Raw genomic sequence first — 57,671 nt, 5'->3', positions numbered from 1 at the left:
ATGGAAAATCAACTGGGTCACCGTAAATCCAATCACATCTTTGGCTTTTAATTTCAGGATACCCAACATCGGAAGCATAAAGAATGGATTAATCAGATTCGGCAAGGCTTCTGCCGCATTATAAATCTGTACCGACCAGCCCAGATGCACTTTCAGGTCATGCGCAGCCTGCATCACATAGGGCGCTTCGATAATCCATTTCCCTCCGCCAGAAGGAATAAAGAAACCCAGAATCGCCGAGTATAAGCCCATCACGATGGCAAAGGTTTCCTGCGAGGCAATGGAAACAAAGAACTCGGCAATGTAATGTGACAATGACAGATCGGCCGGGTTTAGCGCATTGGTCATCATAAAGGCAATACTGCCATACAGCGGAAACTGGATCAGTACCCCAGAAATGGCGGGTACGGCTTTGGATACCGCATTCAGGAAATTTCGCGGTGTACCGTGTAAGGCCACGCCCAAAATCAGGAAGATAAAGTTATAGGTATTTAAGCTGGAAATGGCCAGAATCGGATTGCTTTTGGAAAATTCGTTAAACATCCAGACTGCGCCCAGAATCACAATCAGAATGCTTAAAATGGGTGAATTTTCCAGCCAATCCCCCGGTCTTTTTTCGGCAGATACTTCCGGTTTTTCTTCTTCAATCTGAATCGGGAAGTGCTCAATGGTTTTAATGTCAGACCCTTTAGGTGCTGACCAGTAAGCAATCGCAATTGAAGCTACAATCAGTACCGCCGTCATGATCATGGATTGCGGCAGGAAAATGGTTTCGGTAAATGGAATCACGCCCGTCAGATTATAAATCGGTTCAGGCAGACTGCTTTTATTGGCCTGTAACTGTGCAGCTGAAGAACTGATGCCCAGTGCCCAGGTCGCACCCATCCCGATAATCGCGGCAGCCGCAGCAGCGCGGTAATCCATGTTAAGCTCTTTACGCTGTGCCAGTGCAATCACTAGGAGTGCAGTCAGTACAGTACTCATGGCCCAATTAATCAGAGAAATTAACAGGCTGACCGTGGCGACCAGGACAATCGCACCACGACCGGAATGTGGCAGGCGCGCCATTTTCTGGATCAGAAGCTGGACAGGCTTAGATACGGAAACCACATAACCGACCACGATCAGCATGCACATCTGCAAGGTAAAGGGAATCAGGCTCCAGAAGCCGTCTCCAAAGGAAATCGCGACATCCTGTGCGGGTGCACCAATTCCGATGGCGGCAATCGCCACAATGATGACGCCAAGCAGGGCAAAAATATAAGAATCTGGAAACCATTTTTCAGACCAGTCGCTGACGCGCAAGGCGAAGTGCTGCAAAATATTTTGTTGAGTTTGCATGATTAAAATCCATTTATTCTGCGATTATTATTTTGAAATGAAACAGCTATATATAAAAAAGCCCTTAAGATGCTTCATTCTTAAGGGCTGGCTGGATCAGGCAGCGTTACGTAGTAGCGCTACCCCCGTGACTTTTTGAATCTCTTCAAAACTGACCTCTGGTGCCAGTTCGACCAGTCGAATTCCATCAGGAGTGACATCCAGTACTCCGAGATCGGTAATAATCCGATTCACCACAGCCTGGCCGGTCAGCGGCAGACTACATTCTGGAACTATCTTAGGTGTACCATCTTTGGCGCAGTGTTCCATCAAGACCACGACCTTTTGTACACCCGCGACCAGATCCATGGCACCGCCCATGCCTTTGACCTTTTTGCCTGGAATCATCCAGTTGGCCAGATCACCAGTTTCTGAAACTTCCATAGCACCCAGAATGGCAATATTGACATGACCACCACGGATCATGGCAAAGGAGTCGGCACTTGAGAAAAATGAAGCACCTTTTCGTGCAGTGACCGTCTGTTTACCGGCATTGATCAGGTCGGCATCGACAGTTTCTGCAGTTGGAAATTCGCCAATCCCCAGCAAACCATTTTCCGACTGCAGCCAGACATTGATATTTTCCGGAATATAGTTCGCGACTAGCGTCGGCAGGCCAATCCCTAAATTGACATAGAAACCATCTTCAAGCTCTTGTGCCGCGCGCTGCGCCATTTCATTACGTGTCCAAGCCATGATCAAGCCTCCGCCTTTAAGGTCATCTGTTCAATACGTTTTTCCGGTTGAGTATTCAGGACTATCCGGTTCACATAAATTCCCGGAAGATGGATTTCGTCCGGATCCAGCGCACCAATCTCGACAATTTCTTCAACTTCAGCAATGGTGACTTTACCCGCCATGGCACAGACCGGATTAAAGTTCTGGGCGGTTTTACGGAAAATCAGGTTGCCAGCTTTATCGGCCTTATAGGCTTTGATTAGCGCAACATCGGCAGTTAAAGACTCTTCCAGGATATATTTCTTGCCTTTAAATTCACGTTCATCCTTACCTTCGGCGATTACCGTACCCACACCGGTCGCCGTATAAAAAGCCGGAATCCCGGCACCGCCAGCACGTAATTTTTCTGCCAGTGTACCCTGTGGGGTCAGCTCAACTTCCAGTTCGCCATTTAAATATTGACGTTCGAATTCCTTGTTTTCACCGACATAAGAGGAGATCATTTTTTTAATCTGTTTTGTTTCCAGTAAAAGCCCCAGACCGAAGCCGTCTACACCGGCATTATTGGAAATACAGGTCAAATTTTTGGCACCAGTTTCTTTTAGGGCCGTGATCAAAGCTTCTGGAATACCACATAGGCCGAAACCACCGACAGCCAGAGTATGACCATCTTGCACCACATCCTTTAAGGCGGATTGAGCGCTGTCATAAACCTTGTTTGACATCTTGTCACCTCTATTGTTATTACAGCAGACTTAAATCTGCTGTTTATATCCTTATGGGTTGCTTAAGTTTATTTTGCTCAAGCATGATTATTGTTAAGCACAGGCTTTTTGCCAATAGGCATTGGCATAATTGGATGGATTATTGCGCTGCAAGACTTCACTGATATTACGGCTGGCCTGCATCAGTGCATCCAGCTGAATACCGGTTTCAAAGCCCATATTCGAGAGCAGGTAATACAGGTCTTCGGTCGAGACATTGCCAGATGCACCTTGGGCATAAGGGCAGCCACCTAAGCCGGCAATGGAGGAATCAAATACGCGAATGCCTTGCGATAGCGACTGGTAGATATTCGCAATCGCCATGCCGTAAGTATTATGAAAATGGCCTGCCAAAACTTTAGCATCAAGTTCAGCCAGACAAGCCTCCCAGACATTTTTCACCCGATCCGGTGTTGCTGTACCAATGGTTTCACCCAATGACACTTCGTAGCAGCCCATCTCCAGCAAACGCTGGGTGACTTTAACCACCTGTTTCGGATCAATGGCACCTTCATAAGGACAGTCCACCATGCAGGAGACATAGCCGCGCACCTTAATGTCATTGGCTTTGGCGGCTGCCATGACATCGGCAAACTTCTCAAAACTTTCATCAATCGAGCAGTTGATGTTTTTGCGGGTAAAGCTTTCAGAAGCAGCGGTAAATACCGCGACTTCTTTGCAACCCACAGCCAGTGCCGATTCAAAACCTTTCAGATTTGGGGTCAGCAGACTGAACTGAATATTCGGATCTTGGGGTAGGCTGGCAAAGAGCACATCACTGTCTGCCATTTGCGGTACCCATTTGGCTGAAACGCAGGAGCCGACTTCGATGGACTGTAGACCGGTTTTCATCAGGTCCAGAATCAGGTTTTTCCGGTCATCCAATCTCAAAGGTGTTTTTTCATTTTGCAGGCCATCGCGTGGCCCGACTTCTACGATTTTGACAAAATCCGTCATGCCACTTCCTCCGCCAGCGGCTGGAACTCGACCAGTTCATCACCGGCTTTAACCTGATCACCCTTCTGGAAATATGAGCTTGCGATGATGCCGTCATGCGGTGCGCGAATCGAGTATTCGATCTTCATGGCTTCCAGCGTCATCAGCACATCATCTTTTTTGACTTTGTCATTGGCTGCCACGAGCACCTGGGTAATGACACCTGGCATTGGTGCGATCAGGTTATTTTCCGTGCCTTGTTCATCCTGATTATTAAAATCAGACTTCAGGTAATTAAACTTATAGCTTTGACCATTCTGGAACAGGGTAATGCCTTGCTCACTCTGGCTAAAAGCCAGTTTTTGCTGTTTACCCACCAGTTGCAAGGCTAAAGTATGGGCATCGACGAGTTGACCCTGAATCTGAATTTGCTGACCGTTATAGCTGGCAACAAAGCCTTGATCTTGGGTGCTGAACTGAATTTTCAGGTTAATGCCATTGCGTTGTAATTGCACTGTATGGCTATTTTGCTGGTTCAAGCGCCAGAATGCTTTTTGCTGCCACACCGGATTGCTTGGAACGGGATTCTGTGCTTGACGTGCCAGGAGTTCAATCAGTGCGGCACTGACCACCAGTTCGGCACTGATATCCGCAGAAGGTTTGAGCAGGAATTCCTCTTCACGCTGAATCAGGCCAGTATCTAAATGTGCATTTTTAAACGAGTCACACAGCACCAGGCGATCTAGAAAAGCAATATTGTTACCCAGACCATCAACATGGAACTGACCCAGTGCATGGTGCATCTGGGTTAGGGCTGCTTCACGGTTTTTGCCCCAGACAATCAGTTTGGCAATCATCGGATCATAATAGGTGCTGATCTCGTCGCCTTCGACAATACCGCTATCGACACGGACATGGTCATTTTGCTCTGGATAATGCAGGTAGCTGATCTGACCAATCGCAGGAATAAAGCCTTTTTCCGGTTCTTCGGCATAAACACGGGCTTCGAGTGCATGTCCATGAATCTGCAATTCATGCTGCTGCTTCGGTAAAGGTTCACCAAAAGCCACGCGCAATTGCCATTCCACTAGATCCTGTCCGGTAATCATTTCAGTCACCGGATGTTCAACCTGAAGACGGGTGTTCATTTCCATGAAGTAAGCTGTGCCGTCTTGCTCCACGATAAACTCGACTGTACCGGCACCGACATAGTTCACTGCACGCGCAGCATCGATTGCCGCCTGACGCATCGCCTCAAGTTTGTCTTCCGGCATTTTCGGTGCAGGCGCTTCTTCCAGCACTTTCTGGTGACGGCGCTGTACCGAGCAATCACGTTCGAACAGATGTACATAATTGCCGTGGGTATCACCAAACACCTGCACTTCAATATGACGTGGCTGAATCACATAGCGTTCAATCAGAACGTCTTCATTGCCAAAACTTGAACGTGCTTCACTTTTACAAGATGCCAGTGAACTCAGGAAATCTTCACTGCGTTCCACCAGACGCATGCCTTTACCGCCACCGCCGGCACTGGCTTTAATCAATACCGGATAACCAATATTGTCTGCCTGCTGTTTCAGGAAGTCGGCATCCTGATTGGTACCATGATAGCCGGGGGTTAAAGGCACACCGGCTTTTTCCATCAGGGCTTTAGAGGTGGCTTTCAGACCCATTGCCAGAATGGCATCGACTGGCGGGCCAATAAAGACAATATTGTTGTCCTGACAGGCCAAGGCAAACTGGTCATTTTCGGACAGGAAACCATAACCGGGGTGAATCGCCTGGGCACCAGTGTTTTTGGCTGCCTGAATAATGCGATCAATTTGCAAATAACTTTGTGCTGCTGGCGATTCACCAATATAGATCGCTTCATCGGCCAGTTTCACATGTTGTGCCTGCGCATCAGCATCGGAATAGACGGCAACGGTGGCAATTCCTAATTTCTTCGCTGTACGAATCACACGGCAGGCAATTTCACCACGGTTGGCAATTAAAATCTTCTCAAACATTGTAGGATCCTTCTCGTTGTTATGCCGTGGTCTTGATCCAAGCCGGGCTTTGTTTGTTCAAAAATGCATTCAGTCCATTTTTCGCCTCATCTCCCTGGCGAATATGGGCAATATGCTGTGCTGTTTTAAGCAGTAAATCTTCGGTCAATACCTGTTGGTCAACCAGTTGAATCAACTGTTTCGATGCGCTCTGTGCGGCAGGACCACCCAGTAAAAGTGCTTCCACAATTTCATCAATTTTGCTGTCGAGCTGTTCTGGTGTAGTGACTTCATGCGCAAGACCAATGCTTTTGGCCTGTTCAGCAGTAATCCGCTCGGCAGTCAGGAAATAACGTGAAGCTTGACGTGTACCAATTGCACGAATTACATACGGGCTGATGGTCGAAGGTGCCAGACCTAAACGTACTTCCGACGTCGCAAACTTGGCATCGGTACTGGCCACGCAAATATCACAGGCCGAAGCCAGACCCATGCCGCCGCCAAACGCAATACCATGTACCCGGGCAATGGTCGGCTGTTTCAAGGTTGCCAGACTTTGCAGCATTTTCGCCAGTTTGAGCGCATCCGCCTCATTGTCTGCCTGTGATGCCTGACCGGCCTGTTTCATCCAGTTCAGGTCAGCACCGGCCGAGAAGCTTTTGCCACGACCCGCCAGAATCACCACGCGTACATCATCACGGTTATTTAAAGACTGGAAGCAAGCATGCAGTTCTTCAATGACTTGAGTATTAAAGGCATTGTGCAGTTCAGCACGGTTAATCCAAACCGTTGCCACCTGATTCTGCTGTTCGAGCTGTAAAAATTGATATGTCATTTTGTCACCTCTTACATGCGGAACACGCCGAATTTGGTTGGCTGGATGGGCGCATTCAGGGCTGCAGCCAGACTCAAGGCTAGTACTTCACGCGATTGCGCTGGATCAATCACACCATCATCCCATAAACGCGAAGACGCATAATAAGGATGGCCTTGGCGTTCGTACTGGTCACGAATCGGCTGTTTAAACTGGTCTTCTTCTTCAGCTGACCAAGTTCCGCCTTTTTGCTCAATCTGGTCACGTTTTAAGGTCGACAAGACGCTGGAGGCCTGTTCACCGCCCATCACTGAAATACGCGAGTTTGGCCAGGTCCACATAAAGCGTGGCGAGTAAGCGCGTCCACACATACCATAGTTGCCTGCACCAAAAGAACCGCCAATCACTAGAGTCAGTTTCGGTACATTGGCATTGGCGACGGCCATCACCAGCTTCGCACCATTTTTGGCAATGCCTTCATTTTCATACTGGCGGCCGACCATAAAGCCGGTAATATTTTGCAGGAAAATCAGCGGAATATTGCGCTGGGTACACAGTTCAATAAAATGTGCGCCTTTTTGGGCAGACTCGGAAAATAGAATGCCATTATTGGCAATAATCCCGACCGGCATGCCATAGAGCTTGGCAAAACCGGTCACCAGGGTAGTGCCGAAACGTGCCTTGAACTCGTCAAAACGTGAGCCATCGACAATACGCGCTATCACTTCACGGATATCAAAAGGCTTGCGCGCGTCACTCGGCACAATGCCGTACAGTTCCGAACTGTCAAACAGCGGCGCTTCGATTTCATCTGCGGTCTTGTTTGGCTTTTTGTTCAGGTTGGCCACGATGTTGCGGGCAATCGCAAGCGCATGTTCATCATTTTCTGCCAGATGATCAGCCACGCCAGACAAACGGGTATGCACATCACCACCACCGAGATCCTCACTGGACACCACTTCACCAGTAGCTGCCTTAACCAGAGGAGGACCGCCGAGGAAGATCGTGCCCTGATTGCGGACAATAATGGTTTCATCTGACATGGCAGGAACATAAGCCCCACCGGCAGTACAGCTACCCATCACCACTGCAATCTGGGCGATACCTTGGCTCGACATACGTGCCTGATTGTAGAAAATACGGCCGAAGTGATCGCGGTCTGGAAATACTTCATCCTGTAAAGGCAAATATGCACCACCTGAATCCACCAGATAAATACAAGTCAGCTGGTTCTGTTCGGCAATTTCCTGGGCACGTAAATGCTTTTTCACTGTTAATGGATAATAAGTACCGCCTTTCACCGTAGCATCATTGGCGATGATCATGCAGGTCACACCGTTGACCTGACCAACACCAGCGACCACACCTGCGGCAGGCACATCATCCTGATACACCTGATAGGCAGCCAGCTGACCAATTTCCAGAAAAGCGGTTCCTGGATCAATCAGGTGATTAATCCGTTCACGTGGTAACAGCTTGCCACGGTCCAGATGTTTTTGGCGGGCAGTTTCGCCGCCACCCAAAGCAATTTTTTCAACTTTCTGTTTTAGGTCATCCACCAGTTGCAGCATGGCAGTCTGGTTGGTTTTAAACTCTTCACTACGTATATTGATTTTGCTCGATAACTGATTCATGACGAACATCCTTGTTTTATTCTAAGTGTTAAGATTTAGGCTGTTTCGTTGAAAAGTTCACGGCCAATCAGCATGCGGCGGATTTCTGAAGTACCGGCGCCAATTTCATACAGTTTGGCATCGCGCCATAAACGGCCTGCAGCAAACTCGTTGATATAACCGTTACCACCTAAAGTCTGAATGGTTTCACCCGCCATCCAGGTCGCTTTTTCAGCAGCATATAAAATGGCACTGGCAGCATCTTTACGCAGGCTACGGCTATGTTCGGCCTTGTCACATTCAGCGCCTACGGCATACACCAAGGCCTTACATGCCAACCAGGTCGAATACATGTCGGCAATTTTGCCCTGCATCAGCTGGAATTCACCGAGAGCCTGGCCAAACTGTTTACGGTCATGAATATATGGAATCACGGTATCCATACAGGCATCCATAATCCCCAGTGGGCCAGCACTCAATACAGCCCGCTCGTAATCCAGCCCACTCATTAACACTTTGGTACCATTGCCGACGCCACCCATGACGTTTTCTTTCGGTACTTCGACATTGTCAAAAAACAGCGGATAAGTATTGGAACCGCGCATACCCAGTTTGTCCAAATGCGTGCCATGGCTGAAACCTGGCATATTTTTCTCGACCAGAAACGCAGTCATGCCTTTGGCACCGGCTTGCAAATCGGTTTTTGCATAGACCACCAATACATCGGCATCGCCACCATTGGTGATCCACATTTTTGAACCATTCAACAGGTAGTGATCGCCTTTGTCTTCTGCTTTCAGTTTCATGCTCACCACATCCGAGCCTGCATTCGGTTCAGACATTGCTAAGGCACCGACATATTCACCTGAAATCAGTTTAGGCAGATAACGCTGTTTCTGTTCTTCAGTACCATTTCGCTTAATTTGGTTTACACATAGGTTAGAATGTGCGCCATAGGACAGCCCAATGGATGCAGAAGCACGGGAAATTTCCTGCATGGCAATGATGTGCGCCAGATAACCAAAATTTGAACCGCCATATTCCTCACTGACTGTAAGCCCGAGCAGGCCCATCTCGCCAAATTTTTTCCAAAGGTGAGCAGGGAACTCGTTGTCACGGTCAACTTGTTGAGCAATCGGGGTAATTTCTTTGGCGCAAAATGCGGCCACTGAATCACGAAGCGCTATTAGAGTTTCATCCAAACCGAAATCCAAGCTTTGTAAATTCATTCTTCATCCATCCTGAGGTTATATTTGTTGTGTCCAAAAAAGCATTGTTGTTGTGCTTGTGGTTTTAACATACAACGAAAAAATAAAAAAGTGAATCTATATTCACAAAATGATTTACAATTCATTTTATCTTGTTGAGATTAATTTTATGAGTTATAAAAGATCATCATTGATGCAGGAACGAATGGAACAAAATCGCCTGTCGATTTTGGAATCTGCTCGTGAACTGATTATTCAAGGGGGCTTGAAGGAGGCATCGATTCAGGCGATTGCAGAACGCGCAGGCGTTTCTACAGGGCTGGTCTATCGATATTTCGAAAGCAAAAGCCAGATTTTAATTGAGGTTTTGTCGGCCGCGATTCAGCATGAAGTCGGAATTCTGAACCATATTGCCGAGTCAGATTTATCGCCAAAACTGAAATTGCAAAAATCTGTTACAACTTTTGTCAAGCGTGCCATGAATAGCCCCCAATTGGCGTATTCACTGATGTTCGAACCGGTTGATCCGGAAATGGAACATGAGCGTTTTCGCAGTAAGCAGCTGCTCAAGCAGAGCATTAAGGAAATTCTGGCCGAAGGAAAGGTCAATGGAGAATTCGAATTTGAAGATTTGAATACGGCAGCATTGGGCGTGGTTGGTGCCATGACCTTTGTCGTGATTGAACCTTTAAATCCGTCCCGAAATGTCATGTTTGATCAGAAGTATAAGGATCACTTTGTCAAACAGATTGCCGATTTTTGTGTCAACGCAGTACGTGGACAGGAGGAAAATTTACAAGCATAAACGCACAAAAAACCGGTACACAGACAAGGTCGTCGTGGTCATAAAACAATTAGTAAAGTTGAAAATCAGAATTACAAAGAATCAAGGAGATCGATTCAATGACACAAGTACGGTTAAGCTATGCCTATGGAACCAGCAGTCAGCCTTTATTGGGCATGACGATTGGTGAAAAATTTGATCAGGCTTGCGAGCAGTATGCAGAACGTGATGCAGTGGTGAGTCTGCATCAGGACATACGCCTCAGTTACCGGCAGCTACAGGATCAGGTCAATGCCTTTGCCTGTCAGCTGCTGAAACTGGGTATGCAAAAAGGTGACCGTCTGGCGATCTGGTCGCCGAACTGTGTGGAATGGACCATTACCCAGTTTGCAGCCTTCAAGGCAGGCATTATTCTGGTGAATTTAAATCCAGCTTATAAAAGCAACGAGCTTGAATATGTGCTGAATAAAGTCTCTTGTAAGGGACTGGTGATTGCAGCGCAGTTTAAGACGACAGACTATCAGGAAATTCTGACTAAAATTGCACCTGAGCTGATGCAGACTGAAACTAAATTTCTCAATGCAGAGCGACTCCCACATTTAAAGCATGTGATTAAAATTGATGATCAGCAGCATACTGGCATCCACCGTTTTCAGGATTTACTAAGCTCGCCTAGCGAACAAGAGCTGGAACAACTGCAACAGATCTCCAGTGAATTGCAGTTCGATGAAACGATTAATATCCAGTTTACCTCGGGCACCACGGGCAATCCGAAAGGCACCATGCTGACCCATAATAATATTTTAAATAATGGGTATTTTGTCGGTGAAGCGATTCATTTAGGTCCAGAAGATCGTGTCTGTATTTCAGTTCCTTTATTTCACTGCTTTGGTATGGTGATGGGTAATCTGGCCTGTATTACGCATGGTTCTGCCATGATCTATCCATCAGCTGTATTTAATCCGCTGGAAACCTTGAAAGCCATTCAGCAGGAAAAATGTACCGCGGCTTATGGTGTGCCAACCATGTTTATCGCCATTCTTGAGCATGAACAGTTTGACGAATTTGACCTGTCCAGTCTGCGTACCGGGATTATGGCGGGTAGTCCATGTCCGCAGGAAATTATGCAGCGCGTGATTGAACGCATGCATATGTCTGAAATCACGATTTGTTATGGCATGACCGAAACTGCGCCAGTGAGTGCACAAAGCTCAACGGCAGACAGTGTCGAGCGACGTGTTAGTACGGTTGGCCGGGTACATCCGCATCTGGAAGTTAAAATTGTCGATGAAAATGGCAAGGTGGTTCCACGCGGTCAATTGGGCGAGCTATGTGTACGCGGTTATTCCGTCATGCTCGGTTACTGGGAAGACCAGGACAAAACTCAGGAAGTGATTGATGCTGCACGCTGGATGCATACCGGTGATATCGCTGAAATGGATGATGAAGGCTTTGTGAAAATCAAGGGTCGAATCAAGGATGTCGTCATTCGTGGCGGAGAAAACCTGTTCCCGAAAGAAATCGAAGATTTCCTTTATACCCATCCTGCCGTTTCAGATGTACAGGTGATCGGTGTGCCAGACCATAAATATGGTGAGGAACTTTGTGCTTGCATCATCCTGCATGAAAATGATCCATGTACTGAAGAAACCATCCGTCAGTATTGTAAGGAGCATATTTCTCACAATAAAGTGCCACGTTATGTGCGTTTCTTCCAGGAATTTCCAATGACGGCTTCCGGTAAGGCGCAGAAGTTCAAATTGCGTGAATTTATGCGTGAAGAGCTGAACTTGAAAGAGATTGCTTAAATTGTATTGATGCGATTCTTAAATGGGGCAAAGCAGTATTTAATGCATGCATTGCCTCCATTTGTATAACGGTTTCGATATCAATGTTTAGGCTTTTCTTACTTTTGATGGGCCAAAAGTAAGCAAAATCCCTTTATTTTGCTGAAGGGACTTCCATGTCCCTCAGCAAAATGGCGACATCCATGTCGCCGGGTCTATGATCAAATTTCAAGAAAACAGTAAATAAGATCAAGCTACAAGATTTAAATATTCAATCTATCTAAATACCCGCCTGAGTTTTAGATTCGTGCATAGATTTAGAGTAAAAATATGGCAAAAAACTTTCACAGTGAAGTCGTGGTCGTCAGTTATGACGATCATATCCGTAAACTGATTCCCGGTTATGAACTGGTGCATCAGCAGATTGAAGCAATTCTCAGCACTGAACTCCCAGAAACCGCACATATATTAATAGTGGGTTGCGGAACAGGTTATGAATTGTCGTATTTATTAGAGCAACATCCAGACTGGACCTTTACTGCAATTGATCCATCAGCAGCCATGCTGAAACAGGCCAGTAAAAATCTGAATTCTATAGATCGACAAAGGGTGAAATTCGTCCAAAGTATGATTCAAGATTTGAATCAGCCAGATACGTTTGATGCTGCGTTAGCCATTCTGGTGGCACATTTCATTTCAAATTCCGAAAAAAACGGATTTTTTCAGGCTATCCAGCAGTGTCTTAAAACCAATGGTCTTGCATTGACCTATGACCTGATGCAACCCGAAGATCAGCAAGACATCAAAATTATGCAGAAGCTGGCACAACAGACAGGGTTAAGCGTGGTGCAAAGTAACAAGATGGTTGAACGCTTGGAGCAGGATTTTCACTTGTTATCTGCACAAAATTTTACAGCGCTTTTAACCAAAGTCGGATTTAAACAGTGCAAGATTTATTGTCAAATCATGAATTATCATGGCTTTTTGATACGAAAATAAAGATCAAAGAACTTTTTGCAAATTCTAAAGTTTAAGAGAATATTCAGGGAAGTATTAAAACAATGTCGGCATATTACAGTTTTATTCAGCGCGAACAGCATGCAGATGGCAGTACCACGGCCTATTATAGTTCTAATATTCATGCACAAGGTGCATGGAATCCGCATGAGCAGCACATGGCGCCAGCCACCGGTATTCTATGCGTCGAACTGGAACAGTTTCAGCCACGTGCTGACATGCGTATTGGTCGGGTCGGGCTGGATATTTTTGGCCTGATAGCCTTTGGTGAGTTTTCAATTACCACGCGCATGATCCGTCCGGGTAAAACCATCGAACTGGTTGAAGCTGAAATGTGTGCCAATGGGAAAACCTGCATTGTGGCACGTGCCTGGAGAATGCTAACTTCAGATACCAAGGCCATTGCCGGAGTGGAAGACTTTCCGATCGAAAGTCCAGAATATTTACCTATTTGGGAGGGTATGCGTTGCTGGCCAGGCGGTTATATCCAGAGTATTGAAACCCGGGCACATGCCGACCATCGTGCAGGCAAGGGCATTGTCTGGTTAAGAAATTCGCTGGACATGGTAGAAGGCCAACCGACGACAGACTTTAGCCGTTTGCTTGGTATGGTCGATACGGCCAATGGCATCGTGCCACGTCAAGACCCGAATTCCGGTTGGGGATTTCCGAATCTGGACCTGCAGATTCATATGCACCGTCTGCCGCAGGGTAAATGGCTGGGACTGGAAGTGGTGCAGCAATATGGTGAAGATGGTATTGGTCTGACCAGCGGGATTCTGCATGATGTTCATGGACCTTTTGGTCGAAGTGAACAGATTCTGACCCTGCGAAAGTTCTAAAGTCTATTCGAAACATCAAGGCCAATTGCCTCAATCTTTATTTATTGGCATGCTGTGCGTAATTTATCAGGAAGAACAGCAGATGCGGATCAGTATGATTGGGGCAGGGCGAGTGGCATATCATCTTGCCCTTGTATTGTCAGCACAACATGAGATCGTACAGATCTACAGTCGAACCCTAGAAAAAGCACAGCAACTGGCTGAGCAATTCAACGCTCAGGCCATCGCTCAGCCTGAACAGCTGGATCATGAGGTGGATCTGGTCATTATCGCGGTTAGTGATCAGTCGATTGCCAACGTCATTGAACAGATTCATCCGTATCTACAGCAGAATCTGATCGTACATACCTCTGGCAGCACCCATCTCAATTTACTGAAAAATGTGCATGCGCGTGCAGGCGTATTTTATCCTTTACAGACCTTTAGTCTCGAACGCCAGATTGATTGGCAGCAGACGCCACTGTTGATTGAAGCGGTGAATGAACAGGACCAAATCCTGTTATTAGAACTGGCAAATAGCCTAAGCAATCGTGTTTATACTTATAGTTCCAGTCAACGTCTCAGTTTGCATCTTGCAGCGGTATTTGCCTGTAATTTTGCCAATTACTGTTATGACATGGCCAAGCAGGTGGTGGATGTACAACAGGTCGATTTCAGTTTGTTGTATCCCTTAATGCTGGAAACTGCCAATAAAGCCACTCAGAATGATCCCAAACAAATGCAGACCGGCCCAGCGATGCGTGGTGATCAGAATATCTTGAATATGCATCAGCAGATGTTAGCCAATATGCAGCGAGAAGATTTACAAAATGTCTATCAGTTGTTGAGCCAGCAGATTCTCACGCGTCATCAGAAATGAAGAAGCTGATAATTTATCTACGAAGCAGGGTTCAAAGCCAAATTTTTCCCATAAAAAAGCGCTGAATAATCAGCGCTTTTTTTGAGTCTTAGATTAAGAAATTTTCTTAAAGATAAAATCATTAATCTTGTGACCTGCTTCAATCCCGCGACGTTCAAACTTGGTTTGTGGACGCCATTCCGGACGAGGATAGCTATTGCCTTTGCCCGCCAGATTTTCCAGACGTGGACGTTCTTCCAATACTTCTATCATCCATTCCGCATACGGTTCCCAGTCCGTTGCAGCATGGAAAGTTCCGCCAAGCTCCAGCTTTTGCTCCACCAGCGGCATACGGTCATGCGAAACAAAGCGGCGTTTAAAATGACGTTTTTTCTGCCATGGATCAGGGAAGTATAACTGAACTGCATTAATACTATTGTCTGGCATTTCACGTAATACCTGAATTGCATCAGCATCCAGCACACGTAAGTTCGTTAGGCCTTCAACACCTGCTTCATACACGCACTGCGCAATTCCAGGTACATGGACTTCAATTCCGACAAAGTTACGTTCAGGATTAGCTTTGGCCATCAATACCAGTGAACGGCCCATACCAAAACCAATTTCTACAGTCAAAGGACGTTCAGGATGTTCAAAGTGCTGACGCAAATCACCGACTGGATATTCCAAAATTAAGTGACCATATTGTTCAAGCGCAGTACGTTGAGAGGTATTCAGCGGCATTGAGCGGCGCATAAACGTCACGATTTCACGGTGCTCGCTTAAGTTTTCCAGCTCCACGACTTGCTGGTCTAATTGATCGTTCGACATAACTTTGGCAAATCTAAAAATTCAGAATGCGGTATTTTAAGTCCTGAGCCGAGCAAGTCAAACTTTTCTCGGTATTTCTCCATAAAAATCGGCAAGATCTTCCAGATAAAATAAAAGAGCCAATTGAGGCTCTTTTATTAATCATCGTTCATCAGCTACTAAAACGGTCGATCAATGTACTGCTGGCTTCATTCAAACCAATCACCCTTACATCTATCCCTTGGGCTTTAAACTTCTGAATCACGTTATTCAGCATATTGACCGAAGTCACGTCCCAAATATGCGCATGGGTCAGATCCAGTTCGACATGCTCAAGCTTCTCTTTAAAATCAAAGAACTGATAGAACTTCTCTGAACTGCTAAAGAATATCTGTCCAGAAATAAAGTAGCTGCGTGAATGAGCCGAATTCAAATGCGTATAGACATGTACGGTTCTTTCCAGTTTATTAATAAAGAACAGGGCAGAGAGCAATACGCCGACAAATACACCAAGCGCCAGATTATGAGTGGCAAGCACGACAATAATCACGGCAATCATCACGGTATTAAATTCTAGCGGATGTTTGCTGAATTGCTTGATTGCTCCCCATTGAAAGGTGGTAAATGCCACCATAATCATGATCGCAACCAGAGCTGCCATTGGGATATAAGCCAGCCAGTCTTTCAAAAAAACCACGAGACACAGCAGAAACACGCCAGCGACCAGAGTCGATAAACGGGTACGTGCCCCTGAAGACACATTGATAATTGACTGGCCGATCATGGCACAACCGGCCATCCCGCCCATAAAGCCGCTGACAATATTGGCCATACCCTGACCACGACATTCCTGATGACGGTCACCTTCAGTTCCGGTCACTTCATCAATGACCGTAGTGGTCATCATGCTTTCCAGCAAACCGACAGTCGCCAAGGTAAAGGAATAAGGCAGGATAATTTGCAAGGTTTCCAGATTGAGTGGAATTTCTGGAATCAGGAATACTGGCAAAGTATCCGGGAATTGCCCCAGATCGCTCACGGTACGCATATCTGCACCCAACAACAGCGCTAGCCCGCTTAAAACTATAATACAGATTAAAGGTGAGGGAATGGCTTTACCGATTTTAGGGATATAAGGAAACAGATAAATAATCGCCAGACCAATCGCAATAAACAGATAACCGGTGCTATCCATCTGGTTGATTTCCGGGATTTGTGCCACAAATATCAGGATCGCCAAGGCATTTAAAAATCCATAGACCACAGCCTGAGATACAAAACGCATTAATTTAGCGACTTTAAAATAACCGGCAATGACCTGAATGATGCCGGTCAGAATTGTGGCAGCCAGCAGATATTGCAGACCATGTTCTTTTACCAAGGTAATCATCAAAAGCGCCATTGCACCTGTAGCCGCCGAGATCATGGCAGGACGACCGCCAAAAAAGGCAATGGATACCGCAATGCAGAAAGAGGCATATAAACCGACTTGCGGATCGACACCGGCAATGGCAGAGAAGGCAATTGATTCAGGAATCAGGGCCAGTCCCACCACCAGGCCTGCCAATACATCTGTGCGGATATTAGAAAACCATTCTTCTTTTTTCAGGCTAATCACGAAATATCATCTATATTTTGAAAACCTGTGTATGTTAAACAGATAGAGATAAAAATCTACACAAGATTGACTTGCAAAAGCCCAGAATATCCTGAATATTGAATGAGTAACTGCCCTGAGGTGACAGTTACGCTTTTTTGCAATTTACAGGTTTGATCACTTGAAAGTTTGTTAGAAGCGATTTAAAACATTGAGAAGTGTATAACAAGGATCAGAAATGAAGCTTTACTATTCACCAGGTGCCTGCTCACTGGCAGCACATATTATTTTAAATGAAATTAATGTCGATTTTGATTTGGAACGTGTTGATTTAAAAACACATAAAACAGAAAAAGGTACGGATTATTACGAAGTTAATCCTAAAGGCTATGTACCAGCGTTAGAAATTAACCCTGGTCTGATCCTGACAGAAAATGTTGCAATTCTACCGTTTCTTGCTCAACACGATCCAAAACAAGATCTGATTCCACCATCGGGCATGGGACGTGCCAAAGTGCTGGAATGGTTAGGTTATCTGAACTCTGAACTACATGATGCCTATGCGGTGTTCTTCGGTGGCAAGTTATCCGAAGATGAAAAGAAAAAAGCCTATGCAGAGATTGATCGACTATTGAGTTATATCGATAAAGCTATCGGTGAATCGGACAATGATTATCTGGTGGATGATAACTTTGGGCCTGCGGATGCCTATCTATTTGTCTTGACCAACTGGTCGAACCAGATTGAGCATGATTTGAGTCCATATAAAAATATTATTCATATCCGTAATAAAGTGGCAGAACGTCAGTCTGTACAGATTGCTATGCGTGATGAAGGTCTGATTCCTTAACTAAAAACAAAAATAAAGGACTCAATTGAGTCCTTTATTTTTGTTCATGAAAATTTATTTAAAGAAATAGCCGGTTTCCGGTGAGCTGGCATTGGCCATACGCTTGCGCGGCATACGGCCTGCAAGAAAAGCTTCTCGGCCTGCTTCAACGGCTTTTTTCATCGCAGATGCCATTAATACCGGATTTTGTGCAGCTGCAATCGCTGTATTCATGAGTACGCCGTCACAGCCCAGTTCCATCGCAATCGCAGCATCACTGGCTGTACCGACACCGGCATCGACCAGAACCGGGACCTTGGCATTTTCCTTGATGATTGACAGGGTGTGTGGATTCAGAATGCCCAGACCAGAACCAATCAGGCTACCCAGTGGCATAATCGCGACACAGCCCATGCTTTCCAGCTCTTGCGCCACGATCGGATCATCCGAGGTATAAACCATGATCTCAAAGCCATCGTCAATCAAGGTGCGAGCGGCTTTCAATGTTTCAGTCACGTTTGGATAAAGCGTTTTTTCATCACCTAAAACTTCAAGTTTGACCAGATTGTGGCCATCGAGCAACTCACGCGCCAGCATACAGGTGCGGACGGCACTATTGGCATCGAAGCAACCTGCAGTATTCGGCAAAATGGTATATTTTTCCGGAGGAATCACTGATAGCAGATTCGGCTGGTCAGGATCTTGGCCAATATTGACCCGGCGAATAGCGACAGTGACAATCTCTGCACCACTGGTTTCAATGGCCTGCTGAGTTTCATTTAAATCTTTGTATTTGCCCGTGCCTACCAAAAGGCGTGACTGGAATTGGCGTGAACCAATCTGTAATAAATCTTGCATAATTGTCCCGAGTATTAGCCGCCACCGACCGCGTGAATAATTTCTATTTTGTCTGTATCGCAAATTGGCGTATCGCCCAATCTGCTTTTAGGAATAATCATTTCATTGACTTCAACTGCAAAACGCTTACCCTCAAGCGCCATACTCTGAATCAGTTCCAGCAGATTCTTGCAGTGAGTTTCCTGTTGTTCGCCATTGATGTAAATCATCATTCTAGCAACCCTCCATGATTAAGTGTTGTTCAAACTTATCTGGCGTATTTTAAAGCATTCCAGGCCAGAATTAACCATCCGGCAATCATTAAAGCCCCGCCGATGGGCGTAATAGCACCTAAACCGCGGGGTAATCCTAAGGCCATGATATACAGTGAGCCAGAAAACAGTAAAATGCCGACCTGAATCAGACCGAAGCTCCATTGAATGGGCAATGCAGGGATGACTTTCGCCAGTAAAGAAAGAATGAGTAGTCCTAAGGCATGATAGAAAAAATAATCCGTTGCCGTTTGCCACCAGCCGAGCTGTGCTTCAGTCGCCCGCGCTTTTAAACCATGTGCACCAAAAGCACCGAGCATGACTGCAAGTGCCAAATTAAGTGCTGAAATCGCAATCCACATTTGAATTGATCTTCCTGATAAAGTTTGCGCTCAACCTTAGCATAAATTCAAAATGCGGACATAAAAAAGCCTTCATCAAAGAAGGCTTTTTCGAGGTAAATCAGTAACAGAATTTGGTGTTAATTGGATGACATCGCCACTTTAATTTTTTCCATGGCATTTTTTTCCAGCTGACGAATACGTTCCGCAGAAACATTATATTCGGCTGCAAGCTCATGCAGGGTCGATTTCTCGTCATCTAGCCAGCGACGCTGCAAGATATTACGTGAACGATCATCTAGCTGATCCATGGCTTCATGCAGGGCAGAGGTGCTTTGCTCCTCATAGTCTTCATTTTCAATCAGACGAGCCGGGTCATAACGATTATCTTCAAGATATAACGCTGGTGCCACATGGGTGGAACCTTCATCATCGTCATCGCTTGATGCATCAAAAGCCGCATCATACGCCGTCAGACGGCCTTCCATTTCCAGTACTTGTTCTGGTGTGACATTTAAATCATTCGCAATAGACTGTGCTTCTGCGAGCGTCAACTTTTTCGATGATTTCTTCAGGCTGCGCAGATTAAAGAACAGTTTACGTTGCGCTTTAGTGGTGGCGATTTTCACGATACGCCAGTTACGGATCACGTATTCGTGAATTTCCGCCTTGATCCAGTGCACGGCAAATGACACCAAACGTACGCCCATATTCGGGTCAAAACGTTTCACAGCTTTCATCAGACCCAGGTTGCCTTCCTGAATCAGGTCACCTTGTGGCAGACCATAACCTGCATAACTACGCGCAATATGTACCACAAAACGCAAGTGCGACATGACCAGCATTTTCGCTGCATCTAAATCTTGGTCATAGTAATAGCGTTCAGCCAACTCTTTTTCTTGTTCGGCTGTTAAAATCGGAATCTGATTGACAGTGCTGATATAAGCACCGAGGTTGACACCTGGCGCCGATAATGACAGGGGCATCAACTGATTGCGGCTGTCACTCATGTGTTCTCCTTGAAGTGCGGGATAACCCTAAACTAGGTTTTATCTTAATCCAATCTCTCCACAAATAATGGATATTTGGGTAGAGAAATGTAAAAAAGTATACGAAAGTGAGGATCAACAGTTTAATTGAAATTTTTTAAGATTCAATTAAGTAGTGAAACTCTGTATCAGAAATTTTTTTAAATTCAAGCTTGAGCTGATGCAGCTGACAATAGCGGCTGACATCCGTCTGGCTATGCGGATCAGATGATTTCAGCAGGAATGTTTTCTGATTTCCGGCCTTTAATGCGCGCTTTAACATTAATAGCGGCATCGGGCACGGTTTTCCCATGGCGTCTATAAGGCTGAAATGCGCTGGATCTTCGAGCATTACGGTTTCATTTAGGTAGCAGAAAAGGCTATAAATAGTAGCAAATATGATGCCAGAACCAAACTAGTTTAAGAAAAAGAAGATCTAAATGACTTTATAAAGTCTTTTGACAATTTTCATGAAAAAAATAACTAAATCAAACAGAACATGCTAAAAAAAATCTATTAATTGTGATAAACCCATGTTAAGCTCGTTGCGTATTTGGGACTTTGAATAAACAAAGTGATTGTTTTTCACCCTATTACATAAATGGATGTAACCGGGATTTTGTTGATAGTTTTACAGAATGATTACAAGCTTAAAAATAATATTTTCAAACTTGTTTGCTCTGCTGTTTGCAACACCGGGTGGTCCTTCTTTTAGTTTCAATGAGGATTAACTTATGACAGCTGCTCGCGAACAAGGCGTAGTTAAGTGGTTTAACGATACTAAAGGCTTCGGCTTTATTCAACGTAACGGCGGCGATGACGTATTCGTTCATTTCCGTGCTATCCAAGGTGACGGTCACCGTTCACTTCGTGACGGCCAACGTGTTGAATTCAGTGTTGTTAAAGGCCAAAAAGGCTTTCAAGCTGAAGAAGTTCAACCATTAGACTAATCTTCGGATTAAGCTAAAAAGAAAACGCTCCAATATAACTTGGGGCGTTTTTTGTTTATACTATCCCTATCTTAGTGATTACCCAATTAGAGCACCGCTTTATGTCATCTGGTTTTGAAACCTTAAATTTACATCCCAATCTAAAAAAAGCGATTGATGCTTTAGGCTTTACCACCATGACGCCTATCCAGCAGAAGGTTTTAAAATTCACGCTGGCAGGACATGATGCCATTGGCCGTGCACAGACAGGTACAGGTAAAACTGCTGCCTTTTTAATTAGTATCATGAATGATCTATTAGATAATCCGATTCAGGAACAACGCTATCGTGGTGAGCCACGCGCGCTGATTTTGGCACCGACCCGTGAACTGGCGTTACAGATCGAAAGCGATGCACAGGATCTGGCGAAATATGCTGGTCTCAATGTGGTGACCTTGCTGGGTGGTGTGGATTTTGACAAGCAAAAGAACCAGCTGAATAAAGCGCCTGTCGATATTATGGTGGCTACACCGGGGCGTTTGATCGATTTTGTAGAACAAAAAGAAGTCTGGTTGGATCAGATTGAATTTTTGGTCATTGATGAAGCCGACCGCCTATTGGATATGGGCTTTATTCCTTCAGTAAAGCGCATTGTACGTTTCTCGCCGCGTAAAGAACAACGTCAGACTCTGATGTTCTCTGCTACTTTTAGCTACGATGTATTGAATCTTGCGCAGCAATGGTTATTTGAACCGGTTACAGTTGAAATTGAACCGGAAAAGAAAACCAATGCCGATGTCGAGCAGCGGGTTTATATGGTCGCCAAGGCGGACAAATATAAATTATTGCAAGAAATCCTACGTGATGAGCCGATTGAAAAAGTCATGATTTTTGCCAACCGTCGTGATCAGGTGCGCAAACTTTATGATCATTTAAAACGTGATGGTTATAAGGTGGTAATGTTGTCGGGCGAGATTGCTCAAGACAAACGTCTGAAAATGCTGGATCAGTTCAAAAATGGTAAACATAATATTATGATTGCAACGGATGTTGCAGGTCGTGGTATCCATGTCGATGGTGTATCGCATGTGGTGAACTTCACCTTGCCGGAACAGTCGGATGATTATGTGCATCGTATTGGCCGTACCGGTCGTGCGGGAACCAGCGGTGTGAGTATCAGTTTCCTTGCAGAGGATGATGCGTTCTATCTGCCAGAAATTGAAAAAGCCATTGGGCAAAAATTGCCTTTGACCCGTCTGGAAGGTTATTGTTAATCCAGACCATAGAAAAACCGCTCTTGAAGAGCGGTTTTTTATTGCGCTATGGTTTAAGGCTTATTTGGCCTGACAGCGGAATGTAAGCACCGTCTGATAATCATCATTCTGGTTTAAACCAGTATTGGTACCTGCGATATTGCCAAGGACAGTGGCGGCTGCCTGAATCATCTGACCTGTTTGTTCATCGACTACGCCTTTTAAAGCGCCGTTATAAGCTGTCTTTTCATCCACAATAATGGGGGTTGATCGAGAGCCACAGGCTTTATTGGCCGCAGTAATCGCATTGTTTTTCGAGGTCAGTTGATTTTTACCTAATCCGGTCACCTCATACTGGTTATTTTCCTTTTGCACTGCCAATGCAGTCGGATTTGAGGCACAGGCAGTAAGCAGTAATGCGGAAATAGCTAATCCGCTGAAAGCGATTGTTTTTTTCATCATGAAATCTCAAGTAAATACGATGCTGAATATTTCAACACAGCAAGCAGCGCAGATTTTGTAGCTGTTGTATAGGTTTGGCAATTTTTGGTGTAGCTCTATGTGAGTTAGGTGAAAAATAGAGCAGTACGGGATTGAAAAACCAAACAAGTTTATTTTCGAGTGGTGATGAGCGTGCTGAATCCCTATGAAGTTTCTAGCGTATTTTTCTTTGAATATGCTAATCTTGAGTATGGTTTTTTAAGTGTAGATATACAAGGCAATGACGGAATCTGCGATTGACATCGTTCATCAAAATATTCACCAACGGCAATCGATTGGTCATCTGCTGGCACCGGCACCGAATGCAGAACAACTGGAAAAAGCCTTTCAGGCAGCATTAACTGCACCCGATCATCATCGGCTCAAGCCGACCACATTTGTGGTGGTTCCAGATCATCAGCGTGAAGCTTTTGGAGAGTTGCTGTCACAGGCGCTCGTCGATTTGGGTGAAACTGAAACAGCGCAGATTGAGCGGGTCAAGAATCATCCATTTCGTGCACCTTTATTGGTGCTTGCCTTAACGCGTTTGCAGGATCATCCTAAAGTTCCGCATTTTGAGCAAATCCTGAGTTCAGGCGCAGCTATTCAAAATTTTCTGTTGTCACTTCAGGTTCAGGGTTTCTCGACCATGTGGCGTAGTGGTGCTGTAGTCGAGTCTGGTCTGTTTAAGCAGGCATTGGGGATTTCAAAAGACGATCTGGTCTCGGGGATTATTTATATTGGCACTGCAGCAAAAGCAATTCCAGCACGTGCAGAGATTCGAACCAGTGATTTTGTAAGTTATTGGAACCAGAACAGCTAGTTGGCACGGTATAACAGGATATTAAAAAATAAGATGTCAGAATTAAATTTCTCAAAACTGGTAGAACCGGTTGCAGTTGATCATAAGACAGCTTTAAGAGTCACGGTATTGGGTGGGGGCAGCTTCGGTACTGCAATGGCCAATACTGCAGTGCGTAATGGTTGCAATACCATGATCTGGATTCGTGATGAAGCAGTTGCGGCAGATATTAATGTCACGCATATCAATAAACGCTATTTGCCAGACTTTAAGTTAGAAGAAAATCTGCTGGCGGTGTCAGAACTAGAACAGGCTGTGCGTGATCGAGATATTATTTTAGTCGCTATTCCGAGCCATTCTTTCCGGGATGTCTTGCAGCAAATCAAACCTTTTATTACCTCGCAAGCCGTGATCTCGCTGACCAAGGGTATTGAAGCCAAAACCTTTAGTTTCATGAGCGATATTATTCGTGAAGTGTTGCCTGAAGTGCCTTATGGCGTGTTATCAGGACCGAATTTAGCCAAAGAAATTGTGGCAGGACAGCCAGCAGGAACCGTGATTGCCAGCCAATCCGAGCTGGTGCGTTATGCGGTACAACAAGCCTTACATAGTGCCTTGTTCCGCGTATTCGCCAGTGATGATGTGCATGGCGTAGAGCTCGGGGGCGCATTAAAAAATATTTATGCTGTCGCGATGGGCATGGCCGCTGCGTATAACGTGGGTGAAAATACCAAGAGTATGATCCTGACCCGTGCTTTGGCCGAAATGAGCCGTTTTGCAGTAAAACTCGGTGCCAATCCGCTGACCTTTCTTGGGCTTTCAGGTGTGGGTGATTTATTTGCAACCTGTAGCAGCCCGCTCAGCCGTAATTATCAGGTGGGTTATGCGCTTGGTAAAGGTAAGACTTTGGAGCAGGCAACAACTGAACTGGGTCAAACGGCAGAAGGGATTAATACCATTTTGCAGGTCAAGGCACGTTCGGAAGAACTCGATGTGTATATGCCGATTACTTCGGCCTTGTATGATGTGATTTTTGAAGGTGCGCCGCCACTCAATATTGCCTTGTCATTGATGAAAAACGGTCATCGTAGCGATGTCGAATTTGTCTTGCCACATCATCAAGTCTGATCTATAACACAGGGACTGTCTGCGAATTGTCATATTCGCTGCTTATCATGCAGGCAAAAGAATATAAGGAAATCAAATGCAACTGACTTTAGTTCGACATGGCGAGGCCGCACCACCGGTCAATGGTAATGACACCAAGCGACCTTTAACGGAGCGTGGTCATCAACAGGCTGAACAAACTGCGCAGTTCTTAAAGGATCTGATTAAGCCTGAAGTGTTTGTGGTCAGTCCGTTGTTGCGAGCGCAGGAAACTCTGGCACATTTGCAGCAGTATTTTAAAGATGTGCCGGTGGTGATCTGTAATACGATCAAACCGGATGATGATGCCAAAGTCGCAGTGGAATGGTTATCGCAACTGCCTTATGAGTCGATTGTAGTGGTGTGTCATATGAATGTGGTGGCCCATATGTCTTCCATTCTGCTGGCTGAATCTTTTCATCCCTATGCATTGGCAGAAGCACGTATTTATGATCAGGCGGTGATTGCCCCGGGCTTATCCACACAGATTAAAAGTTTTATTCCTACACTATAAAAAATTAATTAAAATGGCAGAACACAATTGATGTTGTATTTATGGATGCCAGAAGCCAATGGGGTTTGGCAATGGTCAACTGGGGAATTCTGGAACACTGCGGACACATTAGAACAGCTGATTCAGGATATACAGGCTCATCATGGCGAAGAGGCGGTGGTATTTTTCCCGAGCCGTCATGTGCAAATTTTGCAGCAGACCTTGCCCAAGAGCCAATATAAGAAAATGGGCAATGATGGCATTAAATATTTGCTCGAAGAATACGTGGTGCTGCCGGTAGATGCCATGAAAGTGCTGCATCATTTTCAGCAGCCGGATCAGATCAGCATTATGGGGATTGCGAATTCTACGCTTGAGACCTTGCAACATGCTTTAAGCCTGATCCCAGTCAAGCTGGCAGCTTTGTTACCGGACTTTTTGGTGCTGCCGGTTCCTGATGCCAATCAGCGTGTGATTGCGCAAATCGGTGGACGTTTGCTGGTGCGCGAGTCGGAATATATCGGCCAGTCGCTGGATGATCTAAGCCTTTATCTGGATTATCAGTCCAAGGACCTCAGCTATAAGGTGAGCAACCTGAATCAGGAGCAGTTGCGTAGTCTTGAAGCACTCATCACTCAGGAGCAACTGGAGTCTTTCCAATATGGTATTCCTGTACTGAAAAAACCAAAACAGCATCCGTTTAATATATTGCCTAAAGCAAAATCTGATGGTGCTATTTCCGGTTACTGGAAAGCCTGCGCGGCAGTTTTTCTGGGTATTTTGGTATTGCAGTTTAGTTATGATGCTGTGCGCTGGTATCAATATAAAAAAGTGGCGAATCAGACTGCCGCGCAAGCCATTGACCAGTTTAAATACTGGTTTGGACAAAATTATCCGGTCACTGAGCAGAATATCAAAAGTCAGTTTGAAGGGCAGTTGCGTCAAAGCCAGATTGCAGATACGCATGCATTACAGCTGATTAGTCGGGTGGGGCCTGTCTTGATGCAAAATCAGATTGTGGCACAACGGGTAAATTATGATACTTCTGTGCTAAGTATGGAGCTTAAGGCTAATTCATCAGAAACGTTAAATGCACTGACCACGCAATTGAGCCAGCAAGGTTTTAAGGTGGAGCTGGGGAATATTCAGGCCAGCGGAACAGCTGCGATCGGACTGGTGAGGATTCAATAATGAAAGGCCTTGAAGCGCTACAAAATCGTATGGATCAGTCTTTTGAAAAACTGAGTGATTATCTGGACAGCTTGTCGGTACGTGAACGGGTAATGGTAATTTTTACCACTGTTTTTGTGATTGTGGCAGCAGTCGGTTCTGCACTCTGGTATATGCATCAGGCGGCAGATACCCAGCAAAAACGCTTAAATCAGCTGAAAGATACCATTGTTTGGATGCAAAGTAATGCAGTAACCATGAAACCGGCTGGGGACACCCAACTGGATGCAGCGGAGAAAGTACAGCGAGTCGCACAGCAGCAAGGATTGTCGGTGGCTTCCCAGCAAATGGAAGGAAAAATTCAATTGGCGGTCATGCATGAAAATTATGCAGTACTGGCAAATTTCCTGACTCAGCTGGCACAAATGGGGCTAAGTATCGAGAAAATGGAACTAAATAATGAGGCAGGACAGATTAAATTAACGGCGACCATACAATAAACGGTAAAAATAAAGATTTGCAAAGCATGGTTTTTTTGTCAGCCTATGCCTATAATATGCCGACTTAAAAAGCAGTAGACTTTTCTGGATATGTTGTATTCTCTAGCCCGCCCTTTGTTGTTTTCTTTAGCACCAGAGCGTGCACATGAGCTGACATTATCACTATTGAAATCATCCCATAAAATGGGCTTGATGCGTCAAAATGTTGCTGCGAAACCTGTGACCTGTATGGGAATCGAATTTCCCAATCCGGTAGGTCTTGCGGCAGGTTTGGACAAAAATGGTGCCTATATTGACGCCCTTGCCGGTCAAGGTTTTGGTTTTATTGAAATTGGTACCATTACCCCGAGACCGCAAGCCGGCAATCCTCATCCGCGTTTATTTCGTTTGCCACAGGTCAAAGCCATTATTAACCGTATGGGCTTTAACAATGATGGCGTGGATCAGCTGGTTGAAAATGTCAAAGCGGCCAAATTTAAAGGCATTCTCGGTATTAATATCGGTAAAAACGCTGATACTCCGGTAGAAAAAGCAGTAGATGATTACCTCATCTGTTTAGAAAAAGTCTATAATTATGCTTCTTATATTACCGTCAACATTTCTTCTCCCAATACCAAAAACCTGCGCAGCCTGCAAAGTGGTGATGCACTCACCGAACTGCTGGAAACACTGAAGAAGCGTCAGCTTGAATTGGCTCAGGAATACCAGCATTATGTACCTTTGGTACTGAAAGTGGCGCCTGATCTGGATAACAGCGATATTGCCTTTATTGCCAAGCAATTATTGCAATTCAAGATTGATGGCCTGATCGTGACCAATACCACACTGTCACGTGAAGGTGTAGAGGGTCTGGAGCATGCAGAGGAAGCAGGTGGTTTGTCTGGCGCGCCAGTATTTGAGAAAAGTACCGCATGTCTGGCTACATTTGCTGCGGTATTAAAAGGACAAATTCCATTGATTGGTGTGGGTGGTATTCTTTCAGGTGCAGATGCTGCTGCCAAGAAACAGGCAGGCGCCAGCCTTGTACAAGTTTATAGTGGCCTCATCTATACTGGACCTAAACTTGTAAAAGATTGTGTAGACGCACTTTAAATCCTATGAATGCCATTGATATCTTTCTACTGATTATCTTGCTCATTGGAGGGCTCAACGGTTTGCGTCAAGGATTTATTAAAGCCTTTGCGAACTTAGTGGGATGGATATTTGCCCTGATTATTGCGGCAAAATATTCAACACTACTTGCGCCGTCTATGGTTGCTCTGAGTACAGATCCAGTCGTACAAAAGATTGCGGCCTTTGCTTTTATCGTCCTGCTAATTGTAGTTCTGACCTGGATCGTTACTGCACTGTTGAACCGTATTTTAAAGAGTCTTAAACTGGGCCCTCTCAACCGTCTGGCGGGTGGTGTCTTTGGTAGCCTGAAAGGTTTGCTGATTGTTCTGATTACCATGCAGGGAATTGGCCCGTGGGTAGAAAGCTCACCTCACTGGAAACAGTCCAAGTTTATTCAAGCCTTATTGCCTTATGCACCTTGGGCGACTCAAATGTCGAAAGAAGCCGCGAATGGCGCACTACAACATATCAAGCCTGAAGGGACATCGAAACCTTCAGCTTCATCATCTGAAACATCGTCCAAGTCTGGAGCTGCAGATGAGTCTACAAATAATCCTTTTTATTAATCCTAGCTTGTCTGCGAGGTTGCTATGTGTGGAGTAGTTGGTATAGCTGGTAAATCACCCGTTAACCAAATGTTGTTTGATGCATTAACGATGTTACAACATCGTGGACAAGATGCAGCTGGGATCGTGACATGTGATGAAGGACGTTTATTCCTGCGCAAAGACAATGGTATGGTGCGTGATGTATTCCATACCCGTCATATGCGTGCTTTGAAAGGAAATTACGGTATTGGTCATGTGCGTTATCCAACAGCCGGTTCATCGAGCAGTGCTGAAGCACAGCCGTTTTATGTGAACTCGCCGTACGGGATTACCTTGGCACATAATGGTAACCTGACCAATGCTGAAGAAATTCATGATGACCTGTTCAAAACTGACTTGCGTCATATGAACACTGATTCTGATTCAGAAGTCCTGTTAAACGTGTTTGCGCATGAACTGCAAAAACATGGCAAACTGGTGCCAACGTCGGAAGATATTTTCCATGCGGTAACACGTGTGCATGAGCGTTGCAAAGGTGCTTATGGCGTGGTGGCGATGATTACCGGTCAGGGGCTAGTGGGCTTCCGCGATCCGAACGGTATTCGTCCACTGATCTACGGTTCACGTGAAACTGAACAGGGTATGGAATATATTATTGCTTCTGAATCTGTTGCGATTACTGCGCTGGGCTTTAAAGTTGAGCGTGATATTCTGCCTGGTGAAGCGGTATTTATTGATTTAGAAGGTAATTTTTTTACCAAGCAATGTGCGGCGAATGCTGAATACCGTCCTTGTATTTTTGAATATGTTTATTTTGCCCGTCCAGATGCCATCATTGATGGAATCTCGGTGTATAAAGCACGTTTGAAAATGGGTGAGAAGCTGGCGCAAAAAATTCTGCGTGAGTGGGGTGAAGAGCATGATATTGATGTGGTGATTCCGATTCCGGATACTTCACGTACTTCAGCGCTAGAACTTGCCAATATGTTGGGCGTGAAATTCCGTGAAGGTTTCATGAAAAACCGTTATATCGGCCGGACCTTCATTATGCCTGGTCAGCAGCTGCGTAAAAAATCGGTACGTCAAAAACTCAACCCGGTTGAGCTTGAGTTTAAAGGTAAAAACGTACTGTTGGTGGATGACTCGATTGTCCGTGGTACGACCTGTAATGAAATTATCCAGATGGCTCGTGATTCTGGCGCGAAAAAAGTATTCTTTGCGTCTGCAGCACCGATGGTGAAATATCCAAACGTTTACGGTATTGATATGCCGGCGAAATCTGAGCTGATTGCATCGGAACGTAGCGTAGAAGAAATCCGTGAAATTATTGGTGCTGACCGTCTGATTTTCCAAGATCTGGAAGATTTGAAAGATGCGGTAAGAACCACCAAAGTACCGGATGTCAAAGACTTTGATTGTTCAGTCTTTGATGGCATCTATGTTTCGGGCGGTATTGATGCGCAATATCTGGATGATCTTCAGCAAAAACGTAGTGACAGTGCCATGAAAGAAAGCAATTATATTGATGTCAATATTGATGCAGCCTCAGTGGATTTGACCGGTGTACGCGAAGTCTAAGTAGTTAAAATCATCATGAAAAAGCGGGAATTTCCCGCTTTTTTGTTTTATGATGAGTCCATTGAAAATAATCATTTTAGGGTTCTGCATTGCGAAACGTAGGATACGATTTTATAAAAAACAAAAATATAATACTGCCTGTAAGTTTTTGCCTGATTGCAATTTTGTTGACTATTTTTATTATTAATAGTGTTGTTGGTCTCTTTGTTTTTTATGCTGATCCTAGCCAGTCAATCTTCTGGCATGCGCTGAGTCCTTATCTGATTGCATTGCTGTTATGTGCCATGATGATCTCGGTCATCTATGAATTCTATATTTTTCGGAATGGCGGTTATTCGCTGGCAAAGCAGCTAGGTGCGCGTCGGTTGAGTCCGATGGACAGTATTCCAGAAGAAAGTGCTGCACTGCACATTAACCAGCAACTGTCAGAGACTTTTCTGATTGACGTTCCGGCGGTATATGTGCTGCCCGATGAAGTTGGTGTCAATGCATTGACGGCAGGTTTTAGTCCGCGGGATACCGCAATTATCCTGACTTGGGGTGCGATACAAACACTGGATAAAGTCGAGCTGTATGGCTTGCTCAGCCATGAATTCAATAAAATTCTCTCTGGTGAAGCTGCGGAAAATACCCGCCTGAAAATCCTGTATAGCAGTTTAACCACGTTTAGTCAGTGTGGCAGTAAGATTGCCAAGTCCGGTTTTTATCGAGCGGGTAGTCCGCGTGAAAATAAGTTTGAAACTTTCTATGTTGCAGTCGGTGCGGTGATCTGGCTGATTGGTAGTTTGGGCGTATTGATTTCCCGTTTCATTAAATATATTTCACTCGGTGGTCGGACCTATAAAAATGATCGAAAGACCCGACGCCTGATTCAAAATGATGCCAATATTCAGACTTTACTCAGAATTCATGTGCATCATTCCGGCTCCCAGATTTATAGTGAATATGCTGAATCCATTTCACATATGTGCTTTGCCAATTCCTTGAGCCCACAAAACTGGCTGAATATTCATCCCCATATCAATCAGCGGATTTATGAATTAAATCCTGCCTTGATTCAGGACTTACAGCTTGAGAATCTGAAAAAACTCAAAAATCAGCCTTTGTTTAGTTTGTTCCGTTCTTTAGAAGAAGTGGTGCCTGAAACTGCAATGAGCTGGAGCTCGCCACAGCCTTTGCCATTATTGCGGCTGTCTCCGATCAGTTTTGCGATTAAAGATGCGATCAAACCACTGAATCCGGAACTTCGGCTCAAGATGCCACGTCCGGAACTGATTGAGCGTGCATTACAAACCGCAACTGGTTCTCGTGAAGTGATGGTCGCCATTTTAATGATCCGTCAATATCGTGAATTTATTCCGACTGAGGCTGAAGTTAGCCGTGCCATTGTAGATTCATTGCTCAATCTGGACGGGCGGGTGCATATCTCGATTTTCCAGCAAGCTTGTAACAATATTGGTGGCATGCCGACAACTGTTGCACGCCAGTTTTTGATGAAGCTGGCACGGATTATTCAGGAAGATGGCGAAATTGGCCTGTTGGATGCATTATTACTGGAATGTGTGAAATACGAACTGAATTTGCTTCCTGCACATACGCCTACAGCACTCGATGAGGTCAAGCCACAGATTGTGCGTTTGATCGACGCCTTGCTGCATGTACAGCAGATTAATAGCGGCAACCAGCTTGAGGTGCGGGAGCGGATTTTAAACCGGATTCTGACCGCTCAGGAACTGGACTTATATAATGAAATTTCTGATGAGCCGATTGATCTAGCAGAAATCCTGAATGATATTGCGGGGCTGTTATTGCGTGATCGCCTCAGTATTTTAGGTATTGCAGAGGCCTGTTTGTGGAGTGATCGTATCGTGACACAGGATGAGTTGGACGTGATGGAGCTGTTGTATTGGCGCTTGGGTTTTGAGGCAGAACAGGTCGTTCAGCAAATGTTAAAGAAGAACAGTTTAACCATTCTGTAGAAAATAAATGAGAACGCGCAGCTTTAGCCGGAATCTGTTATAACAGCAGGAATGGTTTAATTGTGTATTAAAAGCACGGTTTTTAGCAGACAGCTAAACTTTGTACTAGAATCCATCAGGATAAAAAAGAAAAGCTGAAAAAGTTCGGCAAAGCACAGGCAATCCGGCTAAAATGTTCAGCCTGAAATTGGTGATGATGAAAAGATGATTGGGCATCAGCGTGACATACTGGCAACATTAGGAATCGATCTCTGGATTCCTAGGGACAGCGCATGTCAGCCGCACCAGGTTTCGATCTGGCGTGATCAGGCTGCACCTGAATTTCACACCGATATCGTCTTACCACAGCCTGCTTCCGTAGAGGCGTTGGCTGATCTACCGATTCCTGAGCCAGAGCCAATTGTTACGCTTAAGGTTGATACACCACCTGCGGCACCGACTCACATTGTACCTGTTCAGGAACAGCGTGAAATCGTACAAATCCCGCCATTCAGTTTGCAGGCTTTAAGTCTGGCACATTGCAGTATCGTGATTGATGCAACTGCAATGACCGAAGACACCCAGAATTTATGGGGCAATATCCAGCGTGCAGTCCCAGGTGAGTTTCATGAGCTGAACTGGCCATTTCCCTGGGCCAATGTTCAGGATGGACGTGGTGTAGAATCCTATATTCAGGGTTTTCTGGATGGAATGAGTGCAGAGAAAAATATTATTTTCCTCGGGCCTGCAGCGCATATATCAAATACGAAAATGATCCAGTTGGCATCTTTACAAGAAATGCTGGATCAGCCGATTCTAAAAAAACGTTTATGGCAGTTTATGCAAAATAGGACTGCCAGTCTGGAATAATCTTGCTGTGGAATAAAAATAGATGAAACAAAAAGTGGTTGTATTTAGTCAAATTGATACTGATATTCAAAACAAGCTGGAACAAAATTATCAGGTTAGTTATATACAACCGAAGCTAGGCGATGTGAATCAACAGCTTTTGCAGCAGGTTCAGGATGCTGATGGCATGATTGGCGCAGGGCGCTTGTTGAATCGCGATAATCTGGCCAGTGCCACCCGGTTAAAAATTATCTCCAGTGTCAGTGTCGGTTATGACAACTATGAACTGGATTATTTAAATGAAAAGAAAATTTATCTCAGTCATACGCCGCATGTACTGACTGAAACCACTGCTGACCTGGCTTTTACTTTACTGATGTCAGCAGCACGCAAAGTGGCTTACCTGGATCAATGGACCAAGCAGGGACAATGGCAGCGTACCGTGGGCGAAGCACAATTTGGTATGGATATTTTTGGAAAAACCCTCGGAATTATTGGTCTCGGTCATATTGGAGCTGCAATCGCACGTCGTGGTTTTTACGGTTTTAATATGAATATTCTGTATCATAATCGTCGGGAAAAACCAGAACTTGCTCAAGGGTTGAATGCGAAATATTGCCAGCTTGAGGAACTGTTACAGCGTTCTGACTTTGTGGTTGTTGCAGTAGATTTGAATGCGGATTCTAAGGCGCTGATTGCGACAGCGGAATTGGCTAAAATGCAATCCCATGCAGTATTGGTCAATATTTCACGTGGCTCGGTCATTGATGAACAGGCATTAACTTCAGCTTTAAAAGCCAAGCAGGTTTTTGCTGCCGGTCTGGATGTGTATCAGAAAGAGCCGTTAAAGGAATCGGAATTATTCCAGTTGGATAATGTGGTTACATTGCCACATGTGGGTTCGGCCACTGCAGCCACCCGTAAAAAAATGGCAGAACTGGCTTATCAGAATCTTGTTGATGCCTTGGAAGGACGAGTGCCCCGTTATGTGGTCAATCCGGAATTTTAAAATGCATCTGATTCGTCGTTTAAATGGTATTAAAAAATAACATTTTCTTGCGTCTCTGCTCATTGTTCAATGCTATATTCAAGATAAATTAGATCGGCAGGATTAGAGATTTTTCATTGAAACGATTGGCGCTGGCGTGTGGCTTAAGTCTGTATATGGTAGCAGGGCACGGCTCTAACCATGATTTTAATCAAGTAAATGTACAATTTTCTGTGCCTGATATTGGTACAGGCGTCGGCTTACTCGATCAACAAAAAGAAAAAATGATCGGTGAAAAAGTCTATCGTGAAGTGCATAAACAAATGCCGGTCCTGCAAAATCCATGGCTTGAAGATCAGTTGCTTTCAGTATTTTCTCATATCCTGAGTCAGACTCAATTGCAACAGCCGATCGGTTTGCTGGTCATTAATGATCCCCAAATTAATGCTTTCGCCGTACCGGGTGGCCTCTTTGCACTTAATGCTGGTCTGATTAATTCAGCCCGAAACATGGATGAAGTGGCAGGAGTGATGGCACATGAAATTGCACATGTCACACAACGTCATTACAGTCGCTCTCAGGATGCATTTAAAGGGCAAGGTTTACTGGCGCTAGCCGGAATTCTCGTCGGTGCTTTGGTCGCTTCTCAGGCAGATGGCGATGTCGGCACAGCGGTCATGATGGGTTCACAGGCAGCACTTCTGGATAAACAGCTTACCTATAGCCGTAATCAGGAGCGTGAGGCAGACCGGATTGGTATGCAATATATGTATCGTTCCGGTTATAACCCGCATAGTATGGCAGATTTCTTTGAGGTCATGCATCGCTCGACCAGCCGCTTAAGCTTTCTGCCGGATTTCTGGTTCACTCATCCACTCACCACCGAGCGTATGAGTGAAGCACGTTTACGTGCCAACCAGCTTCCTGCGGTGAAACGCAGTCTCAATGACCAAGACTTTGACATTATCAAGTGGTATAGCAGGGTATTGTCTGGTCAGACCAATGCAGAGCAGCTTATCCTGATGGACCGGCAAAATAATTTTGCAGGCCAGCTTGCCTTAACTGCCTATCGAATACAGCAAAGTGATTTCCAGGCCGCGCAGGCCACTTTAGATCGAGCAAAAAAGCATAACCAGATGCATCCTTTACAGGTTTTATTCCAGACTGATATTTATTTAGCTCAGAACCAGCTTGATGCAGCTTTGGAAAGTGTAGCGTCAGCAGCGCGGATCATGCCGGAAAATCGAGCGCTCAATTATAAATATGCAGAAGTGCTGATTCGCGCCAAGCAACCCGATAAAGCAAAAGTTTTAGTGCAGCGATTTCTAAATGCCAATTCACGGGATGTCAGTGGCTGGCGACTAATGCAACTGGCTGCCAATGCAGAGCCAGATTCGCCGATTAAGGCTGCTAATGTGCTGCGCTATCGTGCAGAAGTAGAATATTGGTCAGGATATGAAGAAACTGCCATCAAATCATTATTACATGCACAGCGTAGCGTAAAGAATAATCAATCTTTATCGTCCACCATTCGCCAGCGTCTGAAGCAGATGCAGCAGGCACATCAATATAAGATTTAAAGCTGAACTGGGTTTTAAGTTTTTGTATCAGGATGATATAGCAAGAATATATTCAATCAGGCTACAATCTTTTTGAAAGATCAGCGTGAATCAAACTGAAGCATAATATGAAAAAAATACTATTGGGCGTGTGTCTACTGGGGTGGAGTTATGGGGTTTTTGCTGCGAGTGCAGTTGAATATGTAGAAGCAATAGAACGAATTAATGCGGATTATAAAAAGGAATCGCGTCAGTTTTTAAGTGGTTTAAATCCGCAGCAACAGGGATTTAGTCCTGAGCAGAATGCAAAATTTTGTGGAATTGTAGGACGTTATGTTGATCGTTTATATCAGGCCGCTGACCAGAATCGTCCTTATCTGGATCGTCAGTTTCAAAATATGAGTAAACGGGATGTAATTGTAGAAGTGAAATCGTCGAAAGAGATGCAATTACTTAAGCGTTATCAGGTCGATTGTAATTTGCAATGAGAATACGTCAGGAACTGTCTTTGATTAAAGGCAGTTCAACGTTAAAGAGAAAATGCTAGAGAGTATGGATTAAGCAAGTTGCGCTTTGATTTTGGCGGAAACTTGTGCAGGATCGGCGCGCCCGGCTATGAGCGGACGCAGAGAATTCATCACCTTACCCATATCTTTCATGCTAGTAGCTTGTTGCGCTGCAATAGCTTGCGCAATCATGGAATCAAGTTCTTCCTCAGTCATAGCTTCTGGTAGAAACTGAGACAAAATCTCAATTTCGGCTTGTTCCTTACTAGCTAAATCATCTCGGCCAGCGCCTGCAAAGGCTTTAACCGATTCTTTACGTTGTTTAATTTGTTTTTCAATGACCGCAAGAACCTGAGCGTCGTCAAGTTCTTTGCGCTCATCGACTTCGATTTGCTTAATTGCTGCCTGTAGACTACGAATGACCGTCAGCTTGGACATTTCTTTGGCACGCATTGTTGCTTTCAAAACATCCGTGATTTGGTCTTTTAAAGTCGTCATTATTTATTCCAGGCAATCAATCACAAATTAATCTTAGTAAAGGCGAGTTGTACGTACTGATTCACGCGCCAATTTCTTTTGGTAGCGTTTAACAGCAGCAGCTTTTTTGCGCTTACGTTCTTGAGTTGGTTTCTCGTAGAATTCACGCTTACGTACGTCAGCAAGAACACCCGCTTTTTCGCATGAACGTTTGAAACGACGGATAGCTACGTCTACTGGTTCGCCTTCTTTCAATTTAACTTGTGGCATGAAGAATCCTCATATCAGTTAGGGTAAGATCTCGGGCTGAATTGCCCTCAATCACAAGTGAAGGTCAGTATTTTACTCATTTACATCTCATACCACAAGTCTATAATAGTTGCTGCAATAGAATTGATACAGGTTATAGGCAGTTTAATGATCGTTTTAGGCTTGGAAACGTCGTGTGATGAAACAGGACTTGCGCTGTATGACAGCGAGTTGGGTTTGCGCGGACAGGTGCTTTATAGCCAGATTAAACTGCATGCAGAATATGGCGGTGTAGTTCCAGAGCTGGCGTCACGTGATCATGTGCGTAAACTGATTCCACTCATCAATGAGCTGCTTGAACAGAGCGGCGTGAAAAAATCAGAAATTGATGCAGTCGCATATACCCGTGGCCCGGGTCTGATGGGCGCACTCATGACCGGTGCATTGTTTGGTCGTACTTTGGCCTTTGCGCTGAATAAACCCGCAATTGGTGTGCATCATATGGAAGGTCATATGCTGGCACCTTTATTGTCAGAAACTCCGCCTGAGTTTCCATTTGTCGCATTGTTGGTATCGGGTGGACATTCTCAGCTCATGGCTGCTTATGGCATTGGCCAGTATGAACTCTTGGGTGAATCCATTGATGATGCGGCAGGCGAAGCATTTGATAAAGTCGCGAAGATGATGGGTCTGCCGTATCCGGGTGGCCCGAATATTTCCAAACTGGCAGAGCAGGGCGATCCAAATGCATTTGCATTCCCGCGACCAATGCTGCATCAAGGTTTAGAATTTTCATTCAGTGGTCTAAAAACCGCAGTTTCTGTACAAATGAAAAAACTCGGTGATGAAAACCGCGATGCCGATATCGCTGCCAGTTTTCAGGAAGCCATTGTCGATACTCTGGTGAAAAAGTCGGTGAAAGCACTGAAGCAAACGGGGCTTAAACGTCTGGTGATTGCGGGCGGTGTTAGTGCCAACAAGCGTTTACGTGAGCGTTTAGAAGCAGATTTAGCCAAGATTCGTGCATCTGTTTATTATGCTGAACCTGCACTCTGTACAGACAATGGTGCCATGATTGCTTTTGCGGGCTATCAGCGTCTCAAAGCAGGACAGCATGATGGCTTGGCTGTGACGACAACTCCACGTTGGCCAATGACGGAACTGACTAATCCGACTGAGGCATAGATTTCAGGCTTGAAGAAAAGAGGCTTAGGCCTCTTTTTTATTGTGAATTTTTAAATGAAAACTTATAGCAACGGTATGTTGTAAATATATAGTTTTATAGCTGTATTTAGAACTCTTATATTCTATTGAAACTGGAAAAATAGTTTAATAGCTTAAGTTGATATCATGCATATTTTTACAGGTTTGCAGCAGAGGCAATCTCGAATGGAAAATATAAATTTCAAAAGTTTTCAGGATGCTGGAGAGGCGGTGTTAAAGTTTTTGCATCAGCATTTTTGCTTTAATTTATGGATGATCACCCGGGTAGAAGGCCAAGACTGGATTGTGCTGCAAAGTGAAGATCATGGTTATGATATACGACCCGGTCAAGTGTTTCAGTGGGCTGATTCTTTTTGTTCTCATATGGTCGCAGGTAAGGCCCCGAGAATTGCCCCCCGCTCTGAAGAAATTCCTTTATACGCCACAGCGCCGATTAATCAGCAGGTCTGTATAAAATCTTATATTGGTCAGCCACTCCTTAAAGAAGATGGCAGTTTGTTTGGAACACTCTGTGCGATTGATCCAGAAACCAAATCGGAAGCTATTGTGCAAGATATGCAATTGGTCGAGTTGTTGGGACAATTGCTCAGTTCGATCTTGCAGGCAGAATTGCGTCAAAGTGAGCAGGTACGTCAACATGAATTATTGCAGGAAGAAGCCAGTAAAGATGAATTGACCGGGCTCTATAATCGTCGGGCCTGGGAAAAACTGCTGCGAGCTGAAGAAGAGCGTTGTAAGCAATATGGTCATCCCGCCGCTGTATTATTTATTGACCTGAATGACCTAAAAAAGTTGAATGATAGTTTGGGTCATGATGAAGGTGACAAGCTGATTCAAAATGCGGCGCAGGTATTGCGAGATAACGTACGAATCAATGATATTGTTGCTCGTTTGGGTGGTGATGAGTTTGTGATTCTTAGCGTGGAAAATGATGAAACGGGTACTGAAAGTTTAGTGGATCGTTTAATTAATGCCTTTGCAGCAGCAAACATTGGCGCAGCGATTGGTATGGCAATGCGTCATCCAAGTCAGGGCTTATTTGCAGCACTCGCACAAGCGGATCAGAACATGTTTGAGTATAAACGTCGGAAAAAATCTAGTGAATCCATGACCAATCTAAAATAATTGACGCTTTAAATCTTCTTTAAATGATTAGGGCGTGTCCTCATTTGAAGAATTGGTTTTAAATACTTAAAATCCTCCTTTGAGTTATTTTTATTTCTATATTTTCAATGGCACGTACTCTTCTTACCGATGATATCTGGCAGCAAATTCAAGATACTATGCGATTACATGGTTGCTACCGTTCAAAGAATAGTAGAAATATCATGGAAGCGATCTTATGGAAACTGCGTACAGGCGCCACATGGCGTGATATTCCTCAAGAATTTTGTCCTTGGCAAACTGCTTATAATCGTTTTAATCGTTGGGCAAGCAAGGGATTGTGGAATAAATTTTTTTTAGATTACGAGGCGTCTTGGATCAAGAATGGGTATTCATTGACGGAAGCTACATACGCGTGCATCAACATGCAAGTGGAGCTCGGAATGGTTTCGAAAGAGCAATTGGACAATCACGTGGTGGACGAACAACAAAAATACATCTTGCAACCGACGCGAATGGATTACCGATTGATTTTAAAATCACTGGGGGTGGCGTCCACGACAGTCAAGTTGCAAAACAACTGATTGATACTGTAGGCGAGGCAACTTATCTCATTGCTGATAAGGGGTATGATGCTGAGCACATTAGAATATATGCCCAGAACAAGGATATGATTCCCATCATTCCAATGAGATCAAATAGTAAAAGATCGAATAAGGAGTTTGATAAATATCTATATAAATTAAGACATTTAGTTGAAAATGTGTTTGCGAGATTGAAGCATTTCCGAGCGATTGCAACCCGATTTGATAAGCTTGCACGAAATTACCAGTCTATGATTTACATTGCTTGCATATTTATTTGGTGTAAAGCCAAATGAGGACACGCCCTAAGTATTTCATATCATAAAAATGATCATTTTCTATGCTCTAAAGTTATCCTATCTTTCAATATTCTCTTTCATAGCCATGTATGAAAGTTGAGCATGATTCTCCATAAAAAGAAAATTCAATCCGTCTTTAACTTAACCATTACAAATTTTATAAGCTTTGTTGCAAAGTTAATCGATCTAATTAAATGCGCTTTAAGTGTGTTGAAAAGTGACTCTGGTAAGGAACAAGATTCAAATAAGCACTTCATTTCTTATGATAATTGTTGTTTGAAATATACATTAAAATTACAGAACCAAAAACTTCTTTGTTTAAAGATAAAGCGCTATCGAAGGATAAAGCTGGCTGCCAAGAAAAAACATTACCGGCAGAAATAGCATTTGAGCTGTTCAGTTTCGAGAAGGCCAATCTTTAGTGATCACCAAATAAAAATGCAAAGAAATTTTAGGGAATAAATTTTATGAAAAAGCAGATTTCTATCTTTGGACTTGCTCTTGTTTCGGGTTTAATGAGTGCCTGTGGCGGTGGTGGGGGAAGTAGCTCAGACAGTCCTACTGTCACTACACCTCCAAATGTTCCTAAGGAAAGTATTTCCCCTGAGCTTTCAGAGGAGTTTGTCCCGTTTGAAGATCAGGATATTGTAAAGAAAATTCGCGATAAAATTTCCGGAAATACCAGTAATGATACCGACTATAATGTTGCTCTAGGTCACATGATTGGAGAAGTATTCGCAGATTATCCTTATGGGCGTACTGCACGTATTATCAAAATTTATAATTTGGGCATCAATAGTATTAAATATCCAAATCTGATCTGTTCGGAAGTCAATACCACTGGTTCGGTCAAAACCCTGAAATTAAAAACAGATAAAGATAACTGTATTATTCTGGATAAAACTTACCGTAAAGGCTCAAACATTACTCAGACGGTGAATGGTGACACGACGACTTTAAGCTTTAGCAATGTCCGTTATGGTTCAAATGTAGATTTTAATCTCAAGGACGACTACCTGATTTCTGGCACAATTGTGCATCGTAAAACCAAAAATAACATGGGGCAATCCGAATCTTATCAAATCGATCAGTTGGAATTCCAGCGTATCGCCGAGACCGGTCAGGCAGGTACTTCTGGAATCGCGTTTGATACAAAGAGCAAAGAATATCTGCAGGTGCGTAATTATAATTACAGCTTGGTCGATGATTATGGCAGTGGCAGTAATGGGATTCGTACCTTAACCAGTCGTGGTACGATTATCGGTCAGCCTGATCTGGCAGATTATCGTTACAGTTTTGATTTTAATATCACGACACCATTTAAAATGGATGAAACCGTATTAAATAACTATAAGCATTTGCCAAAAGAGGGCGTGCTTAGAATTAAGGACAGCGATGATCAGGTAATTGAGGTCAAACAGAACCAGCCTGAATCATTGAAGGCTACTGTTTATTTCAATGGCAGTGAAATTGATGACCTGCTATGGTCTACCATTATTGGGGATAAACAATAATTCGAGATGTCAAAAAAGCCCTGTATTTCCAGGGCTTTTTTTATTATTGATTGGGGAGAAGTCTTTATTACAAAACTATTTTGAATAGCCGTGCTAATAAATCAGGTAACTGTAGCATCCAATAACAATTCGGCGGGATAAACCGCTTGCCATGAAGTTTTAAACTGTTTATGCACTTGGTCAATTGGGAAAGTACTGAGTTTTGCAATATTTTGCGCTTTTTGAATATTGTCGGCGCGCATATATGCAATCAAATAGTCCTGACCATGAAGTTGCAGATAAAACCAGGACTCGACATGAACCTGTTCAGCCTTAAGCGTTTCAATTACTTCGTCTTGACGTGCTTTCAAAGTACGCTGCCAGTCATGAACTTGCTGCATGTGTAAGGGCTTAAGTTGAATGAGAACTGCGCCGACATCCATAATTTTAATTTTCTTTTGAGTATCATCATTATATAAATGATTTATATGAAAAAAGCGACCTGAACCGGTCGCTTTTAAGTTGTTAAGAGGCATTTAGTTGGGTTGAACCAATCCAGTGCTTGGAAAACTGATAGGCAGCACGTCCTGAACGTTGACCGCGTGCCTGACACCAGCGTAGGGCTTCAGCACGGGTTTCTGGCGTGAGTTCCATGCCTGCCTTTTTGAGGTAATGTTCGACAATTTCCAAATACAGGTTCTGATCCATTGGATAGAAAGACAGCCATAAACCAAAGCGGTCAGACAGTGAAATTTTTTCTTCAATCGCTTCCTGAGGATGTAATTCAGTATATTGCGGCACATCAACTCGGGTAACGGGCGTATTTTCATGCATGAATTCGGGTAATAAATGACGACGGTTACTGGTCGCATAAATCACAAAATTGCTGGAACCGGACTGTAAAGAACCATCCAGAACACTCTTTAAACTGCGATAATTTTCATCTTCGGCATTAAAGGCCAGATCATCACAGTAGACAATAAACTTCTCTGGACGCTCTGCAATGAGTTGCTGAATTTGAGGCAGATCGGATAAATCATCCCGTTCGATTTCAATTAATCGTAACCCTTGATCTGCATACTCGGTGAGTAGGGCACGAACAATGGAGGATTTACCCGTACCGCGTGAACCGGTCAGTAAGACATCATTGGCAGGTAAGCCGTTTAAAAACTGCAACGTGTTCTGGATGACTTTTTCTTTTTGTCGCTCAATCCCTTTTAAATCGGCCAGTTCCATCTGTCTAAGCTGATGAATCGGTTTGAGTTCACCCTGTTGCCACTTATAGGCATGGGCAGAAAAATCAGGAATTTGTTTCAGTTCGGGCAGACTTTGCTGAAGTTGCTGCAGAACAGTCGAAAGGGTATTTAAAATATGCTCAGGTAACTCAATTTTCGCCATGATTTAACATTACAGATTTGAAATTATGCCTAAGATAGTAGCATTGCAAAATTCACAGTCAAAGCCGGAAAAGTATGATAATTTGCTTAAAGTAGAGAATTTTCGTTATTGTAGAGGATAGAAAATTTGTACACATTTTCTGGCTCTGGGTACGAGCTGTATCAAGAATAAATATAGGGAAAAGGCAGATGCTGTTTAAAGATTTTACTCAGGATATTAATCCACATCAGGCCTATCGTATTAAAAAGCTCAAGCAGCAGCTGCAACAGGTTGAGTCCTATGAGGAATGGAAATATATTGCCCTGAAAATAGATGAAGAATCAGGTGCACAGGAATGGAAATTTGATAACAGTTCACCATACTTTGATGCAGAAGTGATTGCACATCGTCTGGGTAAATTACGACGCTATCGACAACAAAAGCGCACCCGTGACCTGATGTATATTTTGCGCGAAGGCCTGAGCTACGATATTGCCAACATTGCCCATCCTCTACTGTTTACCGAAGCCTATGTGGGCACTAAAAGAATTATTGAAGATTATGTCGAAGAAGTCAGCCAAGGCTTAGCCTATATTGCTTCAATAGACTGTACCTGTCTCAGTATGGAAGAAAAAATCGAATATTTTCAGCATTGTCAGCGCGCCTATGGCCAGCCAGCCCTGATGTTTTCCGGTGGTTCGACGCTGGGTCTGTTTCATACTGGTGTATGCAAAGCCTTAATGGAGCAGGACTTGTTGCCGAAGGTAATGTCCGGTTCAAGTGCGGGTGCCATCATGACCGCCATGTTAGGTGTATCCAAACCTTCGCAATATATTGATATTTTGAAAGGCCATAATTTCTTTCATGAGGCTTTTCATTTTCGCACCATGAGTGAATTGATGAAAGGCAATGGTGGTCTGGCGGATGTAAAATATCTGAAAAAATTTCTAGTCGAAAATCTGGGTGATCTGACCTTCGAAGAAGCACTCAAAACCTCAGGTCTGCATATCAATATTGCGGTTGCACCTTATGATGCTGGACAGGATGCACGCATTTTAAATGCCTATACTTCTCCGGATTTGCTGGTCTGGAGTGCGGTACTGGCGTCTTGTGCGGTGCCGGTTCTGTTTCCACCGGTTCGTTTGACCAGTAAGCGCTATGATGGTCAATATACGCCTTATATGGGTTCAACCCGCTGGGTGGATGGCAGCGTGCGCAGTGATTTTCCGCAGGAGAAAATGGCACGCCTGTATAATATCAATTATACCATTGCCAGTCAGACCAACCCGCATATCGTGCCATTCATGCAGGATGATATTTCACGTTTCCGTAAAGGTACTTTGAGCTGGCCACAACGAATTGTTCGCCGTCAGGGCGCGGTGATTACCAAAGGCATGATGGATTTTGCCAGAGAGCATGCCGGAAGCTTACCTCCTGTACGCCGTCTACTGGATCATGGCTATGGTGTAGTTGACCAGCGTTATTATGGTGATGTGAATATTGTCGGTAAATATAGCCTACGCCACTATAGCTATATGTTGCAAAATCCGCGGCCGTATCTGTTTAAAATTTTACAGCGTGAAGGGGAGCGGGCTACTTGGCCAAAAATCTCCCTCATTGAGACTCAGGAACGGGTCGGGAAAACTATTCAGCATTGTCTGGAGCTGCTAAATTATCAGCATACACTTAATCCAATACCTGAATACATTGCCACGACTTAATTTAGATCATCTCGATATTTCTGATTTTGAACTACGAACCAAAGCCCGTAGTCTGGGTTTTGGTCGGCGTCTTTATTATGCCAAGGGAAATGCGCTCTGGCTAAAAACCCAGATATCGCATAGATCTGATAGTTTAATATCATCTCCACATGCTGAACTAGGCTGGCAACATGAGCTGGATTTTTATCAGGCTCATGCCAGCTCAGGTGATCTAAATTTTTTCCTTCCACATCAAATTATTCAACAGCCTTTCAAGATCAATCATGAACAATTTGAGCAGGCCTTAATTCTGGTCGATGCGCCGGCGCATTTTCAGATCATGCCGCATCAGCAATCCATCACGCAAATTCGGCAACATTTGCTGCAAGCTGTGGAGCCTTTAATCTGCCTGCAAGAATTGGGTTATTTGCATGCCGATTTAAAGCAGGAACATTTTGTAAATAATCAGGGCAGGGTCTGCCTGCTTGATTTTGAGCATGTCCAAATACTCCATCAGAATGACCTGCATGAACTGAATGCGACACCGCGTTATATGGCGCCGGAACTGTTCCAAGGCCAAGCCAAGAGCCTACAAAGTGAAGTTTATGCTTTGGGTGTTATTTTTTATGAGTGGTTGAGTGGTCAGCGTTTACAGGCGACAGATTATCTGGATTGGGCCTTTTTGCATTGTCAGCGTCTGAAAGTTGAGTTACCGCAGCACTTACAGGCTTTTCAAGGCTTATTAGAAGAAATGTTAAGTAAGCAGAAGCAGCATAGATTGGTCGATTTTCAAGCTGTGAAAGACTACTTAATGACTGAAATTGAATGAGAAAAATACAATAAAACTTGAATTGTTTCTTATTTAATCAAACGAGTGTTTTTTTATGATAAACGGCTTGTCAGCCGGAAATGATCTCTATAATATACACAGCCATTGGGGACGTGGCGAAATTGGTAGACGCACTGGATTTAGGTTCCAGCGCCGCGAGGTGTGAGAGTTCGAGTCTCTCCGTCCCCACCAATCGATATTTGGGAAACTGAATATTGGGTGGAAGTAGAGGATTGGTGTAATGGTAGCATGACGGTCTCCAAAACCGTTCGTCAAGGTTCGAATCCTTGATCCTCTGCCAAAGTTTGAAAGAAATCCAACGCTAAGTTGGTACCCTGATGGGGACGTGGCGAAATTGGTAGACGCACTGGATTTAGGTTCCAGCGCCGCGAGGTGTGAGAGTTCGAGTCTCTCCGTCCCCACCATCATATTAAAGCAAGGCATCAGCCTTGCTTTTTTATTGCCTCAAATTTGAGGTCGGTTTTTTTAGTATCAGATTTTTGCTGTCAAGATTAATGAATTACAATGCATTCAGGATTTCACTTCTTAAGTGAATGATCAGGCAAGGGTGGGGCCTTAGCAAATTTCATTGTATTGCTGCAAGAATTCATGCGATCTCTATATTCAATAATTTAAATGTCATATGAATCAGTCCCATGGTGTCTATCAATTTTATATATTGGTCTAAATAGAGCAGTATTTGCTCAATAGGGAATTAACTGATTAATTTTTGATATAAAAGTATTTAGCTTTTTATAGAACTACTTGTGAATCAGGTCTGATCGCTATAATATACACAGCCATGGGGATATGGCGGAATTGGTAGACGCACTGTGTTCAGGTCGCAGCGCCTTCTGGGCGTGAGAGTTCGAGTCTCTCTATCCCCACCATCATATTAAAGCAAGGCGAGTGCCTTGCTTTTTTATTGCCTGAAATTTGGCAAAGCCGTTGTATTTATGCTGTGTTGTATTCTGATTCCATGCACTGCTTCAAAAATAATTTATGAATAATAGTTTCAGTATTTTGAATGCTCATGTTGATCAAGATTAGAAATTTATTTGAGTTTTAATTTGAAATGTTGGAATTGAATCGAAATGATTAAAAATAACGGATGGGCAGTCATATCTTCAAATCAATCAAATTTTCGACATAAATTTTATAAAAAATTAAACTAACTGTTTATTTTATAGCGGAATAGATTGTGATTGCTTGTAAAATCGCTTGTCAATGCCGGTCTATCTCTATAATATACACAGCCATTGGGGACGTGGCGAAATTGGTAGACGCACTGGATTTAGGTTCCAGCGCCGCGAGGTGTGAGAGTTCGAGTCTCTCCGTCCCCACCAATCGATATTTGGGAAACTGAATATTGGGTGGAAGTAGAGGATTGGTGTAATGGTAGCATGACGGTCTCCAAAACCGTTCGTCAAGGTTCGAATCCTTGATCCTCTGCCAAAGTTTGAAAAAAATCCAACGCTAAGTTGGTACCCTGATGGGGACGTGGCGAAATTGGTAGACGCACTGGATTTAGGTTCCAGCGCCGCGAGGTGTGAGAGTTCGAGTCTCTCCGTCCCCACCATCATATTAAAGCAAGGCAAATGCCTTGCTTTTTTATTGCCTCAAATTTACTAAACAAAGAAAAGCCCATCGAAATGGGCTGAATAACTGGAGAATAGCGCTGTTGAATCAGTGGAAAGATTAATTTATTTTTCTTCTCTTAAATAGAAGCAATCAGGCTTTTAAATGATCTTCAAATTCCTCGCCTAACTGTAGTGCCAGAGCATTACCTGCCAGATCACAGGTCACCAGGCCATATTCTTTCTTGAAGCTGAAACTGAAACCACGATCATCCGCCAGGGTGCGTACCGAATATCCCAATTTTTCTAACCATAGTCGAAATGCAATCAAATTTTTCGCTTTAACCACTTTTTTCACGAGATCACTCCTTCATCATTGTTAAATCTTAAATAAGGGTGAAAAATTATCTTTTAAAGGGCAAATGCCTTTATTTAAATTAATTTAAATGAATTTGTGTATATAGTGAACATCGGTTGATTAAGAAAAAATCAATTTAAACGCTAAGTAAATGATTTTTATCATATTGAATAGGTTGTAACTAAATATTAAGTTTTTATAAGCTATAAATTTGGATAATTAATTTTCTAATTCAATAGCTTATTAGTGAACCAGGTTATTTTCTAATTTTATCAATCGTATGAAATAGAAAATTTCAGATCTAGAATGAGAAAATTAAAATCCAATCGACTTATTTATTAAAAGAATACCGGCTGCTGGTTTTCTGATCTTCAGCTCGATTTGCATGCTTTATACTGTCTGAAATGTAATTCTCAAACTGAATACCCGCACCATGACTGAATTAACCATTGAAGACTATGTGAATCAGCAAATTGAATTAATGCAGCAGCAGGGACTTGATCCGGTTGCTGTGATGTTGGGACATGAAGACTGGTTGAGCTTTAGTATTCAGTCGAAAGTGGCCTATACGCCTTTCGGCAGTGCCCGTCGTTATCAGCCTGCTTTAGGTGGCTTGCTACTGGTACGTATTGATGAAATGCAGGCGGTGCGTGTCGTGACTCAAGGTGAACTGGATGCTTATGCACAAAGTAACCAGATTCTTTAACATGGCTTTAGGCGACAGATACGTTGTCAGTTTTAGTAAATAGAATCCAAGAAACTAGTTACTGCTATCCTACATATCATCATTCGGGATCGACATGGCCAATGTCACTTTTAAATTTGTACGACAGAACTAATGTCATGCTCTGAAAGCAGACATTTTATTTCTATTTTGGTTTACATTTTAATTTTGAATAATGCCCATTATATTAAATGGGTGCAAATGAGAGAGGGTATTTAAATCTCACTTGTCAAAAATAGACAGTATAGACAGTGAATCGTTCATGAAGTACATGGTTAAATATCCCAATACTACAAGCCATATCAGGATAATAATTCCTGCTGCCCAACAGTTTATAGGCCTTTCAACTAAGATTTCTCCAAGAATTCTACAATCATCTACAATGTTTTGTGGGGTAAGCTTGATAACTAATAAAATACCTAAAGGTACAATAATAATATCGTCTAAATACCCAAGTACGGGAATAAAATCTGGAATTAAATCAATTGGTGAGAAGGCATAAGCAGCAATAATTAAAGCTAAAAACTTTACAGAATTGGGCGTTCGCTTGTCTTTTGCAATAAGCCAAACAACCAAGATGTCTTTTTTAATTGATTTAGCCCATTGCTTGATTCTTTGATACATAGCAAATATTAAAAGAACTATAGAGATTTAATCATAAGAGAGTTTTCTTAAAACAATATAGATTTTTATTATCCTATTACGATTTTCTAAAATTAACATAATACGCGTTATACGAAATGCTATTTTTTATTTTATACAAATTATATGTTTAGCGTATAAGTGAAAGCCCAATTCAAGTAAATTGGGCTTTTTTATTCACTTGTTAGGTTCCATGCTGATTATTTAAGCAATGTTCCACGAATTTCTCTAATTTAAATCAATATCATCCTGTTATTTATAAGTCATTATTTCATGTGTTGGAACTGAAATTGGTTTCTAAAAAAATAGAGGACTTGATTAATTATAAGAAAGCAAAAATGGCACAGAAAGACATTTTTTAGATGGAGATTCAACTTATTCCAATTTGTGCAAAATTTGTACGTGCCTTTCAATAACATTCTATGCATCGCAAATGACAAATAAGTAAGTCGGCTGAAGCATTGATCTTCAGCTTTGAATCCGGTTTAAAACTGATCTTTCAGGGTTCTTAAACGCTGGAATTCTTCCACGCTTTCTGCGCGCAGAAAAGGATTGGTTTGCAATTCATCTTCAATACTACTTGGCAGCGTGCACTGGCCTAGTATACGCAAACGCTCAATATGTTCGAAGCGTTCCAGAATTGCCGAATTGTCCGGTTCAACGTGTTTGGCAAACTGTGCATTCGATAATGTGTATTCATGGGTGCAATAGACTTGGGTGCGCGGTGGCAAGGCAGCCAGACGGGACAGTGAATGATACATCTGTGAATAGGTGCCTTCAAAAACCCGGCCACAACCCATGGCAAATAAGGTATCGCCGCAGAACAGCACATCAATCGCATCAATAAAATAAACAATATGGCCGAGTGTATGCCCGGGTACAGCAATCACCTGGATATCTATTCCATGAAAATTAAACTGTTCTTCATGCTCAAGAGGATGGGTGATAAACGGAATTTTGCTTAGTTCTGCCCGTGGGCCATACACAGGCAGATTTTGTCCTTGGATCAGTTCCGGCACACCGCCAATATGATCTTTATGCCAGTGAGTCAGCCAGATTTGACTTACAGTTAAACCGTGTTCGGCACAATAGTCTTGTACCAATTCTGCTTCGGTTGGATCAATCACAGCCACCTGATGCGACGCGGTATGTTCAAGCAACCAGATATAATTTTGCAGTGAATTCTGGACATCAATACAGTGAATTTTAAAGGGTGTCATAGCACATCACATCAAATGAAGATTATAGATAAAGTAGCATAATTTCGGATGCTCTGGGGCTTGCAGATATCATCTATTCATCCGCGATTACTTTCATTATTCCAAATTTGAAAAATTTATAATTCCGGATCATCAATGCTCACCGCATTGCCGATGGTGTAAAAATGCCCGCCGGCTACATGATGAATACTTTTCCATTCTTCATCCACTTCATGATAATGCCAGTGGCCGTCGCGGAAGACCCGATCATCGGCATAGGCTGCAATCACCTTGCCTATAAACAGGTCATGCATTTGCTGGTTATGCGGCTCAGGAATCAGCTCGCAGAGTATCCAGGCCGCACAGCCTTGTACTACAGGAATATCAGCATCAGGAAAATGAAATAGTTCTACTCCGGATTGTGCCAGTTTGTCCGGCACATCATGCAGGCTCTGCATACCCAGACGATAGACCATATTCAGTTGTTTCAATGTTGGAATTTGCAGCGCGAAATAACCTGAATTTTCAATAATATTTCGGGTTTTGGTGCTTTTATCCAGAACCACAGTCACTTTTGCGGGGCTGAATTCCAATGCGCATGCCCAGGCTGCTGCCATAACATCTGTATCCTGCTGATCTTGAGCAGATACCAGTACAGTAGGGCCATGGGTAATCAGACGATAAGCTTTTTCTAAGGGAACGCTTTGAATATGGGAGTTTGTCATGCAGCACCATTTGCTCTATTTATTTACTAGGCCAGATTAATGAGATCATTAACATATTCAAGTTCATTCTTGCAAAAAAGCTTTTAAACTAGAGATCGTTATATTCAGGAATTCAAAAAATGAAAATGTACCAGGTCGATGCGTTTACCACGGAACTGTTTAAAGGCAATCCTGCAGCCGTGATTGTGCTGGATGAATGGCTCGAAGATGGTCTGATGCAAAATATCGCCTTGGAAAATAATCTGTCCGAAACGGCTTTTGTTAAAGTCATCGATAGCGATAATTATGCCATCCGCTGGTTTACGCCAACCAAGGAAGTGGATTTTTGTGGTCATGCGACATTGGCCAGCAGCTTTGTACTATTCAATCAATTTGATACGGGGAAAACGATTCATTTTCATGTAAAAGACTTAGGCATTTTTGTAGTCAGTCAGGATGCAGATGGCAAGATCAGAATGAACTTTCCAATCCGTCGTGCAGAGCCTGTTGCTGAATATCCTGAAGCCTTAAGACAGGCCTTGAGCAAACCGTTTAAACAGGTTTATCTGAATGCACAGGGCTATATTATTGAATATGAATCGGTACAGGATGTGCTGGATGAAACGCCTGATTTTGAATTGTTGAAACAGTTGAATGGTAAGCGTACTGCGATTACTGCTCAGAATACCTATTTAGATGTCGCAATTACTTCACAAGATACGCAATACGACTGTATTTCACGTTATTTTGCACCGAGTAATGGCATCAATGAAGATCCGGTAACCGGTTCGATTCATACCGGAATTGCGCCGCTGTGGGCCGAGAAACTCGGTAAAAATGAATTAGTCGCCTATCAGGCATCAGCACGTGGTGGCGTGCTGTATTGTGCCTTGCAAGATCAGGAACGAATTGAAATTTCCGGTTATGGAAAGTTATATATGCAGGCTGAAATCTATCTTTAATTTTTTAATTACATAGATATACATGTCGTCAGGTGAGGCGGCATGTTATTTTGATGGTTCGGCTTGGAATAGATTATTCAGAAAAAGAATCATTCTCTAAGAAGGGCGCGAATAAAAATTTATATTTATAATTTGGATGAAGAATGTTGCTACGTTATAAAAATTTAAGTCTGGCTATTATATTGTCTGGCTGTAGTGTACTAAGTTTTGCACAGCCTGTTTTGGTGAAAACGGAACAGAATATTGAAGAATACCGACTGGATAATGGACTGCGCATTATCTTGGCTCCGAATGATAAAGAAAATAAGATTTTTATGAATACGGTCTATCTGACCGGTTCCCTGAACGATCCTCAAGGTAAGGGCGGACTGGCCCATCTGCTGGAACATTTGGCTTTTAAAGGTACAGAAAATGTCAAAGGGGATGAATTCCAGCGTCGATTGGATCAATATACCTTGATGACTAATGCCAGCACCGATTATTACTCTACCAAATATACCAATGTGATCCGTCCTGAAAAAACTGCGCTGAGTGAAGTCATTTTTCTCGAAGCCGAGCGTATGGACAAGCTGGTGCTTCAGGAAAAATATGTACCGACTGAAATCGATATTGTAAAACGCGAACGTGAAATTCGTCTGGATCAGCCATTTTCGGTATTGATCGATCAGGTGTTTAAATCGGCTTACGGTAATCAGTATTTAGGCCGTTTGCCGATTGGTGACCTAAATGAGCTGCAATCAATCAATATGCAGGAACTAAACCGTTTTTACCGTCAATGGTATGCACCGAATAATGCCTTTGTGGTCATTTCGGGCAAATTTGATAAGGCCGAAGTCTTAAAACAGCTGGATACGCATTTCAGTCCGATTCAATCCCGAAATGTACCAGCGCAAGTGAAAGTCCCAGCGCTTAAACCAGAGCAAATCAAACAGCGTGAATTTACAGTAAAGAAAGGCAGTGATCTGGCCAAGTTTAATCTTTATTTGAATCAATCAGAAGAAAGCATTAAAACGGCTTTGGCTGTTTCGCCAACACTCTATACTTTGCAGCCAAGTGGACATCTCTATCAGAATATGGTGGAAACTGGGAAGTCAACAGCGGTGCAATCCAGTACCTGGCTGGATAAAGACTTTAATCTGGTGTTTATGGGAGCAATCTATGCTCCGAATCATCAGGCACAGGATATTGAAAAGGGGCTGATCCAAGGCGTAGAAAAGAGCCAGCCATTTACCGAAGCAGAATTAAACCGGGCTAAAAATCTGACCCGAAATCAGGCCGACAATATTAAAAATAGTGCGACTGCTTTAGGTTCACGTTTAAGTGATTATGCAGTGGCGTATTCGGGTGACTGGAGCCAGTATTTTAAAGATCTGAGCGCGATTCAAAACCTGAATGTGAATCAGGTCAATCAGGTCTATAAGAATTTTTTAAAACCTGAATACCGTATTTCTGGCAATATTTTACCTACCCCGGAAGATCAGAAAAAAGCGCAGGAACTGGCACAAACAGAAGCACCGGCAAAAACTCTGGATCAACAGACTGAAGCAGAAGAGCCACTGAAAGATGTCAGTGTTTATCAGGCTGAAGTAAAACAATATATACAGCAGTCTAAAGAGTATTTGCATAGTAAAGACACACAGATTCAGCGTGGCAAGTTGAAAAATGGCATTAAATACGCGCTGTTTCCAACGACTACCCGCGATGACAAGGTTTATGCCACAATTTCACTGGATTTTGGTACCGCTCAAAGCCTGATGAATAAAGGCGAGATTCTGGACCTGACAGCTTATTTAATGTTGCGCTCATCGAAAACCCAAAGCTTGCAGCAGATTGCCGATAAAATTATTGAAGTAGGCGGTTCGGCGACTGCCAGTGCATCCGGTAATGGCCTGACCTTGCAGATCAGCGCCAAAAAAGAAAAGTTTGAAGAGTTTTTTCAGTATGTGGTTGATGTGCTGAAAACGCCGGCATTTGAGCAAAGCCAGTTTGACTTGATCAAGGGGCAGACTTTATCCAGTCTGGATCGTCCTTATACTGAACCAGATACCGTGTCGAGCTTGACGATGGCTCGAACGATCGAGATCTATCAGCCTGGCGATCTACGTTTTCATTTCGAGCCGGAACTGGCCAAAAAACAGTATCAGAAAGCGACTCGCGAACAGGTTATGGCACTGTATCAGCAGTTTTTAAAAACCCAGCATGCGCAAATCGCGGTTACGGGCGAATTTAATCCGAAATCGATGCAAAAAACGCTGAAAAACAGTTTCTCAGACTGGAAAGCTACACAGCCTTATGAGCGTCTGAAATCGGAATATCGAAGCTATCCAGCCCAGAAAATTCATGCGTTGTCTGAGCAGCGTGAATTCGGGAGTTATGAGGCATTCATGAGCATGCCGGTCGGCGCAGATCATGCCGATGCACCTGCATTACAGGTATTTCGATATATTCTGGGTGATTCACAGTTATCGTCACGACTGGCACAAGAGCTACGCGAGAAAAATGCACTAGTCTATGGTTTTAGTGCAGATGTGCAACTCGATGAATGGGCAGATGTAGGCGCCATGATGATTAGTGCCAATTATACGGCTGGAAAATCCGCACAGGTTTCTCAGGCAGTGCATAAGGTACTCAATGAACTGCTGACACGTGGCGTGACTGAACAGGAAGTCGAAGCGGCAAAAGCCAGTATCTTGAAACAGCGTTTAACTGCACTCGAAGATGATCGCCGTATTCACACTATGTTGATTCCACAGCTGGAAAAAGACCGTAATCTGGTTTACCGGGAAAAACGTGATCAGGCGATTGCTCAACTGAGCAAAGCCGATATTGATGCCATGATCAAAAAATACATCAAGCCGGACCAGCTGGTGGAAGTGATGGCTGATCAGTACGGTAAGCAAGTTAAAACATCATAGTGTTGATAAAAAATCCCCTCAAGTGAGGGGATTTTTTTATTTTAGTTTTATGCTTTAGGTTGCTCTATGGCTAAAAACAATCCCTCCAGTTAAGCTTGCAAGGATAGATAGGAGCAGACTCCAAACAGATACAATAAGAAGGAAAATCAATATTCCACAGCCAATCAAAGTTGAAACGAAAGCAATATCTTGATCAAAAGGATGATGGATCGCCACTTGATAATAATAAGACGTTATCCAGCTTGAAATAATAGTGAGTAAGATACAAAGTCCTTTGCCTGAAGGCGTATTTAGACTGGAATCTGTTATCCAACTTAACATGTCCTCATCCACTCAAAGTCGATAAAAGCATTTAGCATTCTCATAAAAAATCGGCTTTAAGGCATTTTCGTTATAAGCCTGTACAATATCGCTAAAGGCATCAATAATATTGGTGAGTGAGCTGCTGACACTGTCCATTGGAAAGTTGGATGCAAACATCACGCGTTTAGAATCAAAGCAGTCTAAAGCATGCTGGATCAAGGGAGTTGCACGTTCCACTAATTCCTGTTTACTTGCCAGCCGTTTCTGCTGATGAAAATCATGACCTAAAACGGGCATAAACAGACCAGACATTTTGGTCGATACATTTTTGCATTCGGCCAGTTCTGCCAACTGATCTTTCCAGTCTGCAAATATCTGGGCGCGATCTTGTTCGGTCTTGCCTGTAGCTTTGCCCACCTTGCCAAATAAACCTGCGGGCGTACCGAGGTGATCCAGTATGATGGGCGTTTCTGGAAAGTCTTTGGTCAGCGCAGTAACATCCGCAATCTGGGGAGAATATACCCAGGCATCAAAGCTTAAATCTTGCTTGGCCAGTTCCTCAAAGCCTTTCAGAAAATTTTTGTTGCGATAGAGATGCGGTTCATTGGTCCAGGCATGAATCCCTTTATCCGGATGTACCGCAGCCATTTTACGGATGCCGCGAAACTTGGGAGAAGCTTCTCGATGTAGTTGAATCAGTTGCTTGAAGTTCTTCTGTCGTGGGTCCGCCGTGGCGACAATCCCACCTAGCCGGATATTATGCTGATCAAAAGGAAGTCCGGCGATAAAATGGGTTTCATCCACCACGCCTGTACCTTTCTGATCATGCCAGCTGGCTTCGACATGTAAAATTTGTTCGATTTCGTAATGCCCAAGATCTTTCTTGTAATTCGCAGGCAGATAAGGGGCGGTCAGATGCTGAGTCAGTCCAATGGTCTCAATTACATCTTTAGGTTTTAGCAGCCGCACCATTTTGTCCAGCAATCTGGGGTGCTTGCCGAACAGCTTGACCGCGAGCGCTGCCGCATGTGGCGTGTTATACGGATCCCATTGGTGAATATGCGGGTCAATGATCGGAAAGGGAAGTTGCTGCATAAGATGCCTTGTTTTAGTTTATTTATTATTCAATTTATATAGGGTAAAAATCATTTCAAAGTCAATATGATAAATGACAACAAATAAAAAAAGCCCCGCGGGGCTTTTCGTATTTAATCAATGATCGTGCTTGTGATCATGATTATGCTTGTTGGCATGAAACTCTTCATTGTGACGGAAACGTAAATAGTTTTCGAACTGTTCACAATATTCATCATAGTTATCTTCCAGCATCATTTGAAATTGCTGCAAGATATAAGACATGACCTGATCTTTGGCATCGCGCATTTCATTCCCATCTTTAAAGTTATTCGCTGCCACCCAGGTATTGAAACGGGCAGTACCAAATAACATCGCCGCACTGACTTGACCGCGCTTATCGCTCGGTTTTTCCTGTGAGCCTTTTTCTACGCGACAAAACTCGTTGGCTTGTTGAATAAATTCATCAGCACGTTCAAAGAATGCCGCATTTAACGCTTCTTCTTCGGTTACATCGGTTGCTTCAATCTTTTGAACCATGAATTTGTTCCTAACACTAAAATCTCAATCGTTAATTATAGGCAAAGCCTTGCAGAAACTAAACCTTTGCCTTAATCTAAAAAATAGCCTAAGCATATAAAAGTGAATGCCATGCAGGATGCGATTGCAGTACAAAGCCTAAAAAGTGATATTGCCTTATTGCGCCAGAATATTTGGCCACCGGCAAATCTAGCCAATGTTGAAGGCTTGCCGATTTATTATGGCAGCCAGTCACAGGTAGATGAATACTATAGCCAGTGGCTCGGGCTGATTGAAAGGGCACAGGATCTGTTTCAGCCTTTTATGGAAGATGAAATCTTGGATGCGATCCATCTGCCGAGTCATTTAAACTTGCCGCTGTTTTATTTTCATGTTGACCGGATTCGCATTAATAAAACCCGCGCCAAGGAATCCAAAACTTTTCGTGGGGTCGCCAGCCTGATCGAAAAATGCGGCCAGTTCGAACCCGAGCAGATTGCAGCCATGCGGCAGTGGCTTGATAGTGACGATACTGCAGCTTTGGTGGCACACCGTGAATTTGTGGATTTACGCACTTATGTGTTTCAGCATGGCCAGAGCGAATATACGCGCACCCGTTTTTATGTGAATGGGATTGTGCTGAGTGTTGAGCCACATTTTGAACTGGTCGATGCACGCGATAAGCCACGCAAGCAACGCAGCGACAGTTATAACGATCCTCTGGCAGACAATAATACCTGGAAAGTATTCGGCAAATATCGCTAGCACAGTTTGACCAAGCCCGGTCTTACCAGAAGGGCTTGGTATTTTCTGCAAACTGCTGTAAACGCTCTGCTGCTTCGTTCGACAAACGCTGCTGTTCCGCACTTATCCAGCCCAGTACAAACCAGGCCTTGGCCTGTTGTTTGACATAAGGTCTAAATAACTCGTCTGCAACAAATAGGTCGTTATAATGCCCAAGGCTTTCTTGCAAGGGTTTTAAGGCTTTTAAATAAGCTTTAACCTCTTTTTCAGGAAACAGGCTTTGCAAGAATTCTACGTTATAGCGTAAGCGTTTGACCCGTTTGCGTGTCCGATGCCGGGATTCAATATCCAGTTCTTGATAGTTATCGGCATCTTG

At 43.6% G+C, this 57,671-nt stretch carries 59 protein-coding genes and 7 tRNA genes (2 of these 66 only partly in view); 38 read left to right on the top strand and 28 right to left on the bottom strand.

Translation table 11 applies throughout. The features are described 5' to 3' along the window. The 8 genes from J7649_RS05195 to J7649_RS05160 all read right to left on the bottom strand — a co-directional run. Window positions 1–1,341: the 5' portion of a short-chain fatty acid transporter gene (locus J7649_RS05195; RefSeq protein WP_219309677.1), read on the bottom strand. 72 nt of this gene lie to the left of the window's left edge; only the first 1,341 of its 1,413 coding nucleotides appear in the window; its start codon is at window positions 1,339–1,341; its stop codon lies off the left edge, out of view. 96 nt (window positions 1,342–1,437) lie between these two features. Continuing rightward, a complete protein-coding gene (locus J7649_RS05190; RefSeq protein ID WP_219309676.1) occupies window positions 1,438–2,076 on the bottom strand; it encodes a CoA transferase subunit B in 639 nt (212 codons plus the stop codon). A 2-nt stretch (window positions 2,077–2,078) separates the two neighbouring features. Continuing rightward, on the bottom strand, window positions 2,079–2,783 hold the full coding sequence (locus J7649_RS05185) for a CoA transferase subunit A (RefSeq protein ID WP_219309675.1): 705 nt from the start codon (window positions 2,781–2,783) through the stop codon (window positions 2,079–2,081). 93 nt (window positions 2,784–2,876) lie between these two features. Further along, window positions 2,877–3,779, bottom strand: coding sequence for a hydroxymethylglutaryl-CoA lyase (locus J7649_RS05180; RefSeq protein WP_219309674.1), 903 nt, complete (start codon window positions 3,777–3,779; stop codon window positions 2,877–2,879). Beyond that, window positions 3,776–5,770, bottom strand: a complete 1,995-nt coding sequence (locus tag J7649_RS05175; RefSeq protein WP_219309673.1) for an acetyl/propionyl/methylcrotonyl-CoA carboxylase subunit alpha — start codon at window positions 5,768–5,770, stop codon at window positions 3,776–3,778. Before J7649_RS05175 ends, J7649_RS05180 begins: the two co-directional genes overlap by 4 nt. A gap of 19 nt (window positions 5,771–5,789) precedes the next feature. After that, complete coding sequence (locus tag J7649_RS05170; RefSeq protein ID WP_219309672.1) at window positions 5,790–6,584, bottom strand: enoyl-CoA hydratase/isomerase family protein; 795 nt, start codon at window positions 6,582–6,584, stop codon at window positions 5,790–5,792. Between the two features lie 11 nt (window positions 6,585–6,595). Beyond that, window positions 6,596–8,197, bottom strand: a complete 1,602-nt coding sequence (locus J7649_RS05165) for a carboxyl transferase domain-containing protein (protein ID WP_004729985.1) — start codon at window positions 8,195–8,197, stop codon at window positions 6,596–6,598. A 35-nt stretch (window positions 8,198–8,232) separates the two neighbouring features. Next, the gene (locus tag J7649_RS05160; RefSeq protein WP_004646592.1) at window positions 8,233–9,405 is read right to left on the bottom strand and encodes an isovaleryl-CoA dehydrogenase; all 1,173 of its coding nucleotides are present in this window, start codon (window positions 9,403–9,405) and stop codon (window positions 8,233–8,235) included. Window positions 9,406–9,553: 148 nt separating this feature from the next. Here J7649_RS05160 and J7649_RS05155 point away from each other — a divergent pair, with 148 nt between their 5' ends. The 5 genes from J7649_RS05155 (at window position 9,554) to J7649_RS05135 (ending at window position 14,673) form a co-directional block, all read left to right on the top strand. After that, entirely contained in the window at window positions 9,554–10,189 is a 636-nt protein-coding gene (locus J7649_RS05155) for a TetR/AcrR family transcriptional regulator (protein ID WP_005251442.1), read from the top strand. A gap of 98 nt (window positions 10,190–10,287) precedes the next feature. Beyond that, complete coding sequence (locus tag J7649_RS05150; protein ID WP_219309671.1) at window positions 10,288–11,976, top strand: AMP-binding protein; 1,689 nt, start codon at window positions 10,288–10,290, stop codon at window positions 11,974–11,976. Window positions 11,977–12,285: 309 nt separating this feature from the next. Then, on the top strand, window positions 12,286–12,954 hold the full coding sequence (locus J7649_RS05145) for a class I SAM-dependent methyltransferase (protein WP_219309668.1): 669 nt from the start codon (window positions 12,286–12,288) through the stop codon (window positions 12,952–12,954). A 62-nt stretch (window positions 12,955–13,016) separates the two neighbouring features. Continuing rightward, entirely contained in the window at window positions 13,017–13,814 is a 798-nt protein-coding gene (locus J7649_RS05140; RefSeq protein ID WP_004646597.1) for a thioesterase family protein, read from the top strand. A gap of 82 nt (window positions 13,815–13,896) precedes the next feature. Then, a complete protein-coding gene (locus J7649_RS05135; RefSeq protein ID WP_219310055.1) occupies window positions 13,897–14,673 on the top strand; it encodes a Rossmann-like and DUF2520 domain-containing protein in 777 nt (258 codons plus the stop codon). 93 nt (window positions 14,674–14,766) lie between these two features. On the opposite strand, the gene trmB is transcribed toward J7649_RS05135, so the two are convergent. Both trmB and J7649_RS05125 read right to left on the bottom strand, forming a co-directional pair. Beyond that, on the bottom strand, window positions 14,767–15,483 hold the full coding sequence (trmB, locus tag J7649_RS05130) for a tRNA (guanosine(46)-N7)-methyltransferase TrmB (RefSeq protein ID WP_219309666.1): 717 nt from the start codon (window positions 15,481–15,483) through the stop codon (window positions 14,767–14,769). Between the two features lie 151 nt (window positions 15,484–15,634). Continuing rightward, window positions 15,635–17,080 (bottom strand): SulP family inorganic anion transporter, encoded by a 1,446-nt coding sequence (locus tag J7649_RS05125; RefSeq protein WP_219309664.1) that lies wholly within the window; start codon window positions 17,078–17,080, stop codon window positions 15,635–15,637. A gap of 217 nt (window positions 17,081–17,297) precedes the next feature. Here J7649_RS05125 and J7649_RS05120 point away from each other — a divergent pair, with 217 nt between their 5' ends. Beyond that, window positions 17,298–17,909, top strand: coding sequence for a glutathione binding-like protein (locus tag J7649_RS05120; RefSeq protein ID WP_004280108.1), 612 nt, complete (start codon window positions 17,298–17,300; stop codon window positions 17,907–17,909). Between the two features lie 54 nt (window positions 17,910–17,963). Here the strand turns inward: J7649_RS05120 and J7649_RS05115 are convergent, their stop codons facing one another. The 5 genes from J7649_RS05115 to J7649_RS05095 all read right to left on the bottom strand — a co-directional run bounded on the left by J7649_RS05115 (window position 17,964) and on the right by J7649_RS05095 (window position 20,718). Then, window positions 17,964–18,746, bottom strand: a complete 783-nt coding sequence (locus J7649_RS05115; RefSeq protein WP_004646601.1) for a thiazole synthase — start codon at window positions 18,744–18,746, stop codon at window positions 17,964–17,966. 14 nt (window positions 18,747–18,760) lie between these two features. Beyond that, a complete protein-coding gene (gene thiS / locus J7649_RS05110; protein WP_004280105.1) occupies window positions 18,761–18,958 on the bottom strand; it encodes a sulfur carrier protein ThiS in 198 nt (65 codons plus the stop codon). A gap of 35 nt (window positions 18,959–18,993) precedes the next feature. Next, complete coding sequence (locus tag J7649_RS05105) at window positions 18,994–19,359, bottom strand: DUF423 domain-containing protein (protein ID WP_004280103.1); 366 nt, start codon at window positions 19,357–19,359, stop codon at window positions 18,994–18,996. A 119-nt stretch (window positions 19,360–19,478) separates the two neighbouring features. Further along, window positions 19,479–20,348, bottom strand: a complete 870-nt coding sequence (rpoH, locus tag J7649_RS05100) for an RNA polymerase sigma factor RpoH (RefSeq protein ID WP_004280101.1) — start codon at window positions 20,346–20,348, stop codon at window positions 19,479–19,481. Window positions 20,349–20,484: 136 nt separating this feature from the next. Next, the gene (locus J7649_RS05095) at window positions 20,485–20,718 is read right to left on the bottom strand and encodes a sulfurtransferase TusA family protein (protein ID WP_035335151.1); all 234 of its coding nucleotides are present in this window, start codon (window positions 20,716–20,718) and stop codon (window positions 20,485–20,487) included. Window positions 20,719–21,100: 382 nt separating this feature from the next. On the opposite strand from J7649_RS05095, the gene J7649_RS05090 reads away from it, so the two are divergent. Further along, window positions 21,101–21,316 (top strand): cold-shock protein, encoded by a 216-nt coding sequence (locus J7649_RS05090; protein ID WP_004280099.1) that lies wholly within the window; start codon window positions 21,101–21,103, stop codon window positions 21,314–21,316. Between the two features lie 101 nt (window positions 21,317–21,417). Next, entirely contained in the window at window positions 21,418–22,569 is a 1,152-nt protein-coding gene (gene rhlB, locus J7649_RS05085) for an ATP-dependent RNA helicase RhlB (RefSeq protein WP_219309661.1), read from the top strand. Window positions 22,570–22,629: 60 nt separating this feature from the next. On the opposite strand, the gene J7649_RS05080 is transcribed toward rhlB, so the two are convergent. Then, window positions 22,630–23,010: a hypothetical protein gene (locus J7649_RS05080; protein WP_004646604.1), complete on the bottom strand. Its 381-nt coding sequence runs from the start codon at window positions 23,008–23,010 to the stop codon at window positions 22,630–22,632. A gap of 259 nt (window positions 23,011–23,269) precedes the next feature. On the opposite strand from J7649_RS05080, the gene J7649_RS05075 reads away from it, so the two are divergent. From J7649_RS05075 to J7649_RS05015, 13 genes are all read left to right on the top strand, one after another. Next, window positions 23,270–23,851 (top strand): nitroreductase family protein, encoded by a 582-nt coding sequence (locus J7649_RS05075; protein WP_219309659.1) that lies wholly within the window; start codon window positions 23,270–23,272, stop codon window positions 23,849–23,851. A 33-nt stretch (window positions 23,852–23,884) separates the two neighbouring features. Beyond that, complete coding sequence (locus tag J7649_RS05070; RefSeq protein ID WP_219309656.1) at window positions 23,885–24,958, top strand: NAD(P)H-dependent glycerol-3-phosphate dehydrogenase; 1,074 nt, start codon at window positions 23,885–23,887, stop codon at window positions 24,956–24,958. Window positions 24,959–25,034: 76 nt separating this feature from the next. After that, a complete protein-coding gene (locus J7649_RS05065) occupies window positions 25,035–25,490 on the top strand; it encodes a phosphoglycerate mutase family protein (RefSeq protein WP_044112671.1) in 456 nt (151 codons plus the stop codon). A gap of 30 nt (window positions 25,491–25,520) precedes the next feature. After that, window positions 25,521–26,660, top strand: a complete 1,140-nt coding sequence (gspL, locus tag J7649_RS05060; protein WP_044112669.1) for a type II secretion system protein GspL — start codon at window positions 25,521–25,523, stop codon at window positions 26,658–26,660. Then, entirely contained in the window at window positions 26,660–27,139 is a 480-nt protein-coding gene (gspM, locus tag J7649_RS05055; protein ID WP_219309653.1) for a type II secretion system protein GspM, read from the top strand. Before gspL ends, gspM begins: the two co-directional genes overlap by 1 nt. A 90-nt stretch (window positions 27,140–27,229) precedes the next feature. Further along, window positions 27,230–28,231, top strand: coding sequence for a quinone-dependent dihydroorotate dehydrogenase (locus tag J7649_RS05050; RefSeq protein WP_219309651.1), 1,002 nt, complete (start codon window positions 27,230–27,232; stop codon window positions 28,229–28,231). Window positions 28,232–28,236: 5 nt separating this feature from the next. Continuing rightward, window positions 28,237–28,818, top strand: coding sequence for a CvpA family protein (locus J7649_RS05045; protein ID WP_219309649.1), 582 nt, complete (start codon window positions 28,237–28,239; stop codon window positions 28,816–28,818). 24 nt (window positions 28,819–28,842) lie between these two features. Then, window positions 28,843–30,378 (top strand): amidophosphoribosyltransferase, encoded by a 1,536-nt coding sequence (purF, locus tag J7649_RS05040; protein ID WP_004729956.1) that lies wholly within the window; start codon window positions 28,843–28,845, stop codon window positions 30,376–30,378. Window positions 30,379–30,467: 89 nt separating this feature from the next. After that, complete coding sequence (locus J7649_RS05035; RefSeq protein ID WP_219309647.1) at window positions 30,468–32,357, top strand: M48 family metalloprotease; 1,890 nt, start codon at window positions 30,468–30,470, stop codon at window positions 32,355–32,357. A gap of 204 nt (window positions 32,358–32,561) precedes the next feature. After that, on the top strand, window positions 32,562–33,206 hold the full coding sequence (locus tag J7649_RS05030; RefSeq protein ID WP_219309645.1) for a hypothetical protein: 645 nt from the start codon (window positions 32,562–32,564) through the stop codon (window positions 33,204–33,206). 22 nt (window positions 33,207–33,228) lie between these two features. Next, entirely contained in the window at window positions 33,229–34,194 is a 966-nt protein-coding gene (locus J7649_RS05025; RefSeq protein WP_219309643.1) for a 2-hydroxyacid dehydrogenase, read from the top strand. A 116-nt stretch (window positions 34,195–34,310) separates the two neighbouring features. Continuing rightward, a complete protein-coding gene (locus J7649_RS05020) occupies window positions 34,311–35,753 on the top strand; it encodes a M48 family metalloprotease (protein WP_213032099.1) in 1,443 nt (480 codons plus the stop codon). Window positions 35,754–35,860: 107 nt separating this feature from the next. Further along, window positions 35,861–36,220 carry a hypothetical protein gene (locus tag J7649_RS05015; protein ID WP_005107293.1) on the top strand — a complete coding sequence of 120 codons (360 nt, stop codon included), beginning with the start codon at window positions 35,861–35,863 and terminating at the stop codon, window positions 36,218–36,220. Window positions 36,221–36,289: 69 nt separating this feature from the next. Here J7649_RS05015 and J7649_RS05010 read toward each other — a convergent pair whose 3' ends face one another. Both J7649_RS05010 and rpsU read right to left on the bottom strand, forming a co-directional pair. Further along, complete coding sequence (locus tag J7649_RS05010; protein WP_004280076.1) at window positions 36,290–36,736, bottom strand: GatB/YqeY domain-containing protein; 447 nt, start codon at window positions 36,734–36,736, stop codon at window positions 36,290–36,292. 33 nt (window positions 36,737–36,769) lie between these two features. Beyond that, window positions 36,770–36,985, bottom strand: a complete 216-nt coding sequence (gene rpsU / locus J7649_RS05005; protein ID WP_001136722.1) for a 30S ribosomal protein S21 — start codon at window positions 36,983–36,985, stop codon at window positions 36,770–36,772. Between the two features lie 147 nt (window positions 36,986–37,132). Between rpsU and tsaD the strand changes: the two genes are divergently transcribed. The 4 genes from tsaD (at window position 37,133) to J7649_RS04985 (ending at window position 41,689) form a co-directional block, all read left to right on the top strand. Next, complete coding sequence (gene tsaD, locus J7649_RS05000; RefSeq protein WP_004280030.1) at window positions 37,133–38,149, top strand: tRNA (adenosine(37)-N6)-threonylcarbamoyltransferase complex transferase subunit TsaD; 1,017 nt, start codon at window positions 37,133–37,135, stop codon at window positions 38,147–38,149. Between the two features lie 204 nt (window positions 38,150–38,353). Beyond that, window positions 38,354–39,313: a sensor domain-containing diguanylate cyclase gene (locus J7649_RS04995; protein WP_219309641.1), complete on the top strand. Its 960-nt coding sequence runs from the start codon at window positions 38,354–38,356 to the stop codon at window positions 39,311–39,313. A gap of 107 nt (window positions 39,314–39,420) precedes the next feature. Continuing rightward, window positions 39,421–40,172 (top strand): IS5 family transposase gene (locus J7649_RS04990; protein WP_228738633.1). Its coding sequence is split into 2 segments (ribosomal slippage): window positions 39,421–39,655 and window positions 39,655–40,172, totalling 753 coding nucleotides; the frame shifts between segments, so codons are not numbered across the junction. 470 nt (window positions 40,173–40,642) lie between these two features. Then, window positions 40,643–41,689 (top strand): hypothetical protein, encoded by a 1,047-nt coding sequence (locus tag J7649_RS04985; protein WP_219309638.1) that lies wholly within the window; start codon window positions 40,643–40,645, stop codon window positions 41,687–41,689. Between the two features lie 101 nt (window positions 41,690–41,790). On the opposite strand, the gene J7649_RS04980 is transcribed toward J7649_RS04985, so the two are convergent. Together J7649_RS04980 and J7649_RS04975 are read right to left on the bottom strand one after the other, a co-directional pair. Next, window positions 41,791–42,204 carry a DUF6176 family protein gene (locus J7649_RS04980; RefSeq protein ID WP_004646620.1) on the bottom strand — a complete coding sequence of 138 codons (414 nt, stop codon included), beginning with the start codon at window positions 42,202–42,204 and terminating at the stop codon, window positions 41,791–41,793. Next, window positions 42,194–43,066: an ATP-binding protein gene (locus J7649_RS04975; RefSeq protein ID WP_005246732.1), complete on the bottom strand. Its 873-nt coding sequence runs from the start codon at window positions 43,064–43,066 to the stop codon at window positions 42,194–42,196. Before J7649_RS04975 ends, J7649_RS04980 begins: the two co-directional genes overlap by 11 nt. A gap of 188 nt (window positions 43,067–43,254) precedes the next feature. Here J7649_RS04975 and J7649_RS04970 point away from each other — a divergent pair, with 188 nt between their 5' ends. The 9 genes from J7649_RS04970 (at window position 43,255) to J7649_RS04930 (ending at window position 47,153) form a co-directional block, all read left to right on the top strand. Further along, the gene (locus J7649_RS04970) at window positions 43,255–44,766 is read left to right on the top strand and encodes a DUF3336 domain-containing protein (protein WP_219309637.1); all 1,512 of its coding nucleotides are present in this window, start codon (window positions 43,255–43,257) and stop codon (window positions 44,764–44,766) included. After that, a complete protein-coding gene (locus J7649_RS04965; protein ID WP_219309636.1) occupies window positions 44,753–45,574 on the top strand; it encodes a protein kinase domain-containing protein in 822 nt (273 codons plus the stop codon). The genes J7649_RS04970 and J7649_RS04965 overlap by 14 nt, the downstream gene beginning before the upstream one ends. A gap of 107 nt (window positions 45,575–45,681) precedes the next feature. Then, window positions 45,682–45,766 (top strand) — tRNA-Leu (locus J7649_RS04960). A gap of 35 nt (window positions 45,767–45,801) precedes the next feature. Next, window positions 45,802–45,875: transfer RNA gene (locus tag J7649_RS04955), tRNA-Trp, on the top strand. Between the two features lie 39 nt (window positions 45,876–45,914). Further along, window positions 45,915–45,999: transfer RNA gene (locus J7649_RS04950), tRNA-Leu, on the top strand. A 379-nt stretch (window positions 46,000–46,378) separates the two neighbouring features. Continuing rightward, window positions 46,379–46,464: transfer RNA gene (locus tag J7649_RS04945), tRNA-Leu, on the top strand. A gap of 371 nt (window positions 46,465–46,835) precedes the next feature. Further along, window positions 46,836–46,920: transfer RNA gene (locus tag J7649_RS04940), tRNA-Leu, on the top strand. A gap of 35 nt (window positions 46,921–46,955) precedes the next feature. Next, a tRNA-Trp gene (locus J7649_RS04935) sits at window positions 46,956–47,029 on the top strand. A 39-nt stretch (window positions 47,030–47,068) separates the two neighbouring features. Continuing rightward, window positions 47,069–47,153: transfer RNA gene (locus tag J7649_RS04930), tRNA-Leu, on the top strand. Between the two features lie 152 nt (window positions 47,154–47,305). On the opposite strand, the gene J7649_RS04925 is transcribed toward J7649_RS04930, so the two are convergent. Further along, window positions 47,306–47,509, bottom strand: a complete 204-nt coding sequence (locus J7649_RS04925) for a hypothetical protein (RefSeq protein ID WP_004280022.1) — start codon at window positions 47,507–47,509, stop codon at window positions 47,306–47,308. Between the two features lie 433 nt (window positions 47,510–47,942). Here J7649_RS04925 and J7649_RS04920 point away from each other — a divergent pair, with 433 nt between their 5' ends. Then, window positions 47,943–48,215 (top strand): hypothetical protein, encoded by a 273-nt coding sequence (locus tag J7649_RS04920; protein WP_213687141.1) that lies wholly within the window; start codon window positions 47,943–47,945, stop codon window positions 48,213–48,215. 240 nt (window positions 48,216–48,455) lie between these two features. On the opposite strand, the gene J7649_RS04915 is transcribed toward J7649_RS04920, so the two are convergent. The 3 genes from J7649_RS04915 to J7649_RS04905 all read right to left on the bottom strand — a co-directional run bounded on the left by J7649_RS04915 (window position 48,456) and on the right by J7649_RS04905 (window position 50,799). Further along, a complete protein-coding gene (locus J7649_RS04915; RefSeq protein WP_219309635.1) occupies window positions 48,456–48,857 on the bottom strand; it encodes a YkvA family protein in 402 nt (133 codons plus the stop codon). Between the two features lie 503 nt (window positions 48,858–49,360). Continuing rightward, window positions 49,361–50,095 (bottom strand): hydroxyacylglutathione hydrolase, encoded by a 735-nt coding sequence (gene gloB, locus J7649_RS04910; RefSeq protein WP_004280019.1) that lies wholly within the window; start codon window positions 50,093–50,095, stop codon window positions 49,361–49,363. 116 nt (window positions 50,096–50,211) lie between these two features. After that, window positions 50,212–50,799: a flavin reductase family protein gene (locus tag J7649_RS04905; RefSeq protein ID WP_219309634.1), complete on the bottom strand. Its 588-nt coding sequence runs from the start codon at window positions 50,797–50,799 to the stop codon at window positions 50,212–50,214. Between the two features lie 119 nt (window positions 50,800–50,918). Between J7649_RS04905 and J7649_RS04900 the strand changes: the two genes are divergently transcribed. Together J7649_RS04900 and J7649_RS04895 are read left to right on the top strand one after the other, a co-directional pair. Beyond that, complete coding sequence (locus tag J7649_RS04900; protein ID WP_219309632.1) at window positions 50,919–51,740, top strand: PhzF family phenazine biosynthesis protein; 822 nt, start codon at window positions 50,919–50,921, stop codon at window positions 51,738–51,740. A 143-nt stretch (window positions 51,741–51,883) separates the two neighbouring features. Beyond that, entirely contained in the window at window positions 51,884–54,655 is a 2,772-nt protein-coding gene (locus J7649_RS04895; RefSeq protein WP_219309631.1) for a M16 family metallopeptidase, read from the top strand. 54 nt (window positions 54,656–54,709) lie between these two features. On the opposite strand, the gene J7649_RS04890 is transcribed toward J7649_RS04895, so the two are convergent. The 3 genes from J7649_RS04890 to J7649_RS04880 form a co-directional block, all read right to left on the bottom strand. After that, on the bottom strand, window positions 54,710–54,976 hold the full coding sequence (locus J7649_RS04890; RefSeq protein ID WP_155756639.1) for a hypothetical protein: 267 nt from the start codon (window positions 54,974–54,976) through the stop codon (window positions 54,710–54,712). Window positions 54,977–54,988: 12 nt separating this feature from the next. Beyond that, complete coding sequence (locus tag J7649_RS04885) at window positions 54,989–56,053, bottom strand: amidohydrolase family protein (RefSeq protein ID WP_219309630.1); 1,065 nt, start codon at window positions 56,051–56,053, stop codon at window positions 54,989–54,991. Window positions 56,054–56,170: 117 nt separating this feature from the next. Next, a complete protein-coding gene (locus J7649_RS04880; RefSeq protein WP_004280011.1) occupies window positions 56,171–56,572 on the bottom strand; it encodes a DUF3144 domain-containing protein in 402 nt (133 codons plus the stop codon). A 111-nt stretch (window positions 56,573–56,683) separates the two neighbouring features. On the opposite strand from J7649_RS04880, the gene J7649_RS04875 reads away from it, so the two are divergent. Continuing rightward, window positions 56,684–57,316: a hypothetical protein gene (locus J7649_RS04875; protein WP_004280010.1), complete on the top strand. Its 633-nt coding sequence runs from the start codon at window positions 56,684–56,686 to the stop codon at window positions 57,314–57,316. A 22-nt stretch (window positions 57,317–57,338) separates the two neighbouring features. Here the strand turns inward: J7649_RS04875 and J7649_RS04870 are convergent, their stop codons facing one another. After that, window positions 57,339–57,671, bottom strand: partial view of a CYTH and CHAD domain-containing protein gene (locus J7649_RS04870; RefSeq protein WP_219309627.1) — the 3' end only. The gene runs 1,122 nt beyond the window's last position; the window shows 333 of its 1,455 coding nt (coding positions 1,123–1,455); its start codon lies off the right edge, out of view; its stop codon occupies window positions 57,339–57,341.

This window comes from Acinetobacter lwoffii, from assembly GCF_019343495.1.
Lineage (GTDB): Bacteria > Pseudomonadota > Gammaproteobacteria > Pseudomonadales > Moraxellaceae > Acinetobacter > Acinetobacter lwoffii_P.
This window is presented reverse-complemented; position numbering and strand designations above follow the sequence as displayed.

Coding starts and splice junctions, on each gene's coding strand:
- J7649_RS05190 (WP_219309676.1), bottom strand. CDS start 2,076: ATGGCTTGGACACGTAATGAAATGGCGCAGCGCGCGGCACAAGAGCTT.
- J7649_RS05185 (WP_219309675.1), bottom strand. CDS start 2,783: ATGTCAAACAAGGTTTATGACAGCGCTCAATCCGCCTTAAAGGATGTG.
- J7649_RS05180 (WP_219309674.1), bottom strand. CDS start 3,779: ATGACGGATTTTGTCAAAATCGTAGAAGTCGGGCCACGCGATGGCCTG.
- J7649_RS05175 (WP_219309673.1), bottom strand. CDS start 5,770: ATGTTTGAGAAGATTTTAATTGCCAACCGTGGTGAAATTGCCTGCCGT.
- J7649_RS05170 (WP_219309672.1), bottom strand. CDS start 6,584: ATGACATATCAATTTTTACAGCTCGAACAGCAGAATCAGGTGGCAACG.
- J7649_RS05165 (WP_004729985.1), bottom strand. CDS start 8,197: ATGAATCAGTTATCGAGCAAAATCAATATACGTAGTGAAGAGTTTAAA.
- J7649_RS05160 (WP_004646592.1), bottom strand. CDS start 9,405: ATGAATTTACAAAGCTTGGATTTCGGTTTGGATGAAACTCTAATAGCG.
- J7649_RS05155 (WP_005251442.1), top strand. CDS start 9,554: ATGAGTTATAAAAGATCATCATTGATGCAGGAACGAATGGAACAAAAT.
- J7649_RS05150 (WP_219309671.1), top strand. CDS start 10,288: ATGACACAAGTACGGTTAAGCTATGCCTATGGAACCAGCAGTCAGCCT.
- J7649_RS05145 (WP_219309668.1), top strand. CDS start 12,286: ATGGCAAAAAACTTTCACAGTGAAGTCGTGGTCGTCAGTTATGACGAT.
- J7649_RS05140 (WP_004646597.1), top strand. CDS start 13,017: ATGTCGGCATATTACAGTTTTATTCAGCGCGAACAGCATGCAGATGGC.
- J7649_RS05135 (WP_219310055.1), top strand. CDS start 13,897: ATGCGGATCAGTATGATTGGGGCAGGGCGAGTGGCATATCATCTTGCC.
- trmB (WP_219309666.1), bottom strand. CDS start 15,483: ATGTCGAACGATCAATTAGACCAGCAAGTCGTGGAGCTGGAAAACTTA.
- J7649_RS05120 (WP_004280108.1), top strand. CDS start 17,298: ATGAAGCTTTACTATTCACCAGGTGCCTGCTCACTGGCAGCACATATT.
- J7649_RS05115 (WP_004646601.1), bottom strand. CDS start 18,746: ATGCAAGATTTATTACAGATTGGTTCACGCCAATTCCAGTCACGCCTT.
- thiS (WP_004280105.1), bottom strand. CDS start 18,958: ATGATGATTTACATCAATGGCGAACAACAGGAAACTCACTGCAAGAAT.
- J7649_RS05105 (WP_004280103.1), bottom strand. CDS start 19,359: ATGTGGATTGCGATTTCAGCACTTAATTTGGCACTTGCAGTCATGCTC.
- rpoH (WP_004280101.1), bottom strand. CDS start 20,348: ATGAGTGACAGCCGCAATCAGTTGATGCCCCTGTCATTATCGGCGCCA.
- J7649_RS05095 (WP_035335151.1), bottom strand. CDS start 20,718: ATGCTCGAAGATCCAGCGCATTTCAGCCTTATAGACGCCATGGGAAAA.
- J7649_RS05090 (WP_004280099.1), top strand. CDS start 21,101: ATGACAGCTGCTCGCGAACAAGGCGTAGTTAAGTGGTTTAACGATACT.
- rhlB (WP_219309661.1), top strand. CDS start 21,418: ATGTCATCTGGTTTTGAAACCTTAAATTTACATCCCAATCTAAAAAAA.
- J7649_RS05080 (WP_004646604.1), bottom strand. CDS start 23,010: ATGATGAAAAAAACAATCGCTTTCAGCGGATTAGCTATTTCCGCATTA.
- J7649_RS05075 (WP_219309659.1), top strand. CDS start 23,270: ATGACGGAATCTGCGATTGACATCGTTCATCAAAATATTCACCAACGG.
- J7649_RS05070 (WP_219309656.1), top strand. CDS start 23,885: ATGTCAGAATTAAATTTCTCAAAACTGGTAGAACCGGTTGCAGTTGAT.
- J7649_RS05065 (WP_044112671.1), top strand. CDS start 25,035: ATGCAACTGACTTTAGTTCGACATGGCGAGGCCGCACCACCGGTCAAT.
- gspL (WP_044112669.1), top strand. CDS start 25,521: ATGTTGTATTTATGGATGCCAGAAGCCAATGGGGTTTGGCAATGGTCA.
- gspM (WP_219309653.1), top strand. CDS start 26,660: ATGAAAGGCCTTGAAGCGCTACAAAATCGTATGGATCAGTCTTTTGAA.
- J7649_RS05050 (WP_219309651.1), top strand. CDS start 27,230: ATGTTGTATTCTCTAGCCCGCCCTTTGTTGTTTTCTTTAGCACCAGAG.
- J7649_RS05045 (WP_219309649.1), top strand. CDS start 28,237: ATGAATGCCATTGATATCTTTCTACTGATTATCTTGCTCATTGGAGGG.
- purF (WP_004729956.1), top strand. CDS start 28,843: ATGTGTGGAGTAGTTGGTATAGCTGGTAAATCACCCGTTAACCAAATG.
- J7649_RS05030 (WP_219309645.1), top strand. CDS start 32,562: ATGATTGGGCATCAGCGTGACATACTGGCAACATTAGGAATCGATCTC.
- J7649_RS05025 (WP_219309643.1), top strand. CDS start 33,229: ATGAAACAAAAAGTGGTTGTATTTAGTCAAATTGATACTGATATTCAA.
- J7649_RS05015 (WP_005107293.1), top strand. CDS start 35,861: ATGAAAAAAATACTATTGGGCGTGTGTCTACTGGGGTGGAGTTATGGG.
- J7649_RS05010 (WP_004280076.1), bottom strand. CDS start 36,736: ATGACGACTTTAAAAGACCAAATCACGGATGTTTTGAAAGCAACAATG.
- rpsU (WP_001136722.1), bottom strand. CDS start 36,985: ATGCCACAAGTTAAATTGAAAGAAGGCGAACCAGTAGACGTAGCTATC.
- tsaD (WP_004280030.1), top strand. CDS start 37,133: ATGATCGTTTTAGGCTTGGAAACGTCGTGTGATGAAACAGGACTTGCG.
- J7649_RS04995 (WP_219309641.1), top strand. CDS start 38,354: ATGGAAAATATAAATTTCAAAAGTTTTCAGGATGCTGGAGAGGCGGTG.
- J7649_RS04985 (WP_219309638.1), top strand. CDS start 40,643: ATGAAAAAGCAGATTTCTATCTTTGGACTTGCTCTTGTTTCGGGTTTA.
- J7649_RS04980 (WP_004646620.1), bottom strand. CDS start 42,204: ATGCCTCTTAACAACTTAAAAGCGACCGGTTCAGGTCGCTTTTTTCAT.
- J7649_RS04975 (WP_005246732.1), bottom strand. CDS start 43,066: ATGGCGAAAATTGAGTTACCTGAGCATATTTTAAATACCCTTTCGACT.
- J7649_RS04970 (WP_219309637.1), top strand. CDS start 43,255: ATGCTGTTTAAAGATTTTACTCAGGATATTAATCCACATCAGGCCTAT.
- J7649_RS04920 (WP_213687141.1), top strand. CDS start 47,943: ATGACTGAATTAACCATTGAAGACTATGTGAATCAGCAAATTGAATTA.
- J7649_RS04915 (WP_219309635.1), bottom strand. CDS start 48,857: ATGTATCAAAGAATCAAGCAATGGGCTAAATCAATTAAAAAAGACATC.
- gloB (WP_004280019.1), bottom strand. CDS start 50,095: ATGACACCCTTTAAAATTCACTGTATTGATGTCCAGAATTCACTGCAA.
- J7649_RS04905 (WP_219309634.1), bottom strand. CDS start 50,799: ATGACAAACTCCCATATTCAAAGCGTTCCCTTAGAAAAAGCTTATCGT.
- J7649_RS04900 (WP_219309632.1), top strand. CDS start 50,919: ATGAAAATGTACCAGGTCGATGCGTTTACCACGGAACTGTTTAAAGGC.
- J7649_RS04895 (WP_219309631.1), top strand. CDS start 51,884: ATGTTGCTACGTTATAAAAATTTAAGTCTGGCTATTATATTGTCTGGC.
- J7649_RS04890 (WP_155756639.1), bottom strand. CDS start 54,976: ATGTTAAGTTGGATAACAGATTCCAGTCTAAATACGCCTTCAGGCAAA.
- J7649_RS04885 (WP_219309630.1), bottom strand. CDS start 56,053: ATGCAGCAACTTCCCTTTCCGATCATTGACCCGCATATTCACCAATGG.
- J7649_RS04880 (WP_004280011.1), bottom strand. CDS start 56,572: ATGGTTCAAAAGATTGAAGCAACCGATGTAACCGAAGAAGAAGCGTTA.
- J7649_RS04875 (WP_004280010.1), top strand. CDS start 56,684: ATGCAGGATGCGATTGCAGTACAAAGCCTAAAAAGTGATATTGCCTTA.